Raw genomic sequence first — 55,874 nt, forward strand, 5'->3', positions numbered from 1 at the left:
CGTGCAGCTCTTCGTCTTGCAGCACGGCGGCAAACCACTCCGTGCCCACGAATACGCGGCGGTCGGGGGCAATGATGTCTTGCACGGAATAATTGACGATGGTCATCAGCGGCAAGATGGCCGAGAACGCCACGCACAACACCACGGGTAAAACCAGGAACCAGGCCCGGTGATCGATGGGTTTCATGGGATCAGCACCTCGTCGCGGTAAAAGCAGGTGTGCGGATTCAGCACCGACAACCAGACGGTGCCGCCCACAGCTGTGGGCACGATGTTGCTGCCCAGGCGGGCGCGCACCGGCGTGCCTTCAAAGTCGGCCACCAGCAAGGTGTAGGTGCCCACGTCCTGAATGCGCTCCACACGCATGGGCACGGCGCCCGCCGCGTTCGCGTCCGTCACCCGCAGGTATTCCGGGCGCACACCCAGCTTGATGGGGCCTGCGTTGGCCAGCTTTGCGGCCACCTCGGATGTGGCGCCTTGCACGCGCGCCTGCCCCACCCACAGCGCATCGTCGCGCCATTCTGCCGGCAGGAAGTTCATGCCGGGCGACCCGATGAAATGGCCCACGAAGGTGTGCGCCGGCCGTTCGAAAAGATCGTCCGCGCTGCCCACCTGCACGGCGCGACCGCGCGCCATCACCATGACCTGGTCGGCAAACGTCAGCGCTTCGGTCTGGTCGTGCGTCACGTAGATCAGCGTCAGCTTGAATTCGTGATGGATTTCCTTGAGCTTGCGCCGCAGCTCCCACTTCAGTTGCGGGTCAATCACGGTCAAGGGTTCGTCGAACAGAATGGCCGACACGTCGCTGCGCACCAGCCCACGGCCCAGCGATATCTTCTGCTTGGCGTCTGCCGTAAGGCCGCTGGCACGGCGATCCAGCACGTGCGACATCTCCAGCATTTCGGCAATGCGGCCCACCCGTTCGCGGATGCGCTCGGGCGGCACGCCCCGGTTGCGCAGCGGAAAGGCCAGGTTGTCGGCCACCGTCATCGTGTCGTAGACCACCGGAAACTGGAACACCTGCGCGATGTTGCGCGCTTGCGGGGATTTGCCAGTGACGTCCTGGCCGTCAAACAAAATGCGCCCGTGCGAGGGGCGCAACAAGCCGGATACGCAATTGAGCAAGGTGGTTTTGCCGCAGCCCGAAGGGCCCAGCAAGGCATAGGCGCCGCCGTCGCGGAACGTGAATTGCAGCGGCAGCAGTGCGTAGTCCTCGTCGGTCTTGGGGTCGGCAACGTAGGAATGGGAGAGGTCCAGCTCAATCTGCGCCATCAGGCCGCCTCCCCTGCGCCGGCGGGCTGGCGCGGCGCGGCCAACAGCGCGCCGCTGACGTCGAAGGCATATGTCTGGGCCGGGTCGAAATACAGTTGCACGCGCTCGTCCAAGGTGTAGCGGTGCACGCCGGGCAATTGCGCCACGACGTTGCCCGCGGCGGTTTCCGCATGCACGAAGGTGTCCGAACCCGAAATTTCAGCCAGCTTCACCACGCCGGCCAGGCCGATATGGCCCGGGCGCGGCTCCACGTCCAGCGCGCCCGCGCGCAGGCCCGCCGTGATGTCGGCGCCCGCCTGCGCGGGCAGGCTGCGGTCAACCGCCACCTGGCCTTGCAGGACGAAACCCGTGTCCGTGCGCCGGGCCGCGAACAGGTTCATGGGCGGATCGCTGAACGCGCGCGCCACGCGGATGGAATTGGGGCGGTGAAAGACCTCGGCGGTGGGGCCGTATTGCAGCAGCTCGCCCGCGTCCAGCACGGCGGTGTGGCCGCCCAGCAACAGCGCTTCGCCGGGTTCGGTCGTGGCGTAGACCACGGAGGAACGCCCTTCGGCGAACAATTCCGACAGCTCGTCGCGCAGTTCTTCGCGCAGCTTGTAATCCAGGTTGACCAGGGGCTCGTCCAGCAGGATCAAGGGCGCGTCCTTGACCAAGGCCCGGGCCAGCGCCACCCGCTGCTGTTGCCCGCCCGACAATTCAGACGGGTAGCGGGCCAGCAGGTGGTCGATATGCAGCCGGGCCGCCATGGCGCGGACTTTATCGCGGATGTCCTTTTCGCCGCGCAGCTTCAGCGGCGACGCGATGTTGTCGTAGACCGACATGGACGGGTAATTGATGAACTGCTGGTAGACCATGGCGACGTTGCGCTGGCGCACGGGCACGCCCGTGACGTCCACGCCGTCAACCAGCACGCGGCCTTCGGTGGGTCGGTCCAGCCCGGCCATGATGCGCATCAACGAGGTTTTTCCCGCCAGGGTCACCCCCAGCAGCACCGTCATGGCTCCCGGCACGGGGGCCAGGCTCATGGGAGTCAGGTGCGTTTGCGAACCGGCTCGCAAACCTATCCTGTCCAAGGTCAGCTGCATCTAGTCTCCTCAACCTACTTATATGTCCCTGTTTTAAAAACGGACTTCGGTATTCGGTACAGCGCCCCAGCCGCTACGCGCAATGGCGTAACAGGATGAGCATACTCTTTCAGGTGGCTTTCGTTTTTTTTGCGTTTTACCCAAGAAGCGAACAAAAAACAATCTTGCAGTGCGGCATTATTTTTCGCTTTTGTTGTTTTATCATGCGAATATGACACTGAATCCACGACAGAGCGCGTTGGTCGAAATGGTGCGGGCCCAAGGCTCGGCCACGATCGAAGAGCTCGCCAAACGCTTTGACGTCACGCTGCAGACCGTGCGGCGCGACGTCAACATCCTTTCCGAAGCCGGCATGCTGTCGCGCTTTCACGGGGGTGTGCGCATTGAAGCCTCCACCATCGAGAACATTGCCTACCGCAAGCGCCAGGGCCTGCACGCGGCCGGCAAACAGCGCATTGCCGAAGCCGTGGCGCGCCGTGCCGGACGGCTGTTCGCTGATATTGAACATCGGCACCACCACCGAGGCCATCGCGCGCGCCCTGCTGCGCCATCGCGGCCTGCGCGTCATTACGAACAACCTGCACGTGGCGGACATCCTGTCCGACAACCCGGACTGCGAAGTCATCGTGGCCGGCGGCGTGGTGCGTTCGCGCGACCGCGGCATCGTGGGCGAAGCCACGATGGATTTCATCCGCCAGTTCAAGGTGGATATCGGGCTGATCGGCATTTCCGGCATTGAAGCCGACGGCACGCTGCGCGACTACGACTTCCGCGAAGTGCGTGTGGCGCGAACCATCATCGAACAATCACGCGAAGTCTGGCTGGCCGCCGACAGCAGCAAATTCAAACGCCAAGCCATGGTGGAACTGGCGCATATCTCGCAAATCGACCGATTCTTTACCGACGCGCACCCGCAGGAACCGCTGGCGCAGGTGCTGCTGGATTCCGGCGTGCGCTGCGAAGTCGCGGCCGCGCCCAATGGGGCCGGCGTAGAGATCCCCACGAATACCTCATCATCCAACCTATGAACCAACCGCTAGCCAACGTCACCCCGCCCGATCGCAACCGCCTGCTGTCCACGCTGGACAACACGCCGTCCTGGGACGTCATCGTCATCGGTGGCGGCGCAACGGGCCTGGGCACCGCCGTGGACGCCGCCGCGCGCGGTTACCGCACCCTGCTGATCGAAGGCGCCGACTTCGCCAAGGGCACGTCCAGCAAGGCCACCAAGCTGGTGCATGGCGGCGTGCGCTATCTGGCCCAAGGCAATGTCAGCCTGGTGCGCGAAGCGCTGCACGAACGTGGCTTGCTCAACCGCAACGCGCCGCACCTGGTGTGGCCGCTGGGCTTTGTGGTGCCCGCCTACAACCTGTTCGACCAGCCCTTCTACGGCATCGGCCTGAAAATGTACGACATGCTGGCCGGCAAGCTGAACCTGGCGCCCAGCCGCTGGTTGTCGCGCCGCGACACGCTGGCCAACGCCCCCACGCTGGCGGAAAACGTCAATGGGCGCGGCTTGAAGGGCGGCGTGCTGTATTACGACGGCCAGTTCGACGACGCGCGCCTGGCGATGAGCCTGATGCGCACGCTGTTCGACCTGGGCGGCACGGCCGTGAACTATGTGCGCGCCACGGGTCTTAGCACCAGCAACGGCAAGGTCGACGGCGTGACCGCGCAAGACGTGATCGGCGGGGCCAGCTTCTCGTTGCGCGCGCGCTGCGTGATCAACGCCACCGGCGTCTGGGTGGACGCCGTGCGCCGCATGGAAGACAAGAACGCGGCCACGATGGTGGCGCCCAGCCAGGGCGTGCACCTGACCTTGCCGCAAGAGTTCCTGCCCGGCAAGCGCGCCATCCTCATCCCGAAGACCGACGACGGCCGCGTGCTGTTCGTCGTGCCATGGAACGGCCACACCATCGTGGGCACCACCGACACGCCGCGCGGGGATCTGCCGCTGGACCCGGAAGCCGGCGCGCAAGATGTGGACTTCATCCTGAGCACCGCCGCGCGCTACCTCAGCCGCAAGCCGACCCGCGACGACGTCACCAGCGTCTGGTCGGGCCTGCGTCCGCTGGTCAAGGCCACGGGCGAGGCTTCGACCAAGCAGTTGTCGCGCGAGCACACGATTTTGGTGTCCAACGCCGGGTTGGTGACGGTAACGGGCGGCAAGTGGACGACCTACCGCCGCATGGCGCAGGACGTGGTGGACACGGCGATTCAACATCAGCTGTTGACGCAGGCAACGTGCCGGACCGAATCGCTGCCGCTGCACGGCGCGGCGGGGCTGGCGCCGTCCGAAGAGCATGCAGGAACGCCGGACAGCTATTACGGCAGCGATCTTGCGGTGTTGAAAGCGCTGCCGGGCGCTGACCGCATGCTGGTCAAGGCCAGCGGCCTGTCGGAAGCGCACGTGCGTTTTGCGGCGCGCTATGAATTGGCACGCAGCGCCGAAGACGTGCTGGCCCGCCGCAACCGCGCGCTGTTCCTGGACGCGGAAGCCGCGATGCTGGCCGCCCCCGAAGTCGCCCGCATCCTGGCCGAAGAGCTGGGCCACGATGCAGCCTGGCAGCAACGCACGCTGCAAGAGCTGGCCACGGTAGCAAAAACGTATCGACTGTAGGATGGGTGAAGCGCGATGGGAAGGCGCGCAAGAACCGGACGTAGAACGCGCGTAACCCATCAGCGATGGTGAAGTTCTTGCCAAAGGTGGAATTCATCCACGGTTGCTTGATGGGTTACGCGCGGCACAGGCCAGCTTTCTTTGGGCTGATGTCTCGCGCTTCACCCATCCTACGAATGAAGCGCCCGTGCCCATACCCATGAAACGCCCACTGCGATTCACGGCACGCGCAGCGTGCTCGTTTCTATCATCGCTTCGAAAACGCGCAACAGATCCGGGTCGCACTTGGCACCGGCTTCACGATGCAGAATCCGCATGATTTCGGTATGCCCACGCGCGGGGTGATATGGGCGTGCGTCGCCTAGCGCATCGTAAGAATCCGCCAGCGAAATAATGCGCGATAGCATCGGAATGTCGTGGCCGTGCAGGCCGGCCGGATAACCGGAGCCGTCGAAATGCTCGTGATGGTGGCGGACCGCTTGCGCGATCAGGCCGCGTTGCGGCATCGCGCTATGCAAGATGATGTCGGCGCCGACCGCCGCGTGGGACTTCATGATTTCCCAGTCTTCGCCTTCCAGGCGATTCGGAGAAAACAGCACGCGATCCGGCGTGCCGATCTTGCCCACATCATGCAACCGCGCGGCCACGGCGGCGGCCTGTTGTTCGTCTTCGGACAGGCCACAGGCTTGGGCCAGCGCCACGCTTAGGGCGACCACACGGCCGCAATGTCGGCCGGTGGCCGGGTCACGCGCCTGCATGGCGGCGAAGAGCGCCGCTTCGCAGGAACCTGCTGGTGTTTCGGGTACGTCGGGGGGCATCAGTAAAGGTGCGCGGCGGCTCGGCTGAGCGGCGCACTTGTGTCGGAAAGTAGCGATTCTGACACAGTGCGCACCAATCCTGACGAAACAGAGCAGCGTTGGGAGAGCAGCGCAGATTCAATATCCGCGCGCCCCAGCGCCATGTGGCGTTGTGAAGAACTTCAGTGCTTCAGTGCTTGATTGCTCGATTGCTCGATTGCTTCTGTGTCCCAGCGCCCCGGAGCTTCATTGCTTCAATGCTTCATTGCTTCATTGCTCCAGCGCTCCAGCTTCAGCGCTTCAAACGCTCGAGCAGCGCTTCCGCCACCCCCACGGACGACGCCGGGTTCTGCCCCGTGACCAACAAGCCGTCGCACACCACATGCGGCTGCCAGTCCGGCCCACGGCTATACAACCCGCCCAAGTGCGTCAGTTCGTCTTCCACCAGGAACGGCACCACGTCGGTCAACTGCACCGCTGCCTCTTCGCTGTTGGAAAAGCCCGTTACCTGCCGCCCCTGCACCAGCGGCTTGCCATCCGCCGTCTTGGCATGGCGCAAGACGCCCGGCGCGTGGCAAACCGCCGACACCGGCTTACCCGCAGCCAGCATGGTTTCGATCAGGCCAACCGACTTGGCGTCTTCAGCCAGATCCCACAGCGGGCCATGGCCGCCGGGATAGAACACCGCGTCGAAGTCCGCCGCCTGCATGTCGGCCAGCCGCTGCGTGTTCGCCAAGACGCGCTGCGCCTCGGCGTCCTGGCGGAAACGGCGCGTGGCGTCGGTCTGCGCATCGGGGTCATCGCTCTTGGGGTCGAGCGGAGGCTGGCCGCCCTTGGGCGAGGCCAGCGTGACCGCCGCGCCCGCGTCAACGAACGCGTAATACGGCGCGGCAAACTCTTCCAGCCAGAAGCCCGTCTTGCGGCCGGTGTCGCCCAGCGTGTCGTGGGAAGTCAGCACGATCAGGATTTTCATGTTTCGCTCCGATTGGGTGTACGCGCTTATTCGTCCGGGCCGACGCGCACAATGCGCTTGCCGGCGTTTTCGCCCTTGAGCAGGCCGATCAGGCCGCGCGGCGCGTTCTCCAGGCCGTCGACCACGTCTTCGCGATACTTGATGCGGCCTTGTGCAATCAGCCCTTCCATGGCTTCGCGGAATTCGCCATAGCGGTGAGCGTATTCGTTGAAGATGATGAAGCCCTGCACCTTCAGCCGCTTGGTCAGGATGTTGCGCATCAACAGCGCCAAACGGTCCGGGCCATCGGGCAGGCTGGTGGCGTTGTAGGCCGAGATCAAGCCGCAGACCGGCACGCGGGCGCGCGGGTTCAGCAGCGGCAGCACGGCATCAAAAACCGCGCCGCCCACGTTTTCAAAATACACGTCAATGCCTTGCGGCACGGCGCGCGCCAGACGGCCGGCCAGGTCAGGCGACTTGTGGTCCAGGCAGTCGTCAAAGCCCAGTTCGTCGACCACGTAGCGGCATTTGTCCGCGCCGCCCGCAATGCCAACCACCTTGCAGCCGTGAATCTTGGCGATCTGCCCCACCACCGCGCCCACCGCGCCGCTGGCCGCGGCCACCACCACGGTTTCGCCGGCCTTGGGCTGGCCGATGTCCAGCAGCCCCATGTAGCCCGTGAAACCGGGCATGCCCAGCACGCCCAGCGAATACGACGGATGTTGCGGCTTGGGGCCCAGGCGCAGCAGACCGGCGCCGTCGGACAAGGCGTAGTCCTGCCAGCCGGACTGGGCCAACACCCATTCGCCGGGCTGGTAGTCGGGGTGATTGGACGCCTGCACGCGGGTCACCGTGCCGCCCACCATGGGCTGGCCGACCTGCACGGGTTCGGCGTAGGACGGCGCGTCGCTCATGCGGCCGCGCATATAGGGGTCCAGCGACAGGTACACGGTGCGCAGCAGCACCTGACCAGGGCCGGGCTGCGGGACTTCGCCCGTTTCCAGGCGGAAATCGCTATCGGTGGGCTCGCCATGGGGGCGAGCGGCAAGCACGATGCGGCGGTTGATCGACGGGGATTGCGTCATGAAGTCCAGCCTCCTGGGAAGCCGCCCAGGCCTGACAGGCAAGGCCCGGGCGGCAGATTGGGGAACCGAGCCATTACACCATCGATGCCCGGTGCCCTGCGTTGCAACATTTAACGCCAGCCCTCTTTTAATTAATTAAATACTTAATTAAACTGCGCGTCATGTGCCCAATTCCCCCAGCCCCCACCCGCCGGCCCGGCCGCCCCGCACGTGCCGCAGGCCCCGACAATGCCGCCATGCGCGCCCAATTGCTGGACATCGCCACCGGCCTGTTCGCCGCGCAGGGCGTGGCGGCCACCACCATCGCGCAGATAGCCCAGCGCGCCAACGTGACGCCAGCGATGCTGCACTACTACTTCAAAAGCCGAGACCAACTGATTGATGCCGTGGTGCTGGAACGGGTAGTGCCGGTGATCGGCTATGTCTGGGCGCCGGTGCGGTTGGCCTCGGAATCGGGTCCTGATGCCGACAGCAACCCCGACATCGACCTCGCTACGGCGGCGCGCGGCTACCTGACGGAAATCGTGAATCGCATCGTGCAGAGCGCGACGGAGCGACCGTGGCTGCCGGCGTTGTGGATGCATGAAGTGGTGAATGAAGGCGGGCAACTGCGTGAACGGGTACTGCCCCACCTGCCCACCGACCGGCTGGCCGCCTTTGCCGGAATGATCGGCCAGGCCCAGCACCAAGGCGCGATCACGCCCGGCGTCGAACCCCGGCTGGTGTTTCTTTCCATTCTTGGCCTGACCCTGTTGCCGCTTGCCACGTCCAACCTGTGGCGCCGCATCTGGCAAGGCGACGCCCAGGCGCAAGCCATCGACACCCAGGCGATCGCGGCGCACGCCATCGCCATGCTGACCGGCGGCCTGTTTTCGCCGCCTGCCCCGTCTTCAGATACCGCTCGCCCATGAGGATTTCCACCATGAGGACGCCGACCCTGTGGTTGCCTACCCTAAGGATGCCGACCATGCGCACCCGCCCTGTCCTGCTTCGATTCCTGCCCGGCCTGCCGGTGTTGACGCTGCTGTTGGCCGGCTGCGGCCAGGACAGTACGCCGTTCTACCAGGGGTATGTGGAAGGCGACTACGTGTATGTGGCCTCGTCCGAAGCCGGCCGCCTGGATGCGCTGGCCGTCAAACGCGGGCAGCAGGTCAGCGCCGACGCGGCGCTGTTTACGCTGGAGGCCACGCGCGAACGCGCCGCCCGCGACGAGGCCAGCGCGCAATTGGCGGCGGCCACCGCGCAATTGGAAGACATCGCCACCGGCAAGCGGCCGGCGGAAATCGACGTCAGCCGCGCCCAACTGGCGCAAGCCGAGGCCGCCAGCCGGCGCTCGGCTGCGCAACTGCAACGCGATACGGCGCAGTTCCGCATCGGCGGCATTGCGCGCGCGCAGTTGGACGACAGCCGTGGACAGGCGCAGTCGGACGCCGCCCGCGTGCGCGAACTGCGCGCCCAACTGGAAGTGGCCAACCTGCCCGGCCGCGACGACCAGCGACGCGCGCAGGCTGCCCAAGTCGCCGTCGCGCGCGCCGCGCTGGCGCAGGCGGAATGGACCTTGGCGCAAAAGCAGTTGGGCGCGCCGGCCGCGGGCCGAGTGTTCGACACGATGTACCGCGTGGGCGAATGGGTGCCCGCGGGCAGCCCCGTGGTCAGCCTGCTGCCGCCCGGCAATGTGAAGGTGCGCTTCTTCGTGCCCGAAACCGTGGTGGGCACACTGAAGACCGGCCAGACGGCCACGCTGCGCTGCGACGGCTGCGGCGACCCCATCCCCGTGCATATCGACTACGTGTCTGACCAGGCCGAATACACCCCGCCCGTCATCTACAGCCGCGAAAGCCGCAGCAAGCTGGTCTACATGGTGGAAGCGCGCCCCGCGCCGGAGGCCGCCGCGCGGCTGCATCCCGGGCAGCCGGTCGAGGCGACGCTGCAATGAACGCGGCCACCACCCCCGATACGCAAAACGGCGCGCCCGCCCCCGGCAAGGCCGTGATTGACGTGCGCGGCCTGAACAAGCGCTTTGGCGACAAGCATGTGGTCAACGACGTATCGCTGCGCGTTCAAGAAGGCGAGATCTTCGGCTTTCTTGGCCCCAACGGCAGCGGCAAGACCACCTGCATCCGCTTGATGTGCGGCCTGTTGACGCCGGATTCCGGCAGCGGCACCTGCCTGGGCTACGACATTGTTCAAGACAGCGCCCAGATCAAGCGCCATGTGGGCTACATGACGCAGAAGTTCTCGTACTGGGATGACCTGACCATCCGCGAAAACCTGGACTTTGTGGCGCGCATGTACGGCATGCCGCAACGCCGCCAGACCGTGGACCGTGCGCTGGAAGACCTGGGCCTGCACACCCGCGCCAACCAGTTGACGGGGTCGTTGTCGGGCGGCTGGAAGCAGCGCATGGCGCTGGCCGCCTGCCTGCTGCACGAACCGCGCCTGCTGCTGCTGGACGAACCCACGGCGGGCGTGGACCCGACCGCGCGGCGCGACTTCTGGGAGCAACTGCATGAGCTGGCCGCGCGCGGCATCTCGGTGTTGGTCAGCACGCACTACATGGACGAAGCCGAACGCTGCCACAAGCTGGCGTACATCTCGTACGGCAAGCTGCTGACGCAAGGCACGGCCGAACAGGTGATTGCCGAACAGCGCCTGTCCACGTTTGCCATTCACGGCCACAACCTGGTGCCGCTGGGCCAGCGCCTGCGCAGCGCGCCGGGCGTGGACCAGACCGTGGCGTTCGGGTCGGCGCTGCATGTCAGCGGCCAAGACGCGGATCTGCTGGAACGCACCTTGCGCGAGGCCATCCGTGGCCAGGACCTGCGCCTGGAGCGCATCGACACCAGCCTGGAAGACGTCTTCATCTACCTGATGAACCGGTCCACCGACAACTTCGCGAGCCCCCCATGATGCGCGCCATGCAAGGCTTTTCCTGGGCGCGCTGGTGGAGCATGGTGCTGAAGGAATTTCTGCAACTGCGCCGCGACCGCATCACCTTCGGCATGATCGTGGGCCTGCCCATCATGCAGTTGGCGCTGTTCGGCTACGCCATCAACACCGACCCCAAGCAGATGCCCACGGCCGTCATCACGGCCGATCACAGCCCGTTCACGCGCAGCTTCATCGCGGCGATGAAATCGTCCGACTACTTCCACATCACCGAAGAGCTGGACAACGAAGAAGCCGGCCGCGCCGCGCTCGCGCAAGGCCGCGTGCTGTTCGTGGTGACGATTCCGCCGGACTTTTCGCGCCGGCTGTTGCGCGGCGAACGCCCCGCCCTGTTGATCGAGGCGGACGCCACCGACCCCATGGCCACCGGCATGGCGATTGGCGCGGCCACGCAATTGACGCAAGCCGTGGCGCAGAAAGACCTGACCGGGCCACTGGCCGGGTTGGCGGGCGGGCAGCCGCCCTTTGATGTGCGTGTGCACCAGCTCTACAACGAAGAGCAGATCTCGCAATACAACACGGTGCCCGGCCTGATGGGCGTGATCTTGACGATGACATTGGTGATGATGACGGGCCTGGCCATGACGCGCGAACGCGAGCGCGGCACGATGGAAAACCTGCTGTCGATGCCGGTGCGCCCGCTAGAGGTCATGACCGGCAAGATCGTGCCCTACATCGCCATCGGGCTGATCCAGGCCACCATCATCCTGCTGGCCGCGCATTTCGTTTTTCATGTGCCTATCCTGGGCAGCCTGTTGTCCGTGTACCTGGCGGCGCTGCTGTTCGTGGCGGCGAACCTGACGGTGGGCATCACGCTGTCGTCGCTGGCGCAGAACCAGTTGCAGGCCATGCAGCTGACCATGTTTTATTTCCTGCCCAACATGCTGCTGTCCGGGTTCATGTTCCCGTTTCAGGGCATGCCGATGTGGGCGCAATACCTGGGCAACCTGCTGCCGCTGACGCACTTCAACCGGCTGATACGCGGCATCCTGCTCAAGGGCAACGGCTGGTGGGACCTGTGGCCCAGCATCTGGCCGCTGATGCTGTTCACCGCGGTCGTCATGACCGCCGCCGTGAAGTTCTATCGCCGAACCCTGGATTGACGCGCCATGCCACGCCTTGCCTTAACGCCTATCTACTCTTGCGCCGCCTTTGTCCGCCTGGCCTTGGCCCGAGCTGCCGCACCGCACCGCTGTGTCGGGCGCCGGGGCGTCGGGCGCCGCTGCGCCGCAATGCTGGCGATCGGCCTGCCAGCCCTGATCACGGGCTGCGCGGTCGGGCCCGACTTCAAGACACCCCCAGCGCCAGACGCCACGTCCTACACGGGGCAAGACGATGCCACCACGCCCCCTGGCGCGCAGCGCTTGCAAGCGGGCGTCGACATTCCCGCGCAATGGTGGCGGCTGTTCCAGTCGGACGCGCTGGATCAACTGGTGCGCCAGGCGCTGGAAGCCAGCCCCACGCTGGCCCAGGCGCGCGCCAAGCTGCGCCAGGCCAGCGAGGACCTGGACGCAGAAACTGGCGGCCGCCTGTTGCCGTCGGTGGACGCCGACCTGTCCGCCAAGCGGCAGAAGGTGGACCCTTCCGCCTACGGCGTGCCGGTGGCGGAATTGCCGCCGCCTTTCACGCTCTACAACGCCTCGATCAACGTGTCCTACACGCTGGACGTGTTCGGCGGCAACCGACGGGCGCTGGAAGGCATGGCGGCGCAGGTGGATTATCAGGCGCACGAATTGCAGGCCGCGCGCATGTCACTGGCCGCCAATGTGGTCACGGCCGCCATCCGCCAGGCCGACCTGTCCGAACGGTTGGCCGCCACCCGCGACCTGCTGGCCGCGCAAATACGCCAGCAAGACATCATGCGGCAGCGCGTGGCGGCGGGCGGCGTCGCACAGGCCGACCTGAGCAACCAGGAACTGCTGGTGGCCCAGACCCGCGCCGCGCTGCCGCCGCTGGAAAAGCAGTTGTCGCAGACCACGCATCAGTTGGCGGTGTACCTGGGCTTGCCGCCCGCCGCGCTGCGCACGCCGCCCCTGCGCCTGGCCGACCTGACCTTGCCCGCCGACATTCCCACCGGCGTGCCCTCGGCATTAACGCGCCAGCGTCCGGACATCCTGGCCGCCGAGGCGCTGTGGCATCAGGCGTCGGCCGACGTGGGCGTAGCCGCCGCCAACCAGTACCCACAGTTCACGCTGACGGGCAGCTTTGGCTCGCAGCGCACGAGCGCGGGCGATTTGTCCGACGGCGTGAACGTGTGGAGCTTGGGGCTGGGGCTGGTGCAGCCACTGTTTCGCGGGGGTGAACTGCGGGCGCGCAAGCGTTCCGCCGAAGCGGCCTACGAGGCGGCCGCCGCCGCCTACCAGCAAACGGTGCTGGACGGGTTCCGCCAGGTGGCCGACGCCCTGCGCGCGGTGCAGACCGATGCCGACAGCTACGCCGCCTATGACGACGCCTGGCGCCGCGCGACGGACGCCGAACGCATCGCGCAAGGCCGTTTCCAGGCAGGCGGCATCAGCCACCAAAGCCTGCTGGACAGCCAGCGCCAGTTACTGCAAACGCGGATTGCGCGCACCGAGGCGGATGCGGCCCGCTATGCCGACACCGCGGCGCTGTTGCAGGCCTTGGGCGGCGGTTGGTGGAACGAGCCCGCCGCCACGCCGGCCACGGTCCCACCAACCGGGTCGGCGCCCGTCGCGGCAAGCCCCTAGCCTGTCCCCCGCGTTCAACCGCGTGTCAGGGTTGTGACGGCTTGCCTTGATTCAAACATTGTTCGATAACCCGCCCATATTTCACGGTGATAGGCCGCCTGCAATCATGTCTGAGAATTCGGGTACGAAAGTGTCGTTGAGCGGGGTAAGGGAAGCCGCCGTTTCGTAGGATCATGCAAGGGCTCAAGCTGCACAGATCACTACGATTTCATGAATGACCTACTAGACCTGATCGTCTTCTCTCCCGATCCCGACCAACGCGTGCGCCGCAGCGACGCACTGGCCGAGATGGGATTCTCGCCACGCCGGTGCGAGGACTCCAATGGCCTGTTCCGCCTGTTCCAGGCGCGCCGCACGCCATTGCTAGTGATGGAGGCCGACCTTACCGATCTCTGCATGGCCGTCGCAGGTCTGCGCGCCATGGACACGACTGCGGGCATCATCGCCGTGTCCAACTTTGATTCGCCCGAAAACCGCATTCTTGGCCTGCATTGCGGCGCCGACGCCTGCTTTCAGCATGACGTGGCCACGGCGGAAATCGCCGCCGCCTTACAAGCGCTGGTGCGCCGCGTACCGGCAACGGGCCGTCGCCCCCCAGCCATGCCCGAGGCCGACGTGCGTGCCAGCGCCGTGACGCAGGCAGTAGAAGTCGCGGGCAAATGGCAATTCCACGACGCTGCCTGGACGCTGGTCAGCCCGCAAGGCACCCGCGTGTCGCTCACCCTGGCGGAACGCGAATTCCTGCTGAAGCTGACCACATCGACCGACAAGCGCCTGCCGCGCGGCGATTCGTCCGGCGCCGACGCGCAGGCCGGCCGTGAATCCGTCCGACGCACCGATGTCGTGGTCAGCCGCCTTCGGCGCAAGGCGCAGGACCTGAACGTGGAGCTGCCGATCCGCACCGTCTGGGGTTGGGGCTACGCCTTCACCGGCGAGATCTGACGACGGCTGGCGGGCGTATCATGCGTAGCGGGGCCGACGTCAGACATCCCACGTCCGGCGCCCGTTGTTCGCCTACCCCCTTGTTCCCTACGCTGCCGCCACCGATATGGAAGTCTTCGAACGCCTGCAAGCGCTGCTTGCCCAGCACCACGCGCGCCACCGCCTGATCAACCATCCCGCCGCCGGCCGCTCGGTGGAAGTGGCCGCCATCCGGGGCACCGAAGTCAGCCAGGGCGCCAAGGCGCTGGTCTGCCGCGTGAAGATCTCGTCGAACGTGCGCAGAAACGTGCTGGCCGTTTTCCCCGCCGACAAGCAGGCCGACCTGGACGCCATTGCGCGCGCTGCGGGCGGCAAAAAGGCGTCGCTGGCCTCGCAGGAACTGGCGCGCGAACTCACCGGCTGCGAAATTGGCGCCATCCCGCCGTTTTCCTTCAACCCGGACCTGCATCTGCTAGTGGACCCCAGCCTGCGCACGCGCCACGATGAAATCGTGTTCAACGCCGGACGGCTGGACGCGTCCATCCTGCTGAACACGGAAGACTACTTCCGGCTGGCGGCGCCCGAAGAAGCGCCGCTGATCAAGGCCTGACCCCACCCCAGCCCCCCACCGCCATGAAGCCCGCCGTGTTCCGCTCCAAGATCGCACGCGGCGCCAACATGCGCTGGCTGATGAACCTGGCGCACATGGAGCCGTCACCCGTCAGCCGTTGGGTGGCGCTGCGGGCGGCGCTGGCCATCGGCCTGCCGACGGCCGTGGGCTTGGCGCTTGAGCAAAGCGGGCCCGCCGCGCTAGTCGCGCTGGGCGCGCTGCCCGCCATCACCGGCGACAACGGCGGCCCTTACCGCAACCGGGCGCTGTCCATCGGCTGCACCGTGCTCGGCGGCGCGCTGGGCTATTTGCTGGGCAATCTGGTGGCCGGACTCGGGCTGTGGACGGCGGCCGCGATGACGGTGCTGGTGCTCGTCGCCAGCCTGGTGGGCACCTTCAACAACATCGCGGCGGTCGCCACGCTGCAATTCGCGGTGTACGTCATCGTGGGTTCCAGCCTGACGTCCACCCTGCCGCCCTGGCTGCCGTCGGTGCTGGTGGGCATGGGCGGGCTGTTCGGTCTGGCGCTGACCCTGGTGGGCTGGGTGGTGCACCCGATTGCCCCCGAACGCGCCGCCGTCGCGCTGGTCTACCGCAAGCTGGCCGCCCTGCTTGCCGCCATCGGTACATCACGCACCATGGTGGCCCGGCGCGACATGGAAGCGGCAATGACCACCGCCTACGACACGGTGTTGGCGGCCCGTGGCCGCGCGGCCGGGCCGTCGCCACGCCTGGCCCGCCTGGTGGCGCAACTCCAGGCCTGCACGCCGCTGGCCAATACCGCGCTGGCGCTGGCCCGCGCCGGCCGAGTCCTGCCGCCGGCCTGCGCGCGCGTCATGAACCATCTGGCCGACCGTGTGGAACACGATCAAACCCCCGCCCCCGGCGACGACATCGCGGCCCTGCGCCAAGCCGGCATGCCGGAACTGGCGGATGCCCTGGCGCAAGCCGAACCCTTGCTGACTGGCGCCAAGACGCCCGACGCCGATCCCATTGCCCCGCTTGCGCCGGTGCCTCCGCGCACGCCGTGGCGGGTGCTTGCACGCACCTACCGCCCTGGTCCGACCACCGTGCGCTACCTGATCCGGCTGGGGCTATGCCTGATCGCCGCGGAGGCCGTGGCGCTGGCCGCGTCACTGCCGCGTTCGTATTGGGTGCCCTTGATTGTGGTGGTGATCTTCAAGCCGAATTTCGGCTCGGTGTTCGCGCGGGCGCTGCAAAGCTGCGGCGGCAGCGTGGTGGGCGTGGCCATCAGCGCCACCGTGCTGGCGGTGGACCAGAACGGCATCGCCAGCGTGCTGACGGTGGCGGCGCTGGCGGCCTTGCTGCCCTGGTCCATCCGCCGTAACTATGGGCTGTTTTCCGCCATCCTCGTCCCCATCCTGATGCTGCTGATCGGAGCCTTGCAGCCCGGCACCTGGGCCATCGCGCTGGCGCGCCTGCTTGATGTCGGCGTCGCGGCCGGCATCGTGCTGCTGGTGGGTTATCTGCCGTGGATCCGCATCGAGCGCAATAACCTGGATCACGCCGTCGCCACCGCGATGGACACGCTGGCCGCTTACGTCAACACCGTGTTCCAGGCGGACCCCGCCAAGCGCCACGCCCTGCGCGCCCGTGCCTATGCAAGCCTGTCGGACTTGCGCATCGCGCTACAGCGCGGCCTGTCCGAGCCGCGTTTGGTCAGCCGCCGCGCATTGGCCTGGTGGCCGGTGGAAGTGGCGCTGGAGCGCGTGGCCAACGCCGTGTCGGATACGGCATGGTCACTGCCTGCCGACCAAGCCACGCCAACCGCTGGCGAGGTCGGGCAACTGGCGCACGCCTTGCACGCCCTGAGCGTCGCGGTGGAGCAAGGCGCGGCCCCGCCTGTCGCGGCCGTTGCCGCCCCCTCACCCGCGCTGGCCGACGTGGCCGCCGAAATCGAAAACTTGCGCGCTGTGCTGGCCGGCCCGGAATTTGCCGCCGCGCCCCTCGCCGCCTTGCCCAAGCGCCGCTCCGCCCATCCCCTTACCCCTCCACCCAACCAGGTCTGAACCATGTGTCTTGCCGTATTGGCCCTGCACGCCTTGCCGGGCATTCCCGTCCTGATCGCCGCCAACCGCGACGAATTCCACGCGCGCCCCACGCTTCCGGCCGCGCAATGGGCCGATGCGCCCGGCCTGTACGCGGGGCGCGACGGGCTTGCCGGCGGCACCTGGATGGGCGTGACGGCGCAAGGGCGCTTTGCGCTGGTCACCAACTTCCGCGAACCGGGCAGGTACCTGGCCCCCGCCCCGTCGCGCGGCGCGCTGGTCGAGGACTATCTGCGCGGCAACGACTCGCCGCAGGCGTACCTGGCCCGCACGCATGAATCGGATCAGGCGTACAACGGCTTCAACCTGATCGTGGGCGACACCCGTCAGGCCTGGTACCTGAGCAACCGCGACGGCCCGCCGCGCCCGCTTGCGCCCGGCATCTATGCCCTGTCCAACCATTTGCTGGACACGCCCTGGCCCAAACTGGCCCGCACCAAGACGGCGTTTACCGAGGTGCTGGGCCGAACGCCGCAACCCGACCTGCCCGCGCTGTTCGACGCACTGGCGGACCGGCAGACCGCCACGGACGAGGACATGCCCGCCACAGGCCTGCCCCCCGACCGCGAAAGGCTGTTGAGCAGCCCGTTCATCGTCAGCCCCGACTACGGCACGCGCAGCTCCAGCGTGCTGGTGCTGCGCGAGGGTGGCGCGGGCCAATTGGACGAACGGCGCTTTGCGCCCGACGGCATGATCAGCGGTGAAAGCCGGCTGGCATTTTCCTGGCAAGCGTGAAAGCGCGGGGATATGCTGGGTGACGCGACGGGCAGAAAGGCAGCGGCAGAATCACGGCTACGGAAACAAACGGTTGAGCTCCGAGACGCCCCGCCGCGAACTCCGTGCCGTCGCCCGGGTCGAAGCTCAATCATCCACCTCTGGAGAATCAGATGAACAAACGCATTGAACGCTGCACCCTGTCCGCCATGATGGCCTTGGGCAGCATGGCCATCGCCGGCGTGCTGTCCACCGCGCAAGCGGCGTTGCCGCCGGTCAAGCACCAGGGCTCGGTGCAATATGTCAGCGGCGGCATCGGCATCGATGAATCCGAAGCCATGAAGGCCGCCGCGAAAGACTATCCGCTGGCGCTGACTTTCGCGGCACAGCGCGACGGCACGGCCGACTATGTGGCCAGCGTCGCCGTCACCATCCTCGACGCACAAGGCAAGGAGGTCTTGAAGGCGACGTCCGAAGGCCCTTACATGCTGGTCAAGCTGCCTGCGGGCAGCTACAAGATTTCAGCGACGTTTGAGGGCAAGACACAGGAACGCGCAATGACTGTGCAAGGCACCGGCACCGCGCGCGCCGTTTTTGAATGGAAGTGACGCTGGGGCTTGAGCTCCAGCGGTTGATATCCAGGGGCTTGATTCCCAAGGGTTTGATTCCAGGGGCTTGTTTCCCTTAGACCCCGGAAAACAGGATGGCGATCACGAAGCCCACGCTGATCGCCCAGACCAGCGATCGCAGCGCGCCCCAGCCCGCCACGTACATGGCCAGATAGCCCAGCCGCACGCCTATCCAGCAGGCCATCAGCGTGGCCACATGGGCGGGCGGCGCCTGCGTGTACAGCGCAAACAACACCGCCGCGAAGAAGAACGGCAGCGCTTCAAAGGCATTGATCTGCGCTGCATTAGCGCGCGCGCGCCATCCTTCCTGGCGGGCAAGCCATGCGCGCGGGTCATTGTTGTCGAACTTGTTGCCCCCCGCCTTGGCGATGATTGTCGACACCAACGGCAGCAACGCCGCTGCCAACATCAACCACGCGATCATTTTCATACTGGCTCCTGGAGCGCCGCCCAAAGTTGGGCCGGACAGGGTGACGGGCATTTGGCCGCCGCTGCGGCATGGTCGCCTGAAAGCGTCGAAATGAAAAGCCTGGCGCGTGGGTAGAGCAGGCATGCGCGCTTACACTTTGCGGTCCGAATTTCCGCGCCCGCTTGCTTTATGACCTTGTTCAGCCCCTGGCCCGCTCTATTCCTTGCTGCCGCCCTGCTTTGGCTGCCCGCCACCCGGCGTTGGGCGCTGGCGCCGTTGGCGATCGCGTGGGGATGGGCTTGGGCTGATGGGGTCATTGATCCCGTGGCATTCGCCGCGCCGGCGCTACTGGTCCTTGCGGCGGCCTGGGTGCGTCCCGGCTCGGGCGACGCCGCGCGCGCGGCCGGTCACGTCTTGTTCCTGCCGGTGGCTGGCGCGCTCTTCCTGCATCTGGCGCCGGGCTTTCACAACCCGCTGGTGATTGCGCCCGCGCCGCTAACGGCGGACGCGGTGGCGTTTGGCATGTATCTGAACCTGGACAAGCCGCTGGTTGCGTTCTGGGTGGTCTTGGCCTTGGCGCCGCCCATGGCGGGCGCCGACCTGCGCCGCACCTTGCTGGCGGCCGTGCTGGCTTGTGGCGCGGCGGTGCTGGCCTGCCTGGGTATTGCGCTGGCGATGGGTGTGGTGGGCTGGGCGCCCAAGTGGCCGGACTCGGGCTGGATCTGGCTCATCAACAATGCGTTGCTGGTCACGCTGGCAGAAGAAGCGTTGTTTCGCGGCTATGTGCAGCAGCAGTTGGCCGCGCGCTGGCGGCATCATGCCTGGGGCGCGTGGGCCGCGCTGGGCGTGGCCGCCATCCTGTTCGGGCTGGCGCATTTCGCGGGCGGCTGGCAATGGATGCTGCTGGCCGCTATCGCCGGCGCCGCCTATGGCGTGGCCTACCGCCATGGCGGACTAGCGGCCGCGGTGCTGGCGCATTTGGGGCTGAACGCCGCGCACTTCGGTTTGTTCACCTACCCGATGCGCGCGGTGTTCTAGTGCGGCGTTTCAGGGCTGACGTTCTAGTGCGCGGCCCCGTCGCCGTGTTGCAGCACGGCGGACGGCTTACGCCAGCGCCGGGTAGTCCGTGTACCCCAGCGCGCCCTGCGCGTAGAACATGGACGGCACCGGCGTGTTCAGCTCGGCGTTCAATTCAAACCGGCGTTCCAGGTCGGGGTTGGCGATGTAGGGCACGCCAAACGCCACCGCGTCGGCACGGCCGGCGTTGATGGCGGCTTCGGCGGATTCCCGCGTGTAGCCCTCGTTAGCGATGTAGACGCCGCCAAAGGCCGCCTTCAGGCGCGGGCCCAGGCTGTCTTCGGCTTCATGTTCGCGCACGCAGATAAAGGCGATGCCGCGCTTGCCGAGTTCGCTGGCCACGTACAAGAAGGTGGTGGCCAGATCGGAATCGCCCATGGTGTGGATATCGCCGCGCGGCGACAGGTGCACGCCCACGCGGTCGGCGCCCCAGACGGCCACGCACGCATCCACCACTTCCAGCAGCAGGCGGGCGCGGTTTTCCAGCGATCCGCCGTATTGGTCGGTGCGCTGGTTGGTGCTGTCTTGCAGGAACTGGTCCAGCAGATAGCCGTTGGCGGCGTGCACTTCAACGCCGTCGAAACCCGCTTCCATGGCCATTTGCGCACCATGACGGTAAGCCTCGACCACGCCGGGCAGCTCGGCCGTTTCCAGCGCGCGCGGAGTGACGTAGGCGCGCTTGGGGCGCACATGGCTGACATGGCCGCCGGCCGCGATGGCGCTGGGCGCAACGGGCAGTTCGCCGTTCAGGAAGATGGGGTCGGAAATGCGGCCCACGTGCCAAAGCTGGGCCGCGATCAGGCCGCCTTTTTCGTGCACGGCCGCGGTCACTTTGCGCCAGCCCTTCACTTGCTCGGTGGACCACAGGCCGGGGGTGTCGGCGTAGCCCACGCCTTGCGGGGTCACGGCGGTGGCTTCGGTCAAGATCAGGCCCGCGCCGGCGCGCTGGGTGTAGTACTCGACCATCAAGTCGTTGGGCACGCGGCCTTCGCTGGCGCGCTGGCGCGTCAAGGGGGCCATGACGAGGCGGTTGCGCAGCGTCAGCGCGCCAACGCGCAGGGGTTCAAACAGGGTGCTCATGCAAAGTCCTTCCGCCCCGGGGTGATGGGGCGCGGTGCGCAGCGGCATACAGCGTGGCGTGGCTTGGCACACGCCTGCCAGCTGACTACATATCCTGGTTCAACTGCCGCAGGAACGCGGCAATCGTGGCTTCATTGCGACGGAAAAAGACCCACTGCCCCACCTTGGTCGACGTAATCAGGCCCGCGCGTTGCAAGACGGCCAGGTGCGAAGACACGGTTGACTGCGACAGGCCGCAGCGGTCATCGATATGGCCCGCGCACACCCCATGTTCAAAGGAGTGGCCCGGACGTTCCTCGAAATACGCATGCGGCGTCTTCAGCCACGCAAGGATGTCACGCCGCACCGGATTGGCCAGCGCCTTGATGATGGCGTCGGTATCAATTCCGGGTTCTGCGCCGGTCTGATCGGAGGACGAAGCGGAAGCGGAGAGGGTCATATTGGTATATCGCAATTTATCGAATCTTAAATCGAAAGTATTCGATATGTGGTCATGCCCCTTCGGGCGGCGGGGTTTTGCCTAGTCGCCTTGCACCCGGCCACGCAGGCGCTTGACCTCGCCGTGCAGGACTTTGCGTTGCACGCGGCGGCGTTGGGAAGATCTCGTGGGCTTGGTGGCGCGGCGCGGTTTGTCTACCTGGATGGCGGCGCGCACCATCGCCACCAGCCGTTCAATGGCTTCGGCCCGGTTTTTTTCCTGGCTGCGAAACGACTGCGACTTGATGACGATAACGCCCTCTTTCGAGATGCGGTGATCGCTCAGCGCGCACACGGCGTCCTGCACTTCGGGCGGCAGGCGCGAGGCCCGCACGTCAAAGCGCAGATGGACGGCGCTGGACACCTTGTTGACGTTCTGGCCGCCCGCGCCCTGGGCGCGGATCATGCTGAACGTCAGGTCGCGTTCGTCGATATACAGGGAATCTTGGACATGAAACATAGGGCGGGAGTCTATACCAAGTAAAATAATCCGCTTTTGCCCGATTTTCGCGGCACCTCCGGCCGCCAGCAACCTTATGACCTACTCCGCCAAAGAAATATTCAAGACCCTGCAAGGCGAAGGCGCCCACGCAGGCCGCGCGGCGGTATTTTGCCGGTTTGCGGGCTGTAACCTCTGGACCGGCCGCGAAAGCGACCGCGCCAGCGCCGCCTGCACGTTCTGCGACACCGACTTCATCGGCACCGATGGCGAAGGCGGCGGCAAGTTCGCCACGGCGGACCTCTTGGCCGACACCATCGCCACCACCTGGGGACCGGGCACGCAAGACCGCTACGTGGTCTTCACGGGCGGCGAACCCCTGCTGCAACTGGACGCGGCGCTGCTCACCGCCATCCATGCGCGCGGCTTCACCGTGGCCATCGAAACCAACGGCACCGTCAAGCCGCCTGCGGGTATCGACTGGATCTGCGTCAGCCCCAAGGGCACGGCGCCGCTGGTCATCGAACGCGGCGACGAGCTGAAGCTGGTCTACCCGCAACTGAACGCCTTGCCCGAGACCTTCGCGCACCTGGATTTCGAGCACTTTTTCCTGCAACCCATGGACGGCCCCGCGCGCGTGGCCAATACCGAGCGTGCCGTTCAGTACTGTATGCAGCATCCGCAATGGCGGCTGAGTTTGCAGACCCACAAATACATAGGCATTCCATGATGACCCCCCACGCGCGGCGGACCGCGCGATGATTTCCGTCACCCGCAGGCTGGAATTCGACGCCGGCCACCGTATCCCCGATCACCGCAGCCAATGCCGCAACCTGCATGGCCACCGCTATGTGCTTGAAATCACCCTGACCGGCGACGTGGTGCAAGCCCCTGGCGAGTCCGACAACGGCATGTTGATGGACTTTTCCGAGATCAAGCACATCGCCAAGACCCACATCGTGGACGTCTGGGACCATGCTTTCCTGGTGTACGAAGGCGACGCCGCCGTGCGCGGCTTTTTGGACACTCTGCCCGACCACAAGACCGTCGTGCTGGACCGCATTCCCACGGCGGAAAACCTGGCCAAGATCGTGTTCGACACGCTGGCCCCGCACTACCACGGCCACTACGGCGCCGACCTGCGCCTGTCCCGCGTGCGCCTGTATGAAACCCCGAATTGCTGGGCGGACTGCAACGGTTGAGGATTGGCGGTGGTTCGATGGGTTACGCGCGATCAACGGATGGGTCCTTGCCACGGGTCTTTCGCGCTGCACCCATCCTACGAACGCTGCCGTCGACGGTAACGTCACCGTCTTGGCATAGACGATTCCGCCGTTCAGTCACCGCTGTCTGATGGGTTCGCGCGATCGGCTGTGGTGTTTTTTTCACCGGTCTTGCGCGTCACACCCATCCTACCCATGAAGAATTCCTATCGACCTATTCGACACATTCAATCATTAGTAAGCTAATAGATAGGATACAATCGATTCCATGAACACTCCTTCAGACTCCCAACTCATGGCAACCACCGCTCACCTGATGGTGTTGTCGCGCGCCTATCGCGGGGCAGCCGACAAGGCCTTGGCCGACTATGGCTTATCCCAAGCCACGGCCTGGCCGGTCATCCTTGCTGGACGCCTGGGTGACGGCGTGCGCCAGGGCGCGCTGGCCGAGGCGCTGGGCGTTGAAGGTCCGTCCCTGGTTCGCGTGCTTGATCAACTTGTCGCCGCCGGCCTGATGGAACGCCGCGAAGACGCGCATGATCGCCGCGCCAAAACCCTGCACCTGACCGACGCCGGCCACGCGCTGCGCGCACAGGTTGAAGACGTGCTGGTGGAACTGCGCCGGCGCTTGTTCAGCGGCGTCAGCGAAACCGATCTGCAAGCCTGCCTGCGCGTGTTCGACGCCTTGAATGTGTCCTTGGGACGCGGCGCGGCCAACGCGCAGCCACAGCAGCAACAGGACGACGCATCGTGAAATTGCCCAACGTCCGCGAAACCCTTTTTTCGCTCAAGAGCTACCTAAGCGCCATCATGGCGCTTTATCTGGCCTACAGCATGGGTTTGCCGCGTCCGTTCTGGGCGATGACCACCGCCTACGTCGTGGCGCAACCCTGGTCCGGCGCCGTGCGCTCCAAGGCGCTGTACCGCCTGGTGGGCACCTTTGCCGGCTCGGCCGCCACGGTCTACCTGGTGCCGCGCCTGTCGAATTCGCCCGTCGTCATGACCGCCGCCATGGTGCTGTGGGTGGGCGCCTGCCTGTATATGTCGGTGCTGGACCGCACGCCGCGGTCCTACCTGTTCATGCTGGCGGGTTACACCGCCGCCATGATCGGCTTTCCCAGCGTGACCGACCCGTCGTTGGTCTTCGACACCGCGCTTGCCCGGGTTGAGGAAATCACCCTGGGCATCGTCTGCGCCACCCTGGTCCACAGCATTGTGCTGCCGCGCGGGCTGGCGCCCGCCTTGACGCTGCAACTGGACAAAGCCGTGCGCGACGCCCGCAACTGGATGCACGACACGCTCAGCGGTAAAGCCGCCGAACAGCGCGACCGCGACCGCCGCGTGCTGGCCAACGACATCACCCAATTGCGGCTCTTGTCCACCCACGTGCCGTTCGACACCAGCAACCTGCGCTGGACGTCCGGCGCCGTGCGCGCCATGCAGGACCAGATTTCGGCGTTGACGCCGGCCGTATCTGCCGTGGAAGACCGCCTGCGGGCGCTTCAGGCCAATGACCAGCCGCTGCCCGAACCCGTATCCGCGCTGCTGAACGATATTTCGGAATGGATCAATGCCGGCGCCCAGGCTTCGCACGACACCGCCGTGCAACTGCGCGCCGCCGTCTCGCGGCTGACGCCAGCCATCGATAGCCATTCCACCTGGCGCGACGCGCTTCTGGCCAGCCTGATGACGCGGCTGCGCGAGCTGATCGACACCTATGACGAATGCCTGGCGCTGCGCCGCGAGATCCATGCCGGCCTGGCAGGCGCGCCGCGAAGGGCTTCGGCACACAAGGCCCACGCTGCCCGCGATCCCAACGCCGCGCTGCACCGCGACCATGGCATGGCGCTGCTGTCGGCGCTGGCCGCGGGCGTGGCCATTTCGGTGTGCTGCGCGTTCTGGATCGGCACGGCCTGGAGCAACGGCGCCACCGCTGCGTTGATGGCCGCCATCTTCAGTTGCTTCTTTGCGTCGCAAGACAATCCCGTGCCGGGCATCATGCAGTTCCTGACGTACACGGTGTATTCGATTCCGCTGTCGGCCCTGTATCTGCTGGGCATCATGCCCGCCATCCATTCCTTTGAAATGCTGGCCCTGGCGATGCTGCCCACCGCCTTCGTGCTGGGCATTTTCATTGCGCGGCCCGCCAGCACCGGCAAGGGCATGGCGATGCTGTTCGGCTTTCTGGGCACCATGGCGCTGCAAGACACCCACACCGCCGACGTCGTGTCCTTCATCGACACGCAGGTGGCCCAGTGCATGGGCGTGGCCACCGCCGCCATCATCGCCGCCGTGTTCCGCACCGTCAGCGCCGACTGGAGCGCCCGCCGCATCCAGGCCGCCAACTGGAAAGAACTGGCGACGCTGGCCGCCTCGCCGCGCGCGCCCTCGCGCCATACCTACACCGCCCGCATGCTGGATCGCATCGGCCTGTTGCAGCCGCGCCTGGCGCTGTCACAGCGGCCCGATGACCTGGTGGCCGCGGACGCACTGAAAGACCTGCGCGTGGGCCGCGACATTACCGAATTGCAGCGCGCCCGCCGTCATCTGCCGATGGCCGATGCCACGATCCAGCCCGTGTTGAACAGCCTGGCGCAGTTCTTCCGCGCGCGCTCCGCGTGGCGCGTCGGAGAAAAGACGCCCGAGTTCCTGGCGCAGATCGACCGCGCGCTGTCCAGCGTGGCCGCCACGCCGCAAGGTCTGGCCGCCCGCGACCGCGCGGTGGTGGCGCTGGTGGGCATCCGCCGCGCTTTCTTTCCCGACGCCCCCGACTACCAACCCGCCCATCCCGCCATGGAGGGCCACGCATCATGATCGGTGAATTCAATCTGTACGGCATTTACTTCCCCTGGCTGCTGGTACTGGGCGTCGTCACGCTCGGCGTGGCCTGGGCATTGCGCCGCGTGCTGGCGCGCGTCGGCCTGTACCGCCTGGTGTGGCATCCCGCGCTGTTTGATCTGGCGCTGTTCGTGGTGCTGCTGTATGGCGTGTCCCTGATTTCCCCATATTTTTTACAGAGATAGGTATGAAACTCCCCAACGCCCTTCGCCCTGCTGCTATCGGCAAGTTCGCGGTGACGGCCATCGTCGTCGCCGCCGCCGCTTACGCCGGCTGGCAGCTTTGGGTGCACTATGAAGTTGAACCCTGGACGCGCGATGGCCGCGTCAAGGCCTATGTGGTGCAGGTGGCACCCGATGTCTCCGGCCTGGTAACGAGCGTGCCCGTGCACGACAACCAGGACGTGAAGGCCGGCGACCTGCTGTTTGAAATTGACCGCGCCCGCTTCCAGTTGGCGTTTGACCAGGCCCAGGCATCGGTGCGATCGCAGCAAGTGGCGCACGACCAGGCGCTGCGCGACGCCAAGCGCAACCGCTCGCTGGGCCAACTGGTGGCCGCCGAAGCGGTCGAGCAAAGCCAGACCAAGGTGCAGCAGACCGAAGCCGCGCTGGCGCAGGCGCAAGTGCAACTGAACACCGCCCGCCTGAACCTGGAGCGCAGCCGCGTGGTGGCCGCCAGCGATGGCCGCATCACCAACCTGGATCTGCGCGCGGGGTCCTACGCCACGGCAGGCCACGGCGTGATGGCCCTGGTGGACGCCGGCAGCTTCTACGTGGAAGGCTATTTTGAAGAAACCAAGCTTCCCGGCATCCACGAAGGCGCCCCTGTCACGGTGACGCTGATGGGCGATTCGCGCCACATTCGCGGCCACGTGGAAAGCATCGCCATGGGTATTGCCGACCGCGACCGCAGTACGGGCGCCAATCTGCTGCCCAACGTGAACCCCACCTTCAACTGGGTGCGCCTTGCCCAGCGCATTCCGGTGCGCGTGAAGATCGACGCCGTGCCCGACGGCGTGCGCCTGGTCGCCGGCCAGACGGCCACCGTGTCGGTAGACCCAGCATGAACGCCCGGCACTTTCTACCCCCGCTGCTGGCCCTGGTGATAGCCCTGGCCGGATGCACCACCGTGGGCCCGGACTATCAAACGCCGGCCGGGTCCGCCGTGCAACGGCCAAGCGCGCAAAGCGCCTTCATCGAAGCGCAGCCCGGGGTGTATCAGCAAGAGGCGGTGGCCGGACACTGGTGGCGCCTTTACCACGACCCGGTGCTGGACGGCCTGATCGACAAGGCCCTGTCGGCCAATACCGACCTGCGCGTGGCCAGCGCCAACCTGGAACGCGCGCAGGCCGCCGTGCAGGAATCCCAGGCGCAGCAACAGCCCAGCATCGGCGTGAACGCATCACCCACCTTCGGCCACGTATCGGGCTTGCAGGAACTGCAACCGGGCGTCAACCCGCCTAGCCGCTGGTCGTATTCCACCGGCGCCAGCGTGTCGTACCAACTGGACCTGTTCGGGCAGATTCGCCGCGCCATCGAAGCCGCCAGCGGTGATGCCCAGGCCGCGCAAGCCGCCTACGACGCCACCCGCGTCACCGTCGCCGCCGAAACCGCGCGCGCCTACGCCAATATGTGCGCGGCGGGCATGCAGTTGGCCTCGGCCCAGCATTCGGTGCAGGTGCAAAAAGAATCGCTGGATGCCGTCAGCCGCTTGCAACGCGCCGGCCGTGGCACCACGCTGGACGTCACGCGCGCGCGCAGCCAGCTTGAACAGTTGCAGGCCAACCTGCCGCCGTTTCAGGCGCAGCAGCGCACTGCGCTGTACCGCCTGGCCGCGCTGACGGGGCAGACCCCCAACGACATTCCCGCGTCGCTGCTGCAATGCGCCACCGCGCCGCGCCTGACCCGCACCATTCCGGTGGGTGACGGCGCCGCGCTGTTGCGCCGCCGCCCCGACATCCGCCAGGCCGAGCGCACGCTGGCCGCGTCCACCGCCCGCATCGGCGTGGCCACCGCCGACCTGTACCCCAAGGTCACGCTGGGCTTGTCCGCCGCGTCGGGCGGCCCCGCCGCCATGTTGGGCGACCGGGGCACCTTCAGTTGGAGCGTGGGTCCGTTGATCTCGTGGACGATCCCGAACACGGGCGCGGTGCAGGCCCGCATTGCCGAGGCCGAAGCCAACACCAAGGCCGCCGTGGCGCGCTTTGACGCCACCGTGTTGAACGCGCTGCGCGAAACCGAAAGCGCGCTGGTGGTCTACGCGCGGCAACTGGATCGCGACGCCGCCTTGCGCGCCGCGCGCGACCAAAGCGCCGAAGCCGCCTCGCAAGCGCGGCGGCTGTTCCAGTACGGCAAGACCGACTACCTGACCGTGCTGGACGCCGAACGCACGCTGGCCGGCAACGAAAGCGCGTTGGCGGCCTCGCAGGCCGAACTCAGCAACGACCAGATCACCGTCTTTCTGGCGCTGGGCGGCGGCTGGGAAGACTAGCCAGCGGATGCCCCGCATCGGCGCCCCTACGCGGGGCGCTTTTTTTTGCCCGGCGTTTCTCAAGCCCAGGCTTTTTCCTGCTCTATCGGTCGAATCCATTTCCACAATATGGATCACGCATTGCCGCGCAGGTTTTCCGGACCTTAGAATAATTCTGAGACAAATCAGTTGAAATCAGTTGGGCGCAAATGCTCAATGCCGGTCATAGATACGCATGGCAGGCAAACACACAAAACAAAAATCCATAATATGGAATGCACAAAAAAGGTCGACGCCCGAGTGCTCGACAGCATTACCAAGCTTGGCGATGCCGATATCGGCCGGGTCGTGATCGCGGGATCCCATGGCGGCCGCTATGCGGCTTATTGCGCCGCCCGCGGCCGGGTTCACGCCGTGGTGCTCAACGATGCGGGCGTGGGCTGGCAAGAGGCCGGCATCGCGGGCCTGCAAGACCTGGAACACTGGGGCGTGCCCGCAGCCACGGCGGATTACCGCAGTTGCCGCATCGGCGACGGCGCCGACATGCTGCGCCGTGGCGTCATCAGCCATGCCAACCCGCTGGCTCAAGCCCTGGGCTGCCGCCCCGGCATGCGCGTTGCCGAATGCGCCGCGGTTTTGGGTCAGTCTTTGGGTCGCGCTTTGCCCCACGCTTCACCGCATTCCCCAGCACGGCCCGCGCCGCCCGCCGAGCGCGAAGAATCCCGCATGGTGCTGCGCACCGCCGCCGACGGCACGCCGTGCGTCATCGGCGTGGACTCGGTGTCGCTGCTGGACGAACGCGACAACGGCCTGATCGCCGTCACGGCATCGCATGGCGAGCGCTTGGCCGGGCTGCCGACCGACGGCGTCAAGGCCGCGCCCCGGCTGGTGACGTTCAACGACGCCGGCATGGGCCAGGACGGCGCGGGCGTCGGCCGCCTGCCGCTGCTGCAACAGCGCGGCATTGCGGCATTGACGGTGTCCGCCCATAGCGCATGCATCGGGGACGCCAGGTCCTGCTACGACGAGGGCGTGATTTCCTGCGCGAACGCGCGCGCCCGCGAACTCGGCTGCCGTGTCGGCACGCCCCTGAAGACCTTTATCGACGCCCTCTTGAACGGGCGCGCCAATCATTAGAACGATCACCAACCATCACTAAAACAATCACTAAAACGAGGAGCACATCCGCATGTCGGAAAAACTGGAAATCACAGGCGGCGAAGCCATCGCCCGCATGTTCGCCGCGCATGACGTCGGCTTGATGTTCGGCATGGGCGGCTTTCAATTGCTGCCCTTCTACGACGCCGTGCGGCGCTTGAAGCTGAATCACAACCTGATCAACGACGAACGCTGCGCCGTGTTCGCCACCGATGCCTACACCAAAGTCAGCGGGCGCCCCGGCGTGTGCGACGCCACCTTGGGGCCGGGCGCCACCAACCTGGTCACCGGTCTGGCCGAAGCCTTCAACGCCGGCACGCCGCTGGTGGCGCTGGTGGGCGATTCGCACCGCCTGCATTCGTGGAAGAACATGACGCAGGAAGCGCGCCAGCTTGAAGTGCTGCGCCCCGTGGTCAAGGACGTGCTGCGCGTGGAAATGATCGAGCGCATTCCCGAACTGATGCGCCGCGCGTTCGCGGTGGCCACCAGCGGCCGCCCCGGCCCCGTGGTGCTGGACGTGCCCGAAGACATTGCGCACGCCGTCCACGCCTTTGACGCCGACGAGTTCTATGCCAGCGCCAACGCCCGCCGCGCCCCCGCGCTGCGCTGCCGGCCCGCCGCCGATGACCTGGCCCAGGCGGCCAGCATGTTGGCCGGCGCCGCGCGCCCCCTGATGCTGTGCGGCGGCGGGGTGCACATCAGCGACGCCGCCCTGGCTGTCGAAGCCTTTGCGCGCCGCTTCAACATCCCCGTGGCGCACACCATGAGCGGCAAGGGCGCCATTGCTTGCAGCGACCCGCTGAACGCGGGCCTCTTCGGCCGCTACAGCCGCATCGCCAACGACCTGATCGCCAAGGCTGACTGCCTGTTCGTGGTGGGCTGCAAACTGGGCGAAGTGGCCACCCGGCGCTATGACCTGCTGAACGCGGGCGTGCCGATCATTCATCTGGACATCGTGGCCGAAGAGTTCGACCGCACCACCACCCCTGCCCTGCGGCTATGGGGCGACGCGCGCGCCACGCTTGAAGAATTAAGCGAACGCATGGCGGCGCAGGCGTCGCAAGCCGACCGCCAGGCCTATGCGGATGAAGTCGGACAAGCCATGCACGCCTGGCGCGAATCCGTGCAGGGCAAGCTGACGTCATCCGACAGCCCCATCGGCATGGCGCGCCTGATGCATGAGATCAACGCCACGCTGCCCGAAGACGGCATCCTGGTGGCCGACGGCGGCTTTGCCGCGCATTGGGGCGGCCTGCTGTTCGACACCAAGCGCGCGGGCCGGGGCTTTGTGCCCGACCGGGGCTTTGCCTCCATCGGCTACGGCATTCCGGGTGCGATCGGCGCCGCTGCCGCCGCGCCGGGGCGGCAGGTCGTCAGCCTGACGGGTGACGGCGGTTGCAATATGTCGTTGGGTGAATTGGAAACGGCGGTGCGCATGGGCCTGGCCTTCACGCTGGTGGTGGTGAACAACGCGGCATCCGGGTATATCAAGGCGCTGCAACACCTGATGTACGGCGGCGGCAACTATCAATCGTCAGACCTGGTGGAAACCAACTACGCCAACGTGGCGCGCGCGCTGGGCTGCAACGGCATCCGCGTGGAAGACCCCGCCGACATCAAGGCGGCCTTGGCCAGCGCCTACGCCTGCAAGGACCGCCCCACCATCCTGGACGTCGTCGTCACGCGCGACCCGGCGCACATGTTGCCGGGTGTGGACAGCCGCGCCGCCAAGATCAAGCCGGGCGACCGCATCGCCTGATATCAGTCAGCAACTACAACAACAACGACAACATGCACAACAAACCAAAGCGAGGAGACAACACCATGAAGAGAAGAACCTGGATGAGCCTGGCGGCCGCAACGCTGGCCGTATCGCTGACGGGCGCCGCCACGGCGCAAGGCAGCTACCCCGACCACCCCGTCCGCCTGATCGTGCCTTTTCCGCCGGGCGGCACGTCCGACGTGGTAGGCCGCATCTTCGCCGAGGCGCTGGGCAAGCAGTTGGGCCAGACGGTCGTCGTGGAAAACCGGGGCGGCGCGGGCGGCACGGTGGGCACGCGCGCGGTGGCGTCCGCCGCGCCCGACGGCTACACGCTGCTGCTGGGCACGTCCAGCACCAACGGCACCAATTCGGCGGTGTACAAGAACCTGTCGTACGACGCCGTGAAAGACTTCACCCCGGTTACGCAGATCATCCGCGTGCCGGGCGTGATTGTGGTCAACAAGAATTTCCCGGCCAAGGACTACGCGCAATTCTTCGCGCTGATCAAAGGCGCGCCGGGCAAGTATTCGTATGCATCGTCGGGCAATGGCGGCGCCACGCACATGGCCATGGAGTACTACAAGTCGTTGTCGGGGCTGGACATGATGCACGTGCCGTATCGCGGCACCGGCCCGGCGCTGAACGACGTCATCGCCGGCCAGGTGCCCATCTTGTGGGACACGGCGGCGTCGTCCATGGCGCACATCCAGTCGGGCAATTTGAGGGCGATCGTGGTGGCGGCCAAGACGCGCCTGCCGCAACTGCCCGATGTGCCGACCTTCGCGGAAATGGGCCTGCCTGACTACGACGCCGAAATGTGGAACGGCCTGTTGGCGCCGGCCGGCCTGCCCAAGGACGTGCTGGCCAAGCTGAGCGACGCGTCGCGCAAGGCACTGGCGGACCCGGACGTGCAGGCCAAGTACGCGGGCGTGGGCGCCTATGTGGTAGCGGACAAGCCCGAGGAGTTTGGCGCGATGATCAAAGCGGATGTGGCCAAGTGGAAGAAGGTGGCCGACTTCGCCCACATCTCGGTGCAATAGCATGGGCCAGCGCGTAAAGGACAAGGTCGCGCTGGTGTTCGGCGCGGGGTCGTCGGGGCCGGGTTGGGGCAACGGCAAGGCGGCCGCCGCGCTGTATGCCCGTGAGGGCGCGCGGGTCTACGCCGTGGACGTGCGCGCCGAAGCGGCCGAGGAAACCCGGCGCGTCATCGAAGCCGAAGGCGGGCAATGCGCCGCGCTGGTGGCCGACGTGACGCAGTCCGCGCAGATCCAGGCGGTGGTAGCGCGCGTGCTGGACGAAGCGGGCCGCATCGACATCCTGCACAACAACGTGGGCATCACCGAAATGGGCGGCCCCATCGAGGCCAGCGAGGAAAGCTGGCACCGCGTGCTGGACACCAACCTGACCGGCGTGTTCCTGACCTGCAAGCACGTGCTGCCCGCCATGCTGGCGCAAGGCGGCGGCAGCATCATCAACATCTCGTCGCTGGCGTCGATCCAGGTCAACACCTATCCGTACACGTCCTATTACGCGGCCAAGGCGGGGTTGAACCATCTGACCCGGTCGCTGGCCGTGCGCTATGCGCCGGACAATATCCGGGTCAACGCGGTGCTACCCGGCGTGATCGACACGCCATTGATCTACCAGCAAATTGCCGGCCAGTTCCAGGACGTGGAAGCCATGCGCCAGCGTCGCAATGCCGCCAGCCCGATGGGCCGCATGGGCGATGCCTGGGACGTGGCGCACGCCGCGCTGTTCCTGGCCAGCGACGAAGCCAAGTACATCACCGGCGTGTGCCTGCCGGTGGATGGCGGCAAGGCTTGCGCCGGGCGCTAGTCCTTCGTGCTGCGGGGCGCGCTCTGGGGCAGGCTGCAAGGCCAGTTCGGGGCGCGCCCTGGGGCAGGCTCAGGGGCACACTTCAGCGCACATTCAAGGACGCGGCAGCAGGTCCGCCGACAGTTCGGCCGCGGCGCGTTGCAAGGCCGCCACCACGTCATGCAGGCGCGCGCCGGACAGGCGTGAGCGGATCGCCGCCACGCTCAAGGCGGCCACCACGTTCTGTTCACGGTCCAGCACCGGCACGCCCACGCCCAGCATGTCGGGGATGATGCGACCGGGGTTCAGCGCATAGCCCTGCTTGCGGGCGGCGGCGATGTCGTCGCGCAGCATGTCGGTGGACGGCAGGTCGGGCGCGGTGGTGGCGTCGTAGCGGGCAAGCACCCGCTCGATATCGTCGTTGGGCAGGAACGCCAGCAACGCCAGGCTGCCCGCCCCCACGCCCAAGGGCCGCCTGTGCCCCACTTCCAGGGTCAGGATCTTGATGGGAAAGTCGCCCGTCTTGCGGTCCACGCACACGGCCTCGTGGCCGGAACGCACCGACAGGAAACTGGTGTCGCCGGTGGATTGGGCCAGCCGCAGCACGGCGGATTCGGCGATGGCCTTGATGCCGTGGCGGCTTTCGGCGGCCAGGCCCAGGATGTAGGACTCGCGCCCCAGGCTGTACGTCTTCAGCTTGGCGTTCAGCGACAGAAAGCCCTCTTGCAGCAAGGCCGACAACATGCGATGCGCCGTGGGCGGCGTCAGGCCAAGGTCGCGCACGACGTCGCTCAAGGCCACGCCCCGCGCGGGCGCGGCCCCCACGTATTTCAGCAGGCGCAGCACGCGGAAGATGCTTTGCGCGCCACCCACCCCATCGGCGGCGCGCGGCGGGGCCGGCACGGAAGAACGGGCGGTGCTCATTGGGTGCGGATCATTGGGCGGTGTTCATAGGGCTGCGGGGCATCGGGCTGCGGGGCATCGGGCTGCGGATCATCGAGCAGTTTCATCCCGCGATCAATGCACCGTGGCGCCATCAGGCGGCGTCTGGTTCAGACCCAGGGCCGCTTCCCAGCTTCGCAGCGGCACGCAGGTCTGCAAGCGGACGATGGCGCGTTCGATCAGGGCGGGATGCAATTCGTGGCCGACGTGGCTGGCGATGTCGATGGTGGAATCCCCGTGCAGCGCTTCCAGCCGGGCTTGCGCGGCCTGGATGTGAGACACGTTCATGACCGGGTCGTCGGCGCCGTGCAGCAGATGCAGGGTGGTGAATTGCGGCGCGGCCTTCGGCAATTGCGCATAGCGGCCCGCAAACGCGATGACGCGCCCGGCCATGCCGTCGTGGGCCTGCACCAACTCCAGCGCCATGATGGCGCCCTGCGAAAAGCCCGCCACCGCGGTGTCCGACTGCAACAGCTTGAAGCGGGCTTGCGCCTGGCGCACATAGGCTTCCAGGGGCGGCATGGCCGCCGCCACGCGCTCGGCGCGGTTGTCTTCGCTGATGCCACGCACCGAAAACCACTGCCGCCCCGCGCCGCCGCCGTCAAAGGGCTCGAAACCTTCGGGCGCCAGCACCGCCGCCATCGGGAAGGCCGCGCGCACGGCGTCGGCCAATGGCCGCAGGTTATCGGGTGACCCGCCCACACCATGCAGCAGGATGAACAACTGGCGCACGTCGACGCCCGCCTCGGGAAGGAATTCAAGTGAACCGGTAGATGCCATGAAACTGCTCCGTGCTGGCTGGGGCCGCGGGACTGCGCCGCTGTCACAGCATTGTAAAATGCGCGGCGTTGGCCCTGGCGCCCCCTTGGTTCCCTGGGGATGCCCTAGCCCCCTCCTGGCAGTCCCGTAGCGGACCCTGCCTGAATGCCGCCGCGGCGGCCACTTTTCCCCGTTGCAATGCAAACACCGATTTCCGATTCTGGCGCCACGCCCGCCAGCCAGAATCAGCTGCACCGCGTGCTCAAGGCGCGCCACCTGACGATGATAGCGCTGGGCGGAGCCATCGGCACCGGCCTGTTCGTGGCCTCCGGCGCGGCCATTGCCGAAGCGGGTCCGGGCGGCGCCCTGCTCGTCTACCTGGTGATTGGCCTGATGGTCTACTTCATCATGACGAGCCTGGGCGAACTGGCCACCTTCATGCCGGTGTCGGGCTCGTTCTGCACCTATGCATCACGCTACGTGGACCCCGGCTTCGGCTTTGCGCTGGGCTGGAACTTCTGGGTCAGTTGGGCCACGGTCGTCGCCGTGGACGTGGTGGCCGCCCAACTGGTCATGGCGTACTGGCTGCCGGACACGCCGGGCTGGATCTGGAGCGTGGCGTTTTTAGCGCTGACCTTCGGGCTGAACGCCTTTTCGGCGCGCAGTTTCGGCGAGGCCGAATACTGGTTCGCCCTGATCAAGGTGGTGGCCGTGCTGTGCTTCATTGCCGTCGGCCTGGGCATGCTGGTGGGCATCATCCACGGCGGCGACCAGGTCGGGCTGGCGAACTGGACCATCGGCGACGCGCCCTTCGTGGGCAACGCGGCCACCTGGGTGGGCGTGGCGATGGTGGTGGCCTATTCCTTCCAGGGCACCGAACTGGTGGGCGTGGCGGCAGGCGAATCCGAAAACCCGCGCCGCAACGTGCCGCGCGCCATCAATAGCGTGTTCTGGCGCATCCTGCTGTTCTACGTGCTGGCCATTTTGATCATCGGCCTGCTGCTGCCCTATACCGACCCGCAATTGCTGCGCAACGACGTCGAGGACATCGCCGTCAGCCCGTTCACGCTGGTGTTCCAGCATGCGGGACTGCTGTCGGCCGCCACCGTGATGAACGCGGTGATCCTGACGTCGGTGCTGTCGGCCGGCAATTCGGGCATGTACGCCGCCACCCGCATGCTGTTCAACATGGCGGCCGAAGGCCAGGCCCCGGCGGTGTTCAAGCGGCTGACGTCCAAGGGCGTGCCGCTGTACGCGCTGCTGGCCACCACGGCGCTGGCCTGCCTGTGCCTGTTTAGCGTGGTGTACAGCCCGAAGGCGGTCTATATCTGGCTGCTGAATTTTGCGGGCATGACGGAATTCATCGTGTGGCTGAGCATCGCGATGAGCCATTACCGGTTTCGCCAGGGTTACGTCAGGCACGGCTACGACACGGCCGATCTGCCCTACAAGGCCGGCCTGTTTCCCTTTGGCCCGGTGCTGGCCTTTGTGCTGTGCCTGGTGGTGACGCTGGGGCAGAACTACCAGGCGTTCCTGCAAGATCGCATCGACTGGATCGGGGTGGTGTCCACGTATCTGGCCATTCCGCTGTTCCTGGCGCTGTGGATCGGGCACCGCGTGGTGAAGAAGTCGCGCTGGGTGCGCTACGGAGACATGCGCTTTTATGGGCTGGATCGGGACCACGGCTAGGCGCTGGTCCTGCGGGTTCAGGTCACAAAGCCGCTCACCAGGCGGCCATAGTTGGCCCATAGTCGGCTCATAGCCGGCTCATAGCCGGCCCATAGCCGCTCAAAAGCGGGCCACAAAACGGGGCTACAATACTGTATATTCATACAGTAATGATGACCCCTGAACGCATCCATCCCGCGTTGTGGCGCGCCACCCAGTTGGCCAAAGGCGCCGCGCGCAACCTGCCCACCGGGCACGCTTCGCTTTCCGCCGAGCTGCCGGACGGCGGCTGGCCGCTGGGATCCCTGATCGAACTACTGACCCCGCACCCCGGCGTGGGCGAAATCCGCCTGCTGCGCCCGGCCCTGGCCCAATTGGAAACGCGCCGCCCCATTGCGCTGGTGCAACCACCGCACCGGCCCCACATCGCCAGTTGGATGAGCTGGCGGCTGGATCCCCGGCAATTGCTGTGGGTGGCCCCGCAAAAACCTGTCGATACCCTCTGGGCCACGGAACAAATCCTGAAAAACGGCAGTTGCGGCGCCCTGATCTGCTGGCTGCCGCATGTGCGCCCTGAATCCCTGCGCCGCCTGCATCTGGCGGCCCAGGCCAGCGACCTGCTCTTTATCGCCATCCGCCCGGCCAGCGCCGCGCAGAACGCCACCCCCGCCCCCTTGCGGCTGGCGCTTGCGCCCGCCCCGGGCGGCTTGTCCGTCCATATTCTGAAGCGCCGGGGGCCTGTCTGCGACACCCCGCTGTACGTGGGCCTGGAGCCCGGCGCGCCGACACCGTCTTCCCCCCGCCATGCGCCTCTGGATCGCCGCCTTCCTGCGCTGCCTGCCGCTGGACGTACTACGCCCGCACTGGCCGCATGAGGAACACGCCTTCGCCGTCCTGGACCAGGAACGCGTTGCCGCCCTCACCCCCGCCGCCCGCCAGGCCGGCGTCAAGCCGGGCATGCGCCGCGCGGGCGCGGCGGCCATCGCCCCGCAGGTGGAACTCCTGCCGCGCCAGCCGCAGGCCGAAGCCGACACCCTGCACGGCGCGGCGCTGGCGCTGCTGCAATACACCCCCGAAATTGCCTTGGGCGATGCCGACACCGTGCTCTTGAACGTAGGCGCCAGCCTGATGTTCTTCGGCGGCCCGCGCACGCTGGCTCGGCGCATACGCGCCACCTTGGGCGCGCTGGATGTGCGTGTCTCCCTGGGCATGGCGCCCACCGCCCGGGGCGCCTGGCTGCTGGCGCACCGCCCCGGCCGCCGCGTGCCCCGGCGCACCCTCACCCTGCCCACCCTGACCCGCCGGCTGGACGCGCTGCCGCTGGCGCTGCTGCCCCAGGCCCAGGCGCGGCTGGACTGGCTGGGCGATATCGGCTGCCACACCTTCGCTGACCTGCGCGCCCTGCCGCGCGCCGGCCTGCAACGGCGCAGCACGCCGGACCTGCTGCCGGCCCTGGACGCCGCCTATGGCCAGGCGCCGGAGCTGTATCGCTGGATTGAACCGCCCAACCAGTTCTCCCGGCGCATCGAACTCATGGACTACGTCGAGCACACCGACGCCGTGCTGGCCGTGGCGCGCCGCCTGGCCGAACAACTTGGCGGCTGGCTCACCGCGCGGCAACTGGCGGTGCGGCGCGTGGTGCTCAGCATGGAACACGAACGCGGCCGCCATGCCCGCCCGCCCACCGAACTGGAACTGGCGCTGGCACAACCAGTCTGGCAGGCGCCGCAAATCCTGCACTTGCTGCGCGAAAAGCTGAACCACGTCACGCTGGAAGCGCCCGTCATTGCCGTGTCCCTATTGGCGCCCGACACCGTTGAGCAACCCGCCGTCAGCACCACGCTGTTTCCCGAACCCGGCGGCACCGCGGCCGACCACGCCCGCCTGCTGGACCTGCTGGTGGCCCGGCTGGGCCGCGATCAGGTGCGCCACGCCCACCCCACGCCCGACCACCGCCCCGAAGCCGCGAACTCCTGGGGCGACGCGCTGGCCACCCCGCGCCCGCCCCAGCCCCTGCCGCCCTTGCTGGACCGCCCCTTCTGGCTGCTGGAAACGCCGCTGGCCCTGAAACTGTCGGGCCATCGCCCCCAATACGGCGGCCAGCCGCTGCGGCTGGTGCGCGGGCCGGAACGCATCGAAAGCGGCTGGTGGGACCCCGCCCTGACCGTGCGCGACTACTTCGTCGCCGAAGACGCGGCGTCGGCGCGTTACTGGATCTACCGCGAACGCGACGCTGAACACGCGCGCTGGTTCCTGCACGGGCTCTACGCCTGAGGCTTCGCGCATGCAAGACGACCCTCACGACGCCCCCTACGACGCCCCCGACCCGTCCGAACTGTTGGCAACGCTGCCCGGCTACGCCGAGCTGCAATGCCAGTCGAACTTTTCATTCCTGCAAGGCGCCTCGCACCCGGAAGAGCTGGTCGCCCGCGCCGCCGAACTGGGCTACGCCGCCCTGGCGCTGACCGACGAATGCTCGCTGGCCGGCGTGGTGCGCGCCCACATGGAAGCCAAGACCCAGAAGCTGCCGCTGATCATCGGCGCCACGTTCCAGTTGCGCGCCGCGCCCGACGCCGCCCCGCTGGGCCTGACCCTGTTGGCGCAAACCCGCGAAGGCTACGGCAACCTGTCCGAACTCATCACGCTGGCCCGCACCCGTGCGCCCAAGGGCGAATACCGCTTGGCCCCCGACGACCTGACCCATCCGCCCAAGGGCTCCGAGCACCTGCGCCAGGTACCGGAATGCCTGGTCATCCTGACCCCCGCCTACGGCACCGACGCCGACCGCCTGGCCGAGCAGGCACGCTGGTTGGCGCGCGTGTTTCCCAACCGCGCCTGGGTCGGGCTGAACCTGCTGTACCGGTCGCGCGACGACCAGCACCGCGCCGCCGTCGAACATGCCGCGCGCCAGGCCGATCTGCCCATTGTGGCGGTGGGCCAGGTGCAGATGCATGTGCGATCGCGCAAGCCCCTGCACGACACGCTGGCCGGCATCCGCACGCGCCAGCCCGTGGCCCAATGCGGCTACGAATTATCCGAAAACGCCGAACAGCATCTGCGCACCCGCATGCGCCTGGCCAATCTGTATCCGCCCGATGCGCTGGCGCAAACGCTGGTGGTGGCGCGCCGCTGCGCGTTTTCGCTGGACGAACTGCGCTACGAATACCCCGACGAGGTCGTGCCGCCCGGCCACACGCCCGCCACCTATCTGCGCCAGGAAACCCTGGCCGGCGCCGCCCGCCGCTTTCCCGCCGGGGTCCCGGAAAACGTGGCGGGTCAGATCGAAAGAGAGCTCGATCTGATCGGCGACCTGCGCTACGAAGCCTACTTCCTGACCGTCTACGACATCGTCCAGTACGCGCGCAGCCAGGGCATCCTGTGCCAGGGCCGGGGGTCGGCCGCCAACTCCGCCGTCTGTTATTGCCTGGGCATTACCGCGGTGGACCCGGTGCGCGGCAACAACCTGTTTGAACGTTTCATAAGTAAAGAGCGCAACGAACCACCCGACATAGACGTAGATTTTGAGCACCAGCGCCGCGAAGAAGTCATCCAGTACATCTACAACAAATACGGACGCGACCGCGCCGCCCTGACCGCCGTGGTCATTTCGTATCGCCCACGCAGCGTGCTGCGCGACACCGGCAGCGCGCTGGGCGTAGACCTGGGCGTGATCGACGCCGTGGCGCGCGCGCACCAATGGTGGGACGGCAAAAAGGAAATGCTGCGCACACTGGGCACCTGCGGACTGGACCCGGAATCCCGCGTGGCGCGGCAATGGGCGTCGCTGGCGCAAACCATGATGGGCTTTCCGCGCCACCTGTCGCAGCATCCGGGCGGCTTCGTGATTTCACGCGGCAAGCTGTCGCGCCTGGTGCCCATTGAAAACGCCGCCATGCCGGACCGCAGCGTCGTGCAATGGGACAAGGACGACCTGGACGCGCTGAAGCTGTTGAAAGTCGACGTGCTGGCGCTGGGCATGCTGTCGGCCTTGCGCCGCACCCTGGAACTGGCCGGCCAGCGCCGTGGCCAACCGCTGGCGCTGCAAGACATCCCCGAAGGCGACGTCCCCACCTACGACATGATCTGCGACGCCGACACGGTGGGCGTGTTCCAGATCGAATCGCGCGCGCAGATGACCATGCTGCCCCGCCTGCGGCCGCGTAAATACTACGACCTGGTCGTGCAGGTGGCCATCGTGCGCCCCGGCCCGATCCAGGGCGGCATGGTCCACCCCTACCTGCGTCGGCGCCAGGGCAAGGAAGACGAAACCTATCCCAGCGAAAAAGTGCGCGGTGTGCTCAGCCGGACCATGGGCGTCCCCATCTTCCAGGAACAGGTGATGCAGATCGCGGTGGTGGCCGCGGGGTTCACGCCGGGCGAGGCCGACCAGTTGCGCCGGTCCATGGCCGCCTGGAAACGCAAGGGCGGCGTGGACAAATTCCGCGTCAAGCTGGTGGGCGGCCTGCTGGCGCACGGCTACACGCTGGAATTCGCCGAAGCGCTGTTCCGGCAGGTAGAGGGGTTTGGCGAATACGGCTTTCCGGAAAGCCATGCCGCCAGCTTCGCGCTGCTGGCGTACTTCAGTTCCTGGCTCAAACGCCACGAACCCGAAGCCTTTCTGGCCGCCCTGCTCAATTCCCAGCCCATGGGTTTCTACGCGCCCGCGCAACTGGTGCAGGACGCCCGCCGCCACGGCGTCTGCGTGCTGCCCGCCGACGTCACCGTCAGCGGCTGGGATTCGGCGCTGGAAACCCTGCCCGACGACCACCCCGGCGCCCAGCGACGCCCGCGCCCGCATTCACCGCCCCCCGAAGAGACCCGCCCCGCCGTCCGGCTGGGTCTGAGCCTGATCCAGGGCATGCGGGAAGACGCCGTGCGCCGCATCGAAGAGGCTCGCGGGCAGGCGCCTTTTACCGACACCGGCGACCTGGCCCGCCGCGCCGGGCTGAACCGCCACGACCTGAACGCCTTGGCCGCCGGCGACGCGTTGCGCACCCTTGCCGGCCACCGCCGCCAGGCCAGTTGGCAAGCCGCCGCCAGCGTCCAAAGCCGCGACCTGCTGCGTGACGCCGCCATCGTGGAAACCCAGGCCCCCCAGTTGTCGGCCCCTTCGGAAAACCAGACCGTGGCCGCCGACTACCGCAGCCTGGGGCTGACGCTACACAGCCACCCGGTCGCCCTGTTGCGCGCGCAACTTGCCGCCCGCAATTTCCAGCCGGCCGAGGTCCTGAACAGCTACCCCGACAAGCGCGTGGCCCGCGCCTGCGGCATCGTCACCGTGCGCCAGCGGCCCCAAACCTCCAAGGGCGTGATCTTCGTCACGCTGGAAGACGAAACCGGCCCCGTCAACGTGGTCGTGCGCCCGGAACTCATCGAACGCCAGCGCCGCGAACTCCTGGGCGCCAAATTGCTGGGCGTCTACGGCGCCTGGCAGAACGTGGACGGCGTACGCCACCTGATCGCGCAACGCCTGGTGGACCTGTCCGACCTGCTGGGCGGGCTGGCGGCCCATAGCCGGAATTTTCATTGAGACGCCAACTGGCGAAAGCTAGTACTTTCCTCAGTAACCAAACCCCGCCATCGCAGCCCGCCTTGATCTCCTTTCAACGCGGGCTTTTCACTTTTTGGCGCGCCGCCGCAACGCCAGATTACAGCGCGCCTAGGCTGGTCTATCATGGCTTTTTTCGTAGTGGTGTTGTAAGGAGCTATACATGATCCGCAAGCTGATCCCTTTCATTCTGGTTGCCAGCCTGACCGCATGCGCCAACACTGGAACGTCGTCGTCCAGCGCACCGGCAGCCTCCAGCTCCTCCAGTTCATCGTCCTCGTCCGACAGCACGTCGGGCGGCGCCTCCTATGGCGGGTCAACCTCTGGCTCGGCCATGCCGGGCTACGGCACCAAAACCTGCGACGCGGCCGCGCTGCAATCGCAAATTGGCCAAAAGGCCACCACGTCCTCGATGGAAGACCTGCGTACCCGCAGCGGCAGCAGCACGGCTCGCATCCTGCGCCCCGGCCAACTCGTCACCATGGAATACAACGCCACCCGTTTGAACCTGATCGTGGACGACAAAGACGTCATGACCGCCATTCGCTGCGGTTGATCTACCCCCCAAGCCCTGCGAGGCCCCCACCCCGCCCCGGACTGGCCGACGCCTGACATCGCCGGCCGCCTCAGGCTTCGTCAGGCAAAACGGCGGGTGGCGTGGGCGGCACGTGGGGCAGAAAGGCCCCCGCCACTTCAAACGCGCATTCCGCGCGCGCAATCTCGATCACCCGCGACACAATCGGGTTGACGATGTTCTTCTTGTGCACCGCGTAGTAATTGATGGTGGGCAGGTCGGGTTGCACATTCAGCTGGCAGAGCGCACCGCGTTCGACCAGCGGCGCGAAGTAGGCGCCAGGCAGATAGCTGATGCCCAGCCCCAGCATCGTCAGTTGCGCCATCATCCCCAGGCTGTTGCAGGTCAACACCCGTTTGACCGACAACCCCTGCTCGGCGAACCAGGCGTCGTACAGATGAGACAGCGCGGAATTGGTCGGCTGCGAAATCACGGGATACGGCGCCAGGTCCTGCGGCGACAAACGCGCCTGCAAATCGATATCCAGCGCCGGGCTGGCCATCCAGACATTGGTGACGGCGCCCAGATGGGTGCCATCGTATTGATAGCTCCAGAACGGGCCGGGCATGATGGCCAGGTCCAGTTGGTCTTGGTCCAGCCTTTCGTACAGCGTAATGCCGCCGTCGATCTCGGGCATCAGTTGCACGCGCGGGTAGCGCAAGCTGATCTGATTGATCAGCCGCGCCAGCCAAGTCATGCCGACCAGCTCAGTCACCCCCAGCCGCACCACACCTTCGAAACTGGCCGGGTCGGCCATGTTTTGCACGATGCGGCTATTCAGGTCCAGCATTTCACGCGCCAGCTCAAACAGCTTGCGCCCTTGAGGCGTCATGAACAGCTTTTTGGCCCGGCGCTCGAATAACGGCGACCCGGCGAAGGCTTCCAATTCCCCTACCCGCTTGGCCACCGCCGATTGCGTGGTGTGCAGTTTGCGCGAAGATGCGCTGAAGCTGCCTAGCTCGGCGCTCCAGTAAAAAGCCTCTAGCTGTTTAAGGGTGTACATCGCGGCGGTTGATGCGAAACGCATGGAAACCCTCACGTTACCATCGCCGCCACGGCCCTAGCCGCGTGGGTGCAGGATGTCGGCCAGAAAGCGCTGCGCGCGCGGATGCGAGGGCGCGCTGAAAAAGCGCTCGGGCGTGTCCACCTCAAGAATCTCGCCACCGTCCATAAAGACGACCCGGTCGCAGACGTCGCGCGCAAAGCCCATTTCGTGAGTCACGCACACCATCGTCATGCCGTCCTTGGCCAGACCCTTCATCACTTGCAGCACCTCGCCGACCATTTCAGGGTCGAGCGCGCTTGTCGGCTCGTCGAACAACATCACCGGCGGCTGCAACGCCAACGCGCGCGCAATCGCCACGCGCTGCTGCTGGCCGCCCGACAGCGCACCAGGGTAGGCGTCGATCTTGTTCAGCAGCCCCACCCGCTCCAGCAATGCACGCGCCAATTCCACCGCCTGCTTGCGCGGCTGCTTGCGAATGTTGACCGGCGCGAAGATCACGTTTTCCAGCACGCTCATGTGCGGGAACAAATTGAACTGCTGGAACACGAAGCCGATCTTCTGACGCAGCGCATTCAGGTTCGCGCCCTTCTGGTAGATGTCCGCGCCGTCGATCAGGATGCGGCCTTTCTCAATAGGCTCCAGCCGATTCACCGTGCGGATCATGGTCGACTTGCCCGAGCCCGACGGCCCGCACACCACCAGCACTTCGCCACGCGCCACGGACAGGTCCACGTCTTTCAGCACGTGATGGTCGCCATACCACTTGTTCACTTTTTCAAGCTTGATCATGATTCTTTCCGTTAAGCCATGGCGCGCGAGCGGCGGATACGCAGGTCCAGCCAGCTCAAGCCGCGGCTCAGGCTGAAGCACACCAGGAAATAGATAATGGCCAGGATGCCGAACACCTGCAGCGGCTGGGTCAGCACCAGGTTATTGATTTGATTGGCCGCAAAGGTCAGCTCGTTGACGCTGATGACATAGCCCAAGGACGTTTCCTTGATCGTGGAGACGAACTGGCTTGTCATGCTGGGCAGCACGTTGAACAGCGCCTGCGGCAGCACCACCTTGCGCATCGTCGTCCAGTAGCCCACGCCCAGCGAACGCGACGCTTCAATCTGGCCACGCGGCACCGCCTCGATGCCCGACCGAATCACCTCGGACAAGTAGGCGCTTTCATAGACCACCAGCGCGAAGATCAGCGTCCAGAAACCGCTGACCACCTGCCCCGTCAACTTGGGTACCACGAAGTACGCCCAGAAGATCAGCATCAACAGCGGCATGCCGCGCACCACGTTGACCAGCCCCTTGCTGGCGACCCGCAGCGCGCCGAACGGGCTGACTCGGGCCAGCGCGATCAGCAGCGCCAACGGTAAGGACATCAACAAGCCCAGCGCCGCCAGGATCAGCGTCAGCGCCAGTCCGCCCAAGGGCCCGTTGGGGTATTGGCCGACCAGCAGCGTCGGCCAGTATTGCATCAGCAGGTCAAGCACCGTGGCCTCCGCGATTCAAGCGATAACGGGCGTAGACGCGCGACCCCACCGCCATGATCAGGAACGATCCCAGCAGGTACATGATCGTGGCCGCGCCAAAGGTGGCGAAGGTGCGATACGTTTCGTTTTCAATTTCGCGTGCCTGATAGGTCAGCTCCATCACGCCGATCGCCATCGCCACGCTGGTGTTCTTGAACAGCAGCAACGCGCGGCCGACCAGCGGAGGGATGGAAATGCGTAGCGCCTGCGGCACGATCACGTAACGCATGCATTGGAGGTAGCTTGCGCCCAGCGCGCGGGCCGCCTCGAACTGCGTCCAGGGTATGGCACGCAAGCCGCTGCGGATGTCCTCGGCGATGTACGCGGCCGAACCGAGCGCCAGCGCAATCGCCGCCAGCGACATCTCGGCGTTGTGATCGTAGAGCCACAGCCGCAGCCCTTCGGGCAGCAGCTCCGGCATGCCGAAATACCAGAACAACACCTGCACCAACAGCGGCACGTTGCGGTGATATTCCACATAGGCGTCCACCACCCAGCGGCATGGCGCCAGGTTGGTGGCCCGCACCACCACCAGCGTCACCGCGATGGCGAAGGCCATGACCCAGGCAACGAAGAACAGCTGCACGGTCACCACCATGCCGCTGAACAGCAGCTGGTATTGGGATGCATCTAGCAAGCTCATAAAGCGTCGGCCCTTGGCGGTTGCGCGGCCATCAGCCGGCGATGGGGCCGATCTTGAACCCGCGCTCCAGCTTGTAGGGCGTGGTGGGGCCGAACCACTTGTCGAACAGCTTGGCCGCCTCGCCCGAGCTCTCGGCTTCGTCCAGCGCCTGGTTCACGGTTTGCAACATGCGCGTCTCGGACTTGCGCACACCCAGGCCCCAGGGCTCGTCAAACACCGACTTGCCGATCACGCTGACGGGCGCCGTGGGCGGGCTTTGCAGCACCAGGCGCACCAGCACCAGTTCCGACGCAAACTGCGCATCCACCTTCTTTTGCTGCAAGGCCAGGTAGGTGGCCGAACTGTCGCCATAACCAATCACCTTGGACTTGTCCAGGATGCGCTTGATCTCGCGCTCCGAGCTGGAGCCCTTGGTGGCGCCAATGCGGTGACCGTTCAGCGCTTCGATGCTGTCCAGGCCCGAGTCCTTGCGCACCAACAGCTTTTGCGGGCTGACGTAGTAAGCGTGGCTGAACGCGATTTGTTCGGCGCGATCCGGCGAATAACCCAGGTTGGCGGCCAGGATGTCCACGCGCCCTTCGTTCAATTCCGGCACGCGCGCCGCCACCGACAGCAGCTTGTAGCTGATCTTCACGCCCAGCTTGTCGGCAACCAGTTTGCACACGTCCACGTCATAGCCCACCAACTGGCGGGTGGCGCCGTCCTGGAAGCTGAACGGTTGCGACGTGCCCAGCGTGCCGCAGACGAGTTCGCCGCGCGCCTTGATGTCGTCGACTTGATCCGCTTGCGCGGCGGCGCCCAGCGCCAGCGTGGCCAGGCCCAGGCAGGCCGCGAAGAAAGTGTGGCGTTTCATGGTTGATTCCCCTTGTGTGTTGTGTGGTGGTCAAACGGTCTAGCGTAGCAAGGCGCCGTGTTCAGGCCAGCTTGGCGCAGGCCTCGCGGATGGCGCAACAGCCCTGCTTGATATCCTCCAGCGACGCGGCAAACGACAGCCGGAACGTGCCCGGCGCGCCATAGGCGTTGCCATCGATCACGGCCACGCCCGCCTCGCGCAGCAGGTAATGCGTCAGGTCGGTGTCGGTGGCGATCACGTCGCCGGCGGGCGTCTTCTTGCCCAGCAGGCCCGAGCAGTCCGGAAACACGTAGAACGCGCCTTGCGGCACGACGATGCTCAGGCCCGGCGTACCGGACAGCTCGGCAACCGCCAGGTCGCGGCGCTTTTTGAAAACCTTGGCGAATTCGGTCACACAGTCCTGTGGGCCGGACAAGGCCTCCAACGCCGCCGCCTGGCTGACCGACGACGCGCCCGACGTGCTTTGTGATTGCAGAATCGCCATCGCCTTGATCAATTCGTCGGGCCCCGCGCCATAGCCGATGCGCCAGCCCGTCATGGCGTAGGCTTTTGACACGCCGTTGACCACCAGCGTGCGGTCGGCCAGCTCGGGCGCCACCTGCAGCGGATGCACCGTCGGCTCGTCCGTGAAATTGAGCCGGGCGTAGATGTCGTCCGTCATCAGCCAGACGTGCGGATGGCGCTTGAGCACGTCGGTCAGCCCGCGCAATTCGTCGGCGGTATAGACCGAACCAGTGGGGTTGCTGGGCGCGTTCATCATCAACCACTTGGTGCGCGGCGTGATGGCTTGTTCCAGCGCCTGGGGCGTGAGCTTGTAGTCCGTTGCCGGCAAGGTCTGCACCACAACCGGCACACCGCCGTTGACCAGCACCATGTCGGGGTACGACACCCAGAACGGCGCGGGAATCAGCACCTCGTCACCATCATTCAGCGTGGCGGCCAGCCCATTGAAAATCACCTGCTTGGCGCCGGTGCTCACAATAATCCGCGGCACGGGATAGTCCACGCCCGTGGCGGCTTGCACATGGCCGCGCGCGGCCCGGCGCAACGCCGCCGTGCCCTGGGCAGGCGGGTATTTGGTTTCACCGCGATTCATCGCGGCAGTGGCGGCCTGGCGAATATGTTCCGGCGTTGAAAAATCGGGTTCGCCAATCGTCAGGTCGATGATGCGGCGGCCTTGTTCGCGCAGTTCGGCGATGATGGCGCGCGCAGCGACGCTGGGCGACAGCTTGATGCGCTTGATGCGGTCGGCAATGATGCTCATTTGGCGCCGCCCGTCTTTTCGGCGATGGTCTTTGCCAACCACGGCTTGGTATAGGTGCCGGCGCGCAGCTTTTCCTTGGCCACGGCTTCGTCGGCTTCCTTCTTTTGCGCCAATGCCAGCACGGCGGCGGCGTGTTCGGCGGGAATCACCACCACGCCGTCGGCATCGCCCACGACCACATCGCCCGGGTTGACGACCTGCCCGCCCACGGACACCGGCACGTTGATTTCGCCCGGGCCGTCCTTATACGGACCTTTGTGCGACACGGCACGCGCGAAGCAGCCGAATTCGCCCTGGCCAAAGACGTCCACGTCGCGCACCGCGCCGTCGATGACAAAGCCCGCGATGCCGCGCGACTGCGCGTCCATCATCATCAGTTCGCCAACCAGCGCGTTACTGGCGTCGCCCGCGCCATCGACAACGATGACGTCGCCCGCCGCGCCCATCGAAATCGCCTGATGAATCAACAGGTTGTCACCGGGACGGGTCTTGACGGTCAGCGCCAGGCCGACCATGCGGCGCGTGCCGCCATGCATCGGGCGCAGGCCCGACACGCCGTACAGGCGATTCATGCAGTCGCTGATCTGAGCGGAGCCGATATCGGCAAAGCTGGCCAGCACGTCGGCGGCCACGGCCGGCGCCGACCGAGAAAGAATGCGAAATCCGATGGGAGTCATAAGAAAGTCGAGGGGTGAATGCGTCAAGCGATTAAGCGAATACGCATTACAAAGCCCCGCGCACCTTTCCTCAAAACGATATAAATTCCCAGCGAATCAGGAATTTTTTTCGTGCATACGCCTGTTAAGGGTTATCCCTTGTTCGTAATCGCGAGTGCTTAATCGTCCCCGCCGCCGTTGGCGGCCCGCGCTTCCGACAGTGCGATCGTCAGGTTGACGACCTTCTTCTTCAATTGGTCGCGCTCTTCCGTCACGCGCGCCAATACCCCACGCAAGCGCGCCACTTCCGCCGGCAGATCGGCGATGTGTTCGATGGGCACTTCGGGCGGGGCTTCGCGGGGCGGCGGCGCCTTGGCCAGGCGCACTTCGCGCGCAGCCTGTTGCAGTTCTTTCTTGCCGCCCGCCACGGCCGCCGCCTGACGCTCGGGCGGTAATGACGCCACCGCCGCCGCGGCATTGATGGAAATGGCGCCCTCTTTCACGGCGCGCACGAGTTCGGGCGCGGCGGCTTTCTGAATCTTTTCGATCTGCCCCAGGGTGTTGCTGCTGATGCGCGCAGCGCGCGCCAGTGCCTGGCGGCTGGGCACGGGCGGCGTCCATGACATGTTGGGCGGCAGGCGCGGGGCGCCATCGGCGGGCGCGCCGTCGTCCTCATCCCAAGGCGGTGATCCATCCGCCTGCTGCGCGTCGGGCGCGGCCTCGGGTGCCTCGGGCGGTGTGCGCGCCAGCAAAATTTCCTTCTTGCGCAACGCCAGCACGCCGCGCTGGAAGTCCGACACGCTGCGGCGTCCCAGATGGTTTTCGATCATCCACAGATGCACGTCTTCCATCGACTTGAACGTGGTGTTCTGGCGCGTCTGGAATTCAATGCCGTGCTTCTTGCATAAGGCATAGCGGTTGTGCCCGTCCACCAGCAGGTCGCCCCACAGCACCAACGCATCGCGGCAGCCTTCGGCCAGCAGGCTGCGTTCCAGCGCCTCGTGCTCGTCTTCGGTCAAGGGGTCTATGTAGGCGCGCAGGCCCTCGTCTATCCTGATTTCCATGGTGTCCAATTCGTTGATCTTGTCGGGCTGACGCTACGTCAGCCCCTGGCCGCGCAGAAAATCCTGAACCGCCGCCAGCCTTGCCACCGGGTCCATCAGGCCCAGCAGACGGGTCTTGTCGTCGGGCGGCAGAGGCAGCAGTTCGCACCAGCGGTCCGCCACCCAGCCGCTGTCGTCCAGCCGGAATGGCGGCGCAATCGGCATCTTGTCGGCAGGCACGCCCTCTTGCTGCCATTGCGCCACCAAGCGCCCCAACGCATCGGCGCTGGGCTGCATGGAGGCTGGCACGGGCGTGGGCGGATCGTCGGCAATGGGCTCGGCCTGACCCATCCAAAGGCCGTATTTTGCCACTTCGCTGGAAAGCAGCCGAAACCGACTGCCGCCAATACAGCGCACTTGCAGCAAGGCGGGCATGGGCGCGTCCCACGACGCGATGCGCGCCATGGTGCCCAGCGGCGCCAGCGTCTCGACGCCCTCGGGTGAACGGACTTCGTTGCCCGCCAGCAAGCCCACCACGCCGAACTCGCTGCCATCCGCGATGCAGCGACGGATCATATCCAGATAGCGCACCTCGAAAATGCGCAGATGCAGCACGCCGGCGGGAAACAGCGCGTTGGATAAGGGAAACAGCGGAATCAGCGCCATGGCCGGCTCCTTATTTTTTGGGGGAAGCGGAAGTGTCGAACTTGGTGTTGTCGACCCCGTTGGTGTTGAATCCGCCAACGTCGAACGCGGCATCCACCGGCACCTGCATGGCCGTCACCATGGCGTTGGTCTGCGCCGCCATGCCGATCACCGACAGCAGCTCGGCATGCTGGCCGTCGGTCATGCCCCGGGCCTTGGCCGCCGCCGTGTGCGAATGCACGCAGTACGAGCAACCATTGGCGGTTGACACGGCGATATAGATCATCTCGCGCACCAGCGGCGACAGTTCGCCGTCGGTCATCATGACTTGCTTCAACTGCGCCCACACGCGCTGCAATTGCGGGGGATCGTTCGCCAGCGCACGCCAGAAATTATTCACGAAATCAGATTTGCGCGTCGCCCGGATGTCTTCAAATACCGCCCATGCCTGAGGGCTTTTACGGACTTCGTCATCCGATAGCAGTTTGACCGTGCTCATGCCATTTTTTCCTTTGCGAAGACCTCTGTCAGGCGAAATTTACCGTCAAGCGGCTACAGTGCGTACTTTGCCGGCTTCTTCGGGTACCGTGGGCCGGGTTTTCCATCATAGTGCGGCAGCGCAGCGCGCACCCGCCCCCCAAAAAAGGAAACATCATGCCCCAGCTATCCGCCTATCTCAGTTTTGACGGCAACTGCGCGGACGCCATGCGCTTTTACGAGCGCGTGCTGGGTGGCCGCCTTGAAACCCTGATCCGCTACGCCGACGCGCCGTCGGATGCGGCGATGCCCGCCCTGTCGCCCGATGATGCCGATCGCGTCATGGTGGCGCGCCTGGTGCTGGATGAGCAGACGCTGCTGGGCAGCGACGCCACCAGCGGCCATCCTTATCCCGGCAAGCAAGGTATTGCCCTGGCCCTGGTCTACCCCACCGTGTCCGACGCCCAGCGCGTCTTCGACCAATTGGCCGACGGCGGCAACGTGACGATGCCATTGCAGAAAACATTCTGGGCAGACGCGTATGGCGCGTTGCTGGACCGTTTTGGTACGCGCTGGATGGTCAGCGGCGGCAAGATCACGCATTAAGGCGTGTGTGGCGTGGCACGGGGTCGCCCCCCGCGGGATCGCCCGCCGCGCCGTCAGTGCATCAAGCGCCCGGCCGATGCAGCGCCAGCACATCGTGCAGCGATTGCGCCGCGCGTTGCAGCACCGGCACGGCGCGCAGCAAGTCGTCCAGCATGACGCGGGCCGTGGGCGCGTGGCAGGCCACCGCCGCCACCACCCGGTCCTCGGCATCCTTCACCGGCACCGCCACCGCGCTCATGCCGCGCACGAATTCTTCGTTGTCGATACCAATGCCGCGCGCGGCCAGGCGTTCCAGTTCTTCTTCCAGTTGCGCGGGGTCGGTCAAGGTGCGCGGCGTGTTGCGCGTCAGCGGCAGGCGGGCCAGCACGCGGCCGCGTTCCAGCCGGTTCATTGACGCCAGGAACAGCTTGCCGCTGGCCGTGCAATGCATCGGCACATGGCTACCCACCGCGAAGAACAGCCGCAAGGGCTCCGACGTTTCCACGCGCTCCATATAGACCACGCGGTCGCCGTCGGGCGCGGTCAGGTTGCAGGTTTCGCCCAGGGTGCCGACCAGTTGCGCCAGCACGGCGCGGCAGGCCCGCGTGAAGGCCGACGCGTGCAAGGTGGCCAGCGCCAGCGACGTGGCTTGCGGCCCGGGCACAAAGCCATGTTCGGTGGGCGTGGACGCCACGAAGCCTGCCCGCTGCATGGCGGCCAACAGCCGCATCAGCGTGGTCTTTGGCATGTTCAGCCGCTGCGCAAGCTGCGCCAAGGTGGGGGGATGCTGGGCGCGCGCCAGGTGTTCCAGCACCACCAGGGCGCGCAGCGAACGCGCGGCCTCTTGTTGCTGTTCGGGCGTGTCGCCTTCCCCACTCGACTTCACCCCCGTCTCCGGCGTGGCCGCCGATGCTGCACTGCGATTTTGAAACCGAAGTTGCATGTTCCGTTCCATTTGTCCGCCCCCACGCGCGTTGTGCTTTGTTCTACGCGCCTGCTTTCTAGAATCGCCACAGATGCCAGCCGGTTCCCGCATCAACACCGGATGGGATCGAACCAGTATATAAGTGCGCCCCGCCGCAACAAGCAGGGAAAACGCGCCGTCGCGGCGCGGTGCGGGTTGCGTGGGCGAAGGCGGCACGACAACAGGGAGACAAGGCGATATGTCCGATACCGTGGATGTCATCGTGGTGGGCGCCGGCTCGGCCGGATGCGTGATGGCCAATCGGCTTAGCGCCGACGGCGCGCACGCCGTCTGCCTGCTGGAAGCCGGCCCCAGGGACACTTACCCCTGGATCCACATTCCCATCGGCTACGGCAAGACCATGTTCCACAAGGTGGTGAACTGGGGCTACTACACCGACCCCGACCCCAACATGCTGGGCCGCCGCATCTACTGGCCGCGCGGGCGCACCTTGGGCGGCTCCAGCGCCATCAACGGCCTGATCTACATACGCGGCCAGCGCGCCGACTACGATGCCTGGGCGCACGCGGGCAACCCCGGCTGGGGCTGGGACGATTGCCTGCCCTACTTTCGCAAACTGGAAAACAACGACCTGGGCGAAGGACCCACCCGGGGCGTGGACGGCCCCTTGGACGCCACGTCCATCAAGACGCCGCACCCGCTGGTGGAAGCAATGATCGCCGCTGCGGGAACGCTTGGCGTGCCGGCGCTGCGGGACTTCAACACGGGCGACCAGGAAGGCGTGGGCTACTACCAACTGACCACGCGCAACGGCCGCCGCTGCTCCACCGCCGTGGCCTACTTGCGGCCCGCCGAAGGCCGCCCCAACCTGCGCGTGGAAACCGATGCCCACGCCATGGCGATTCTGTTCGAAGGCGGACGCGCCTGCGGCGTGCGCTACCGGCAAGGCGGCCAGGTGCGAACACTACGCGCGCGGCGCGAGGTGGTGCTGTGCGCGGGCGCGTTGCAATCGCCGCAGTTGCTGCAACTCTCGGGCGTGGGGCCGGCCGCGCTGCTGCGCCAGTTTGGTATCCGCGTGGTGCGCGACCTGCCCGGCGTTGGTGAAAACCTGCAAGACCACTTGCAGATCCGGCTTATCTACGAGACCACGCGGCCCATCACCACCAATGACCAGTTGCGCAGCCTGCACGGGCGCGTGCGCATGGGCTTGCAATGGCTGCTGTTCCGGGGCGGCCCGCTGGCGGTCGGCATCAACCAGGGCGGCCTGTTCTGCCGGGTGGATCCGGCCAGCCTTACGCCCGACACCCAGTACCACTTCGCCACGCTATCGGCCGACATGGCCGGCGGCAAGGTGCATCCGTTTTCAGGCTGCACGTATTCCGTCTGCCAATTGCGCCCGAGCTCACGCGGCCAGGTGCGGCTGCGCAGCGCGGACCCGTTCGAAGCGCCGTCCATGCAGGCCAACTACCTGTCCACGGAACTGGACCGCGGCATGACCGTGGCGGCCGTCAAGCATGCGCGGCGACTGGCCGCGACCGAGCCGCTGGCCGGGCTGATGAAACGCGAGTTCCGGCCCGGGCCCGACGTGCGCACGGATGACGACATCCTGCATTTCTGCCGCGAACATGGGGCCACCATCTTCCACCCCTCGGGCACGGCCAAGATGGGGCCGCGTGGCGACCCGATGGCGGTGGTGGACGAACGCCTGCGCGTGCATGGCGTGGCCGGACTGCGGGTGGTGGACTGCTCCATCATGCCCACGCTGGTCTCGGGCAACACCAATGCGCCCGTGGTGATGCTGGCCGAACGCGCGGCCGATTTCATACTGGAAGATTTCAAGCTGTCCCGGCGCCGGGCGGATCTTGTCACCGCCTGACCGCCCTCCCATCGACAAGAAGGACGTTCGCAACGAAGCTCAAACCAGACCCGCGCACGGCGCCGCAGAGTGCCCCGCCCACCAAAGGAGACTGCAATGCCCAAGCAAAACGAAGCCGCGGTACGCAAGGTCGTCACCGCATCCCTGATCGGCGCCACCATCGAGTGGTACGACTTTTTTCTATACGGTGTGGTGGCCGGCATCGTATTCAACAAGCTGTACTTTCCCACCGGCGACCCGCTGGTCTCCACCATGCTGGCCTACACCACCTTCGCGGTGGGCTTCATCACCCGGCCGCTGGGCGGGCTGATCTTCGGCCACTTTGGCGACCGCATCGGCCGCAAGAGCATGCTGGTGATGACGCTGATGATCATGGGCGTGTCCACCTTCCTGATCGGCCTGGTGCCTACCTACGACAGCATCGGCGTGTGGGCGCCCATCCTGTTGCTGCTGCTGCGCATCTTCCAGGGCATCGGCCTGGGCGGTGAATGGGGCGGCGCGGTGTTGATGGCCTACGAATACGCGCCGCCGGGCAAGAAAGGCTTTTATGCGTCGCTGCCGCAGATCGGGCTGGCTATCGGCCTGTGCCTGGCGTCCGGCACGGTGGCGCTGCTGTCCACCTTGCTGACCGACGAACAGTTCATGGCCTGGGGCTGGCGCATTGCCTTCCTGGCGTCCGCCGCCATGGTGCTGGTGGGCATGTACATCCGGCTGAACATCAAGGAAACGCCCGAGTTCACGGCCGTTAAGGCCAACAATGCCGAAAGCCGCATTCCGTTCTTCGACATGCTCAAGCGCTACCCCGGCAACGTGTTCAAGGGCATGGGCGCGCGCTACATTGACGGCGTGTTCTTCAACGTGTTCGGCGTGTTTTCAATTTCGTACCTGACGCAGACCGTGCAGATCACGCGCACCGAGGCGCTGATCGGCGTCATGGCCGCCGCGCTGGTGATGTGCTTTTTCATCCCCTTCTTCGGCCGCTTGTCCGACCGCATCGGCCGCACGCGCGTCTACTTCTGGGGCTCGTTGATCACGGCGCTCGCGTCGTTTCCCGGCTTCTGGCTGATGCTGAACAGCCAGGGCAACGTAATGCTGATCTGGCTTGCCATCATCATCCCGTTCGGCATCTTCTACGCCGCCATCTACGGACCCGAAGCCGCGCTGTTCTGCGAGCTGTTCGACGCCAAGGTCCGCTACACGGGGATCTCGTTCGTGTACCAGTTCTCGGGCATCTTCGCCTCGGGCATCACGCCCATCATCGCCACCGCGCTGTTGAAGACGGGCGGTGGGCAGCCGTGGTTGATCTGCCTGTACGTGCTGTTCGCCGGCGCGGTATCGGCGTGGTGCGCGTGGCTGATCGGGCGTGGCAAGCCCGCCGAAGACCCCGTCGCGCAGTCTTCGGCGCCCCTGCCCCGCGCGGGTTTGCGCAAGGCCTGAGCGGGGTCTGAGCGTGGCCGCTCAGTTGGCCTGCGCCACGGGCGGCTGGACGCCGGTCCAGCCGCCGCCCAGCGCCTTGAACAAGGTCGCCAGCGCAATCTGGCGCTGCGTGCTGACCTCGATATAGGTCAACTGATCCGTGAACGCGCTGCGCTGCGCGTCCAGATAGCGCAGGTGGCTGTCCACGCCACCGCGATAGCGCGCTTCCGACAGGCGCATCGCTTCCTGGCTGGACTCGGCCAACGCCCGCCGCGAGGCCTCTTCGCGCCGCAAGGTGTCCGTGGCG

At 66.3% G+C, this 55,874-nt stretch carries 55 protein-coding genes and 1 pseudogene (2 of these 56 only partly in view); 32 read left to right on the plus strand and 24 right to left on the minus strand.

All coding sequences use genetic code 11. The features are described 5' to 3' along the window. The 3 genes in view from CVS48_RS20020 to CVS48_RS20030 are tightly spaced (each overlapping or abutting the next) and all read right to left on the minus strand, a layout consistent with a single transcriptional unit that may run on beyond the window. Window positions 1-187: the 5' portion of a carbohydrate ABC transporter permease gene (locus CVS48_RS20020; protein WP_050446975.1), read on the minus strand. Its footprint begins 704 nt before the window's first position; 187 of the gene's 891 nt are visible here — the first part of the coding sequence; its start codon is at window positions 185-187; its stop codon lies off the left edge, out of view. Beyond that, window positions 184-1,272, minus strand: a complete 1,089-nt coding sequence (locus tag CVS48_RS20025; protein WP_100855964.1) for an ABC transporter ATP-binding protein — start codon at window positions 1,270-1,272, stop codon at window positions 184-186. Before CVS48_RS20025 ends, CVS48_RS20020 begins: the two co-directional genes overlap by 4 nt. Beyond that, on the minus strand, window positions 1,272-2,357 hold the full coding sequence (locus CVS48_RS20030) for an ABC transporter ATP-binding protein (RefSeq protein ID WP_100855965.1): 1,086 nt from the start codon (window positions 2,355-2,357) through the stop codon (window positions 1,272-1,274). The genes CVS48_RS20025 and CVS48_RS20030 overlap by 1 nt, the downstream gene beginning before the upstream one ends. Window positions 2,358-2,568: 211 nt before the next feature. Here CVS48_RS20030 and CVS48_RS20035 point away from each other — a divergent pair. Both CVS48_RS20035 and CVS48_RS20040 read left to right on the plus strand, forming a co-directional pair. Continuing rightward, window positions 2,569-3,385 (plus strand): annotated as a pseudogene (locus CVS48_RS20035) (DeoR/GlpR family DNA-binding transcription regulator). Next, on the plus strand, window positions 3,382-4,977 hold the full coding sequence (locus tag CVS48_RS20040) for a glycerol-3-phosphate dehydrogenase/oxidase (protein ID WP_100855966.1): 1,596 nt from the start codon (window positions 3,382-3,384) through the stop codon (window positions 4,975-4,977). The pseudogene CVS48_RS20035 and the gene CVS48_RS20040 overlap by 4 nt, the downstream one beginning before the upstream one ends. Window positions 4,978-5,195: 218 nt before the next feature. Here CVS48_RS20040 and CVS48_RS20045 read toward each other — a convergent pair whose 3' ends face one another. The 3 genes from CVS48_RS20045 to CVS48_RS20055 all read right to left on the minus strand — a co-directional run bounded on the left by CVS48_RS20045 (window position 5,196) and on the right by CVS48_RS20055 (window position 7,811). Beyond that, window positions 5,196-5,795: an HD-GYP domain-containing protein gene (locus CVS48_RS20045; protein ID WP_100855967.1), complete on the minus strand. Its 600-nt coding sequence runs from the start codon at window positions 5,793-5,795 to the stop codon at window positions 5,196-5,198. A 271-nt stretch (window positions 5,796-6,066) separates the two neighbouring features. Continuing rightward, window positions 6,067-6,747 carry a type 1 glutamine amidotransferase domain-containing protein gene (locus CVS48_RS20050; protein WP_100855968.1) on the minus strand — a complete coding sequence of 227 codons (681 nt, stop codon included), beginning with the start codon at window positions 6,745-6,747 and terminating at the stop codon, window positions 6,067-6,069. Between the two features lie 26 nt (window positions 6,748-6,773). Beyond that, entirely contained in the window at window positions 6,774-7,811 is a 1,038-nt protein-coding gene (locus tag CVS48_RS20055) for an NADP-dependent oxidoreductase (protein WP_100855969.1), read from the minus strand. A gap of 161 nt (window positions 7,812-7,972) precedes the next feature. On the opposite strand from CVS48_RS20055, the gene CVS48_RS20060 reads away from it, so the two are divergent. From CVS48_RS20060 to CVS48_RS20105, 10 genes are all read left to right on the plus strand, one after another. Continuing rightward, the gene (locus CVS48_RS20060) at window positions 7,973-8,722 is read left to right on the plus strand and encodes a TetR/AcrR family transcriptional regulator (RefSeq protein WP_100855970.1); all 750 of its coding nucleotides are present in this window, start codon (window positions 7,973-7,975) and stop codon (window positions 8,720-8,722) included. A 56-nt stretch (window positions 8,723-8,778) separates the two neighbouring features. Then, entirely contained in the window at window positions 8,779-9,747 is a 969-nt protein-coding gene (locus tag CVS48_RS20065; RefSeq protein ID WP_100855971.1) for an HlyD family secretion protein, read from the plus strand. Next, entirely contained in the window at window positions 9,744-10,721 is a 978-nt protein-coding gene (locus CVS48_RS20070; protein WP_100855972.1) for an ABC transporter ATP-binding protein, read from the plus strand. The genes CVS48_RS20065 and CVS48_RS20070 overlap by 4 nt, the downstream gene beginning before the upstream one ends. After that, window positions 10,718-11,863: an ABC transporter permease gene (locus CVS48_RS20075; protein ID WP_100855973.1), complete on the plus strand. Its 1,146-nt coding sequence runs from the start codon at window positions 10,718-10,720 to the stop codon at window positions 11,861-11,863. Before CVS48_RS20070 ends, CVS48_RS20075 begins: the two co-directional genes overlap by 4 nt. A 129-nt stretch (window positions 11,864-11,992) precedes the next feature. Further along, window positions 11,993-13,468 carry an efflux transporter outer membrane subunit gene (locus tag CVS48_RS20080; protein ID WP_100855974.1) on the plus strand — a complete coding sequence of 492 codons (1,476 nt, stop codon included), beginning with the start codon at window positions 11,993-11,995 and terminating at the stop codon, window positions 13,466-13,468. A gap of 210 nt (window positions 13,469-13,678) precedes the next feature. After that, window positions 13,679-14,410, plus strand: coding sequence for a response regulator transcription factor (locus CVS48_RS20085; RefSeq protein WP_100855975.1), 732 nt, complete (start codon window positions 13,679-13,681; stop codon window positions 14,408-14,410). A 106-nt stretch (window positions 14,411-14,516) separates the two neighbouring features. Then, entirely contained in the window at window positions 14,517-14,999 is a 483-nt protein-coding gene (locus tag CVS48_RS20090) for a YbaK/prolyl-tRNA synthetase associated domain-containing protein (protein WP_100857768.1), read from the plus strand. A gap of 35 nt (window positions 15,000-15,034) precedes the next feature. Next, a complete protein-coding gene (locus CVS48_RS29790; protein ID WP_272868273.1) occupies window positions 15,035-17,029 on the plus strand; it encodes an FUSC family protein in 1,995 nt (664 codons plus the stop codon). A gap of 3 nt (window positions 17,030-17,032) precedes the next feature. Next, window positions 17,033-17,803, plus strand: a complete 771-nt coding sequence (locus tag CVS48_RS20100; protein ID WP_100855976.1) for an NRDE family protein — start codon at window positions 17,033-17,035, stop codon at window positions 17,801-17,803. Window positions 17,804-17,955: 152 nt separating this feature from the next. Further along, the gene (locus tag CVS48_RS20105) at window positions 17,956-18,390 is read left to right on the plus strand and encodes a carboxypeptidase-like regulatory domain-containing protein (RefSeq protein ID WP_100855977.1); all 435 of its coding nucleotides are present in this window, start codon (window positions 17,956-17,958) and stop codon (window positions 18,388-18,390) included. Window positions 18,391-18,466: 76 nt separating this feature from the next. On the opposite strand, the gene CVS48_RS20110 is transcribed toward CVS48_RS20105, so the two are convergent. Continuing rightward, window positions 18,467-18,841 carry an MAPEG family protein gene (locus tag CVS48_RS20110; RefSeq protein ID WP_100855978.1) on the minus strand — a complete coding sequence of 125 codons (375 nt, stop codon included), beginning with the start codon at window positions 18,839-18,841 and terminating at the stop codon, window positions 18,467-18,469. A gap of 168 nt (window positions 18,842-19,009) precedes the next feature. Between CVS48_RS20110 and CVS48_RS20115 the strand changes: the two genes are divergently transcribed. After that, window positions 19,010-19,858, plus strand: a complete 849-nt coding sequence (locus tag CVS48_RS20115) for a CPBP family intramembrane glutamic endopeptidase (RefSeq protein WP_100855979.1) — start codon at window positions 19,010-19,012, stop codon at window positions 19,856-19,858. A 66-nt stretch (window positions 19,859-19,924) separates the two neighbouring features. Here the strand turns inward: CVS48_RS20115 and CVS48_RS20120 are convergent, their stop codons facing one another. From CVS48_RS20120 to arfB, 3 genes are all read right to left on the minus strand, one after another. After that, a complete protein-coding gene (locus tag CVS48_RS20120; protein WP_100855980.1) occupies window positions 19,925-20,977 on the minus strand; it encodes an alkene reductase in 1,053 nt (350 codons plus the stop codon). Between the two features lie 85 nt (window positions 20,978-21,062). Then, a complete protein-coding gene (locus CVS48_RS20125) occupies window positions 21,063-21,416 on the minus strand; it encodes an ArsR/SmtB family transcription factor (protein ID WP_100855981.1) in 354 nt (117 codons plus the stop codon). A gap of 81 nt (window positions 21,417-21,497) precedes the next feature. Further along, entirely contained in the window at window positions 21,498-21,914 is a 417-nt protein-coding gene (gene arfB / locus CVS48_RS20130; RefSeq protein WP_100855982.1) for an alternative ribosome rescue aminoacyl-tRNA hydrolase ArfB, read from the minus strand. A 76-nt stretch (window positions 21,915-21,990) separates the two neighbouring features. Here arfB and queE point away from each other — a divergent pair, with 76 nt between their 5' ends. From queE to CVS48_RS20185, 11 genes are all read left to right on the plus strand, one after another. Next, a complete protein-coding gene (gene queE / locus CVS48_RS20135) occupies window positions 21,991-22,623 on the plus strand; it encodes a 7-carboxy-7-deazaguanine synthase (RefSeq protein WP_050446994.1) in 633 nt (210 codons plus the stop codon). 28 nt (window positions 22,624-22,651) lie between these two features. Next, on the plus strand, window positions 22,652-23,095 hold the full coding sequence (queD, locus tag CVS48_RS20140) for a 6-carboxytetrahydropterin synthase QueD (RefSeq protein WP_050446995.1): 444 nt from the start codon (window positions 22,652-22,654) through the stop codon (window positions 23,093-23,095). A 289-nt stretch (window positions 23,096-23,384) separates the two neighbouring features. Continuing rightward, a complete protein-coding gene (locus CVS48_RS20145) occupies window positions 23,385-23,870 on the plus strand; it encodes a MarR family winged helix-turn-helix transcriptional regulator (protein WP_100855983.1) in 486 nt (161 codons plus the stop codon). After that, complete coding sequence (locus tag CVS48_RS20150) at window positions 23,867-25,930, plus strand: FUSC family protein (RefSeq protein WP_100855984.1); 2,064 nt, start codon at window positions 23,867-23,869, stop codon at window positions 25,928-25,930. Before CVS48_RS20145 ends, CVS48_RS20150 begins: the two co-directional genes overlap by 4 nt. After that, window positions 25,927-26,139 carry a DUF1656 domain-containing protein gene (locus CVS48_RS20155; protein WP_006219803.1) on the plus strand — a complete coding sequence of 71 codons (213 nt, stop codon included), beginning with the start codon at window positions 25,927-25,929 and terminating at the stop codon, window positions 26,137-26,139. Before CVS48_RS20150 ends, CVS48_RS20155 begins: the two co-directional genes overlap by 4 nt. Window positions 26,140-26,141: 2 nt before the next feature. Next, on the plus strand, window positions 26,142-27,020 hold the full coding sequence (locus tag CVS48_RS20160) for an efflux RND transporter periplasmic adaptor subunit (RefSeq protein WP_100855985.1): 879 nt from the start codon (window positions 26,142-26,144) through the stop codon (window positions 27,018-27,020). Then, window positions 27,017-28,444: an efflux transporter outer membrane subunit gene (locus CVS48_RS20165; protein ID WP_100855986.1), complete on the plus strand. Its 1,428-nt coding sequence runs from the start codon at window positions 27,017-27,019 to the stop codon at window positions 28,442-28,444. Before CVS48_RS20160 ends, CVS48_RS20165 begins: the two co-directional genes overlap by 4 nt. A 249-nt stretch (window positions 28,445-28,693) precedes the next feature. Continuing rightward, window positions 28,694-29,560, plus strand: a complete 867-nt coding sequence (locus CVS48_RS20170; RefSeq protein WP_100855987.1) for a hypothetical protein — start codon at window positions 28,694-28,696, stop codon at window positions 29,558-29,560. A gap of 52 nt (window positions 29,561-29,612) precedes the next feature. After that, window positions 29,613-31,340, plus strand: a complete 1,728-nt coding sequence (locus tag CVS48_RS20175; RefSeq protein ID WP_100855988.1) for a thiamine pyrophosphate-binding protein — start codon at window positions 29,613-29,615, stop codon at window positions 31,338-31,340. A 65-nt stretch (window positions 31,341-31,405) separates the two neighbouring features. Beyond that, window positions 31,406-32,383, plus strand: coding sequence for a Bug family tripartite tricarboxylate transporter substrate binding protein (locus tag CVS48_RS20180; protein WP_100855989.1), 978 nt, complete (start codon window positions 31,406-31,408; stop codon window positions 32,381-32,383). A gap of 1 nt (window position 32,384) precedes the next feature. Beyond that, window positions 32,385-33,179 (plus strand): SDR family NAD(P)-dependent oxidoreductase, encoded by a 795-nt coding sequence (locus CVS48_RS20185; RefSeq protein ID WP_100855990.1) that lies wholly within the window; start codon window positions 32,385-32,387, stop codon window positions 33,177-33,179. A 93-nt stretch (window positions 33,180-33,272) separates the two neighbouring features. On the opposite strand, the gene CVS48_RS20190 is transcribed toward CVS48_RS20185, so the two are convergent. Further along, complete coding sequence (locus CVS48_RS20190) at window positions 33,273-34,082, minus strand: IclR family transcriptional regulator (RefSeq protein ID WP_100855991.1); 810 nt, start codon at window positions 34,080-34,082, stop codon at window positions 33,273-33,275. Between the two features lie 93 nt (window positions 34,083-34,175). Then, on the minus strand, window positions 34,176-34,880 hold the full coding sequence (gene ypfH / locus CVS48_RS20195; protein ID WP_100855992.1) for an esterase: 705 nt from the start codon (window positions 34,878-34,880) through the stop codon (window positions 34,176-34,178). A 177-nt stretch (window positions 34,881-35,057) separates the two neighbouring features. On the opposite strand from ypfH, the gene CVS48_RS20200 reads away from it, so the two are divergent. The 5 genes from CVS48_RS20200 (at window position 35,058) to CVS48_RS20220 (ending at window position 42,631) form a co-directional block, all read left to right on the plus strand. Continuing rightward, entirely contained in the window at window positions 35,058-36,548 is a 1,491-nt protein-coding gene (locus CVS48_RS20200) for an amino acid permease (protein WP_100855993.1), read from the plus strand. Between the two features lie 149 nt (window positions 36,549-36,697). Next, window positions 36,698-37,402: a translesion DNA synthesis-associated protein ImuA gene (gene imuA / locus CVS48_RS20205; protein WP_100855994.1), complete on the plus strand. Its 705-nt coding sequence runs from the start codon at window positions 36,698-36,700 to the stop codon at window positions 37,400-37,402. Continuing rightward, on the plus strand, window positions 37,332-38,801 hold the full coding sequence (locus CVS48_RS20210; RefSeq protein ID WP_100855995.1) for a Y-family DNA polymerase: 1,470 nt from the start codon (window positions 37,332-37,334) through the stop codon (window positions 38,799-38,801). Before imuA ends, CVS48_RS20210 begins: the two co-directional genes overlap by 71 nt. Window positions 38,802-38,811: 10 nt before the next feature. Continuing rightward, a complete protein-coding gene (locus CVS48_RS20215) occupies window positions 38,812-42,057 on the plus strand; it encodes an error-prone DNA polymerase (protein ID WP_167401028.1) in 3,246 nt (1,081 codons plus the stop codon). Between the two features lie 181 nt (window positions 42,058-42,238). Further along, window positions 42,239-42,631, plus strand: a complete 393-nt coding sequence (locus CVS48_RS20220) for an I78 family peptidase inhibitor (protein WP_100855996.1) — start codon at window positions 42,239-42,241, stop codon at window positions 42,629-42,631. A gap of 70 nt (window positions 42,632-42,701) precedes the next feature. Here CVS48_RS20220 and CVS48_RS20225 read toward each other — a convergent pair whose 3' ends face one another. The 10 genes from CVS48_RS20225 to CVS48_RS20270 all read right to left on the minus strand — a co-directional run bounded on the left by CVS48_RS20225 (window position 42,702) and on the right by CVS48_RS20270 (window position 50,787). Continuing rightward, entirely contained in the window at window positions 42,702-43,676 is a 975-nt protein-coding gene (locus tag CVS48_RS20225) for a LysR family transcriptional regulator (protein ID WP_100855997.1), read from the minus strand. 33 nt (window positions 43,677-43,709) lie between these two features. Next, a complete protein-coding gene (locus CVS48_RS20230; protein ID WP_100855998.1) occupies window positions 43,710-44,444 on the minus strand; it encodes an amino acid ABC transporter ATP-binding protein in 735 nt (244 codons plus the stop codon). 11 nt (window positions 44,445-44,455) lie between these two features. Continuing rightward, window positions 44,456-45,145 carry an amino acid ABC transporter permease gene (locus tag CVS48_RS20235; RefSeq protein WP_100855999.1) on the minus strand — a complete coding sequence of 230 codons (690 nt, stop codon included), beginning with the start codon at window positions 45,143-45,145 and terminating at the stop codon, window positions 44,456-44,458. After that, the gene (locus CVS48_RS20240; protein WP_100856000.1) at window positions 45,138-45,827 is read right to left on the minus strand and encodes an amino acid ABC transporter permease; all 690 of its coding nucleotides are present in this window, start codon (window positions 45,825-45,827) and stop codon (window positions 45,138-45,140) included. The genes CVS48_RS20235 and CVS48_RS20240 overlap by 8 nt, the downstream gene beginning before the upstream one ends. A gap of 31 nt (window positions 45,828-45,858) precedes the next feature. After that, window positions 45,859-46,680, minus strand: a complete 822-nt coding sequence (locus tag CVS48_RS20245; RefSeq protein WP_167401029.1) for an ABC transporter substrate-binding protein — start codon at window positions 46,678-46,680, stop codon at window positions 45,859-45,861. A gap of 61 nt (window positions 46,681-46,741) precedes the next feature. After that, the gene (locus tag CVS48_RS20250; RefSeq protein WP_100856001.1) at window positions 46,742-47,944 is read right to left on the minus strand and encodes an aminotransferase class I/II-fold pyridoxal phosphate-dependent enzyme; all 1,203 of its coding nucleotides are present in this window, start codon (window positions 47,942-47,944) and stop codon (window positions 46,742-46,744) included. Continuing rightward, window positions 47,941-48,621, minus strand: coding sequence for an RraA family protein (locus CVS48_RS20255; protein WP_100856002.1), 681 nt, complete (start codon window positions 48,619-48,621; stop codon window positions 47,941-47,943). The genes CVS48_RS20250 and CVS48_RS20255 overlap by 4 nt, the downstream gene beginning before the upstream one ends. A 158-nt stretch (window positions 48,622-48,779) precedes the next feature. Next, window positions 48,780-49,664, minus strand: coding sequence for a ParB N-terminal domain-containing protein (locus CVS48_RS20260; RefSeq protein WP_100856003.1), 885 nt, complete (start codon window positions 49,662-49,664; stop codon window positions 48,780-48,782). A 33-nt stretch (window positions 49,665-49,697) separates the two neighbouring features. Next, window positions 49,698-50,309, minus strand: a complete 612-nt coding sequence (locus tag CVS48_RS20265) for an LON peptidase substrate-binding domain-containing protein (RefSeq protein ID WP_100856004.1) — start codon at window positions 50,307-50,309, stop codon at window positions 49,698-49,700. A gap of 10 nt (window positions 50,310-50,319) precedes the next feature. After that, window positions 50,320-50,787 carry a carboxymuconolactone decarboxylase family protein gene (locus CVS48_RS20270; RefSeq protein WP_197723145.1) on the minus strand — a complete coding sequence of 156 codons (468 nt, stop codon included), beginning with the start codon at window positions 50,785-50,787 and terminating at the stop codon, window positions 50,320-50,322. Window positions 50,788-50,942: 155 nt separating this feature from the next. On the opposite strand from CVS48_RS20270, the gene CVS48_RS20275 reads away from it, so the two are divergent. Continuing rightward, window positions 50,943-51,371 (plus strand): VOC family protein, encoded by a 429-nt coding sequence (locus CVS48_RS20275; protein ID WP_100856005.1) that lies wholly within the window; start codon window positions 50,943-50,945, stop codon window positions 51,369-51,371. 61 nt (window positions 51,372-51,432) lie between these two features. Here CVS48_RS20275 and CVS48_RS20280 read toward each other — a convergent pair whose 3' ends face one another. Beyond that, entirely contained in the window at window positions 51,433-52,305 is an 873-nt protein-coding gene (locus tag CVS48_RS20280) for an IclR family transcriptional regulator (RefSeq protein ID WP_100856006.1), read from the minus strand. 208 nt (window positions 52,306-52,513) lie between these two features. On the opposite strand from CVS48_RS20280, the gene CVS48_RS20285 reads away from it, so the two are divergent. Further along, entirely contained in the window at window positions 52,514-54,151 is a 1,638-nt protein-coding gene (locus CVS48_RS20285) for a GMC family oxidoreductase (RefSeq protein WP_100856007.1), read from the plus strand. A gap of 96 nt (window positions 54,152-54,247) precedes the next feature. Continuing rightward, window positions 54,248-55,588 carry an MFS transporter gene (locus CVS48_RS20290; protein WP_100856008.1) on the plus strand — a complete coding sequence of 447 codons (1,341 nt, stop codon included), beginning with the start codon at window positions 54,248-54,250 and terminating at the stop codon, window positions 55,586-55,588. A gap of 21 nt (window positions 55,589-55,609) precedes the next feature. On the opposite strand, the gene CVS48_RS20295 is transcribed toward CVS48_RS20290, so the two are convergent. Then, window positions 55,610-55,874, minus strand: partial view of an efflux transporter outer membrane subunit gene (locus CVS48_RS20295; protein ID WP_100856009.1) — the end only. Its footprint extends 1,169 nt past the window's final position; only the last 265 of its 1,434 coding nucleotides appear in the window; its start codon lies beyond the right edge, outside the window — the gene reads right to left on this strand; the stop codon is at window positions 55,610-55,612.

The sequence above is a fragment of the Achromobacter spanius genome, from assembly GCF_002812705.1.
GTDB classification, from domain to species: Bacteria; Pseudomonadota; Gammaproteobacteria; order Burkholderiales; family Burkholderiaceae_B; genus Achromobacter; species Achromobacter spanius.

Excerpts from the sequence above, each read along its gene's own strand:
- CVS48_RS20070 (WP_100855972.1), top strand. The coding sequence starts at position 9,744 with ATGAACGCGGCCACCACCCCCGATACGCAAAACGGCGCGCCCGCCCCC.
- CVS48_RS20060 (WP_100855970.1), top strand. The coding sequence starts at position 7,973 with ATGTGCCCAATTCCCCCAGCCCCCACCCGCCGGCCCGGCCGCCCCGCA.
- CVS48_RS20255 (WP_100856002.1), bottom strand. The coding sequence starts at position 48,621 with ATGACTCCCATCGGATTTCGCATTCTTTCTCGGTCGGCGCCGGCCGTG.
- CVS48_RS20240 (WP_100856000.1), bottom strand. The coding sequence starts at position 45,827 with ATGAGCTTGCTAGATGCATCCCAATACCAGCTGCTGTTCAGCGGCATG.
- CVS48_RS20055 (WP_100855969.1), bottom strand. The coding sequence starts at position 7,811 with ATGACGCAATCCCCGTCGATCAACCGCCGCATCGTGCTTGCCGCTCGC.
- CVS48_RS20225 (WP_100855997.1), bottom strand. The coding sequence starts at position 43,676 with ATGCGTTTCGCATCAACCGCCGCGATGTACACCCTTAAACAGCTAGAG.
- queD (WP_050446995.1), top strand. The coding sequence starts at position 22,652 with ATGATTTCCGTCACCCGCAGGCTGGAATTCGACGCCGGCCACCGTATC.
- CVS48_RS20215 (WP_167401028.1), top strand. The coding sequence starts at position 38,812 with ATGCAAGACGACCCTCACGACGCCCCCTACGACGCCCCCGACCCGTCC.
- CVS48_RS20165 (WP_100855986.1), top strand. The coding sequence starts at position 27,017 with ATGAACGCCCGGCACTTTCTACCCCCGCTGCTGGCCCTGGTGATAGCC.
- CVS48_RS20090 (WP_100857768.1), top strand. The coding sequence starts at position 14,517 with ATGGAAGTCTTCGAACGCCTGCAAGCGCTGCTTGCCCAGCACCACGCG.
- CVS48_RS20145 (WP_100855983.1), top strand. The coding sequence starts at position 23,385 with ATGAACACTCCTTCAGACTCCCAACTCATGGCAACCACCGCTCACCTG.
- CVS48_RS20265 (WP_100856004.1), bottom strand. The coding sequence starts at position 50,309 with ATGGCGCTGATTCCGCTGTTTCCCTTATCCAACGCGCTGTTTCCCGCC.
- CVS48_RS20050 (WP_100855968.1), bottom strand. The coding sequence starts at position 6,747 with ATGAAAATCCTGATCGTGCTGACTTCCCACGACACGCTGGGCGACACC.
- CVS48_RS20250 (WP_100856001.1), bottom strand. The coding sequence starts at position 47,944 with ATGAGCATCATTGCCGACCGCATCAAGCGCATCAAGCTGTCGCCCAGC.
- CVS48_RS20280 (WP_100856006.1), bottom strand. The coding sequence starts at position 52,305 with ATGGAACGGAACATGCAACTTCGGTTTCAAAATCGCAGTGCAGCATCG.
- CVS48_RS20275 (WP_100856005.1), top strand. The coding sequence starts at position 50,943 with ATGCCCCAGCTATCCGCCTATCTCAGTTTTGACGGCAACTGCGCGGAC.
- CVS48_RS20170 (WP_100855987.1), top strand. The coding sequence starts at position 28,694 with ATGGAATGCACAAAAAAGGTCGACGCCCGAGTGCTCGACAGCATTACC.
- CVS48_RS20290 (WP_100856008.1), top strand. The coding sequence starts at position 54,248 with ATGCCCAAGCAAAACGAAGCCGCGGTACGCAAGGTCGTCACCGCATCC.
- CVS48_RS20105 (WP_100855977.1), top strand. The coding sequence starts at position 17,956 with ATGAACAAACGCATTGAACGCTGCACCCTGTCCGCCATGATGGCCTTG.
- CVS48_RS20285 (WP_100856007.1), top strand. The coding sequence starts at position 52,514 with ATGTCCGATACCGTGGATGTCATCGTGGTGGGCGCCGGCTCGGCCGGA.
- CVS48_RS20185 (WP_100855990.1), top strand. The coding sequence starts at position 32,385 with ATGGGCCAGCGCGTAAAGGACAAGGTCGCGCTGGTGTTCGGCGCGGGG.
- queE (WP_050446994.1), top strand. The coding sequence starts at position 21,991 with ATGACCTACTCCGCCAAAGAAATATTCAAGACCCTGCAAGGCGAAGGC.
- CVS48_RS20025 (WP_100855964.1), bottom strand. The coding sequence starts at position 1,272 with ATGGCGCAGATTGAGCTGGACCTCTCCCATTCCTACGTTGCCGACCCC.
- CVS48_RS20180 (WP_100855989.1), top strand. The coding sequence starts at position 31,406 with ATGAAGAGAAGAACCTGGATGAGCCTGGCGGCCGCAACGCTGGCCGTA.
- CVS48_RS20040 (WP_100855966.1), top strand. The coding sequence starts at position 3,382 with ATGAACCAACCGCTAGCCAACGTCACCCCGCCCGATCGCAACCGCCTG.
- CVS48_RS20125 (WP_100855981.1), bottom strand. The coding sequence starts at position 21,416 with ATGACCCTCTCCGCTTCCGCTTCGTCCTCCGATCAGACCGGCGCAGAA.
- CVS48_RS20030 (WP_100855965.1), bottom strand. The coding sequence starts at position 2,357 with ATGCAGCTGACCTTGGACAGGATAGGTTTGCGAGCCGGTTCGCAAACG.
- CVS48_RS20220 (WP_100855996.1), top strand. The coding sequence starts at position 42,239 with ATGATCCGCAAGCTGATCCCTTTCATTCTGGTTGCCAGCCTGACCGCA.
- CVS48_RS20190 (WP_100855991.1), bottom strand. The coding sequence starts at position 34,082 with ATGAGCACCGCCCGTTCTTCCGTGCCGGCCCCGCCGCGCGCCGCCGAT.
- CVS48_RS20155 (WP_006219803.1), top strand. The coding sequence starts at position 25,927 with ATGATCGGTGAATTCAATCTGTACGGCATTTACTTCCCCTGGCTGCTG.
- CVS48_RS20260 (WP_100856003.1), bottom strand. The coding sequence starts at position 49,664 with ATGGAAATCAGGATAGACGAGGGCCTGCGCGCCTACATAGACCCCTTG.
- CVS48_RS20065 (WP_100855971.1), top strand. The coding sequence starts at position 8,779 with ATGCGCACCCGCCCTGTCCTGCTTCGATTCCTGCCCGGCCTGCCGGTG.
- CVS48_RS20210 (WP_100855995.1), top strand. The coding sequence starts at position 37,332 with ATGCGCCTCTGGATCGCCGCCTTCCTGCGCTGCCTGCCGCTGGACGTA.
- CVS48_RS20115 (WP_100855979.1), top strand. The coding sequence starts at position 19,010 with ATGACCTTGTTCAGCCCCTGGCCCGCTCTATTCCTTGCTGCCGCCCTG.
- CVS48_RS20200 (WP_100855993.1), top strand. The coding sequence starts at position 35,058 with ATGCAAACACCGATTTCCGATTCTGGCGCCACGCCCGCCAGCCAGAAT.
- CVS48_RS20230 (WP_100855998.1), bottom strand. The coding sequence starts at position 44,444 with ATGATCAAGCTTGAAAAAGTGAACAAGTGGTATGGCGACCATCACGTG.
- CVS48_RS20110 (WP_100855978.1), bottom strand. The coding sequence starts at position 18,841 with ATGAAAATGATCGCGTGGTTGATGTTGGCAGCGGCGTTGCTGCCGTTG.
- arfB (WP_100855982.1), bottom strand. The coding sequence starts at position 21,914 with ATGTTTCATGTCCAAGATTCCCTGTATATCGACGAACGCGACCTGACG.
- CVS48_RS20085 (WP_100855975.1), top strand. The coding sequence starts at position 13,679 with ATGAATGACCTACTAGACCTGATCGTCTTCTCTCCCGATCCCGACCAA.
- ypfH (WP_100855992.1), bottom strand. The coding sequence starts at position 34,880 with ATGGCATCTACCGGTTCACTTGAATTCCTTCCCGAGGCGGGCGTCGAC.
- CVS48_RS20175 (WP_100855988.1), top strand. The coding sequence starts at position 29,613 with ATGTCGGAAAAACTGGAAATCACAGGCGGCGAAGCCATCGCCCGCATG.
- CVS48_RS20075 (WP_100855973.1), top strand. The coding sequence starts at position 10,718 with ATGATGCGCGCCATGCAAGGCTTTTCCTGGGCGCGCTGGTGGAGCATG.
- CVS48_RS20160 (WP_100855985.1), top strand. The coding sequence starts at position 26,142 with ATGAAACTCCCCAACGCCCTTCGCCCTGCTGCTATCGGCAAGTTCGCG.
- CVS48_RS20270 (WP_197723145.1), bottom strand. The coding sequence starts at position 50,787 with ATGAGCACGGTCAAACTGCTATCGGATGACGAAGTCCGTAAAAGCCCT.
- imuA (WP_100855994.1), top strand. The coding sequence starts at position 36,698 with ATGATGACCCCTGAACGCATCCATCCCGCGTTGTGGCGCGCCACCCAG.
- CVS48_RS20100 (WP_100855976.1), top strand. The coding sequence starts at position 17,033 with ATGTGTCTTGCCGTATTGGCCCTGCACGCCTTGCCGGGCATTCCCGTC.
- CVS48_RS20080 (WP_100855974.1), top strand. The coding sequence starts at position 11,993 with ATGCTGGCGATCGGCCTGCCAGCCCTGATCACGGGCTGCGCGGTCGGG.
- CVS48_RS20245 (WP_167401029.1), bottom strand. The coding sequence starts at position 46,680 with ATGAAACGCCACACTTTCTTCGCGGCCTGCCTGGGCCTGGCCACGCTG.
- CVS48_RS20045 (WP_100855967.1), bottom strand. The coding sequence starts at position 5,795 with ATGCCCCCCGACGTACCCGAAACACCAGCAGGTTCCTGCGAAGCGGCG.
- CVS48_RS20120 (WP_100855980.1), bottom strand. The coding sequence starts at position 20,977 with ATGAGCACCCTGTTTGAACCCCTGCGCGTTGGCGCGCTGACGCTGCGC.